Below are 57,671 nucleotides of genomic sequence, written 5' to 3'. Positions count from 1 at the left end.
AGGCAATCACGCCGTCGACCGCATGGCGGGCAAATTCCCGCGCGATCAGCGCCGTCAGCGCGGCATGGGCTTGCGAACCGGCCACCGGCGCATAGGAAGAGGAGTTGAGCCGCCCCAGCACGCCGTCGAGATCGAACAGCTGGCGGTTGGCGAAACGATCGAGCCGGTACTCCCCCTCGAAGAAGGCCTGAAAATCCCCTTCGCCCAGATTGCGGTGATTGACCTCTTCGTAATCTCCCGAATAGGTGCGCAGGCCCTCCTCATAAGCCTTGAGAAATGGGGTGTCGGTCAGCCGGTCGTTCCAGATGAGGGCGACCCGGCCACCGGGTCTGAGCAGCCGCCGGCACTCCTGCTTGAAGGCGGCGCGATCAAACCAGTGAAACGCCTGCGCCACCGTCACCAGATCCACCGACCCGTCTGCCAGACCGGTGGCTTCGGCACTGCCATCCTGCCACTCGATATTGGCCACTGCCTGCAGCTGGTGCCGGGCCGCCCCGCGCATCTCCGCATTTGGCTCGACCGCCCAGACCCGCACCACCCGGGGGGCCAGCAGCGCGGTCAGGATGCCGGTGCCGGCCCCGATATCGGCCACCCGGGCAGTCGGCCCCATGGCCAACGCGCTGGTCAGAAAATCGAGCATGGCGGCAGGATAACTTGGCCGATATTTCACATAGGCCTCGACCCGGGTCGAGAACCGCTGAGTACTGTCCATTGCCACTCCTTGTGCTGAATCTGTACGGGATCAGGGCCGAGTCAATCGCCCCGCCCTCATCCTGCCCCGAACGCAACCGGCAAGGCAATCGCCCTGTCATGGCGATCCAACCTCATCGCCACGCACCTGAGTGCCGGGGTCAGCCGATGCGCCTGCCTTGTGCATCTACCACCTGCTCTCCATCTTCCTTGCTGAAGGCTCCTTGCTGGGGGCTCGGCAGGATATCCAGCACCACTTCTGACGGACGGCACAGCTTGGTGCCCAGCGGGGTCACCACGATGGGCCGGTTGATCAGGATAGGGTGCGCCAGCATGGCATCGACCAGTTCATCATCGCTGAACTTGGTCTCGGCCAGTCCCAGCGCCTCATAGGGGAGCACGTTCTGGCGCAGCAGGTCACGTACCGGCATCCCCATGGCGGCAATCAACGCCAGCAGGGTGGCGCGACTAGGCGGTGTCTCCAGATAGTGAATAACGGTAGGTTCAACGCCTGAGTTGCGGATAAGCGCCAGCGTATTGCGGGAGGTGCCGCAGGCCGGGTTGTGGTAGATGGTGATCTGGGCGTCATTCATGATGGGTTCTCTGGGTTGGTATAAGAGCGCTTCATGCGCAGGGCGACATTGACCAGGGCGATCAGTACGGGAACCTCCACCAGCGGGCCGATCACCCCGGCAAAAGCCTGATCCGAGCTCAGCCCGAACACCGCGATGGCGACGGCAATGGCCAGCTCGAAGTTGTTGCCAGTGGCGGTAAAGGCGATGGAGGCATTCTTGTCATAGGGGATGCCCAGTTTCTTGCCCACCAAGAAGCTGGTGAAGAACATCAGCACGAAGTAGACCACCAAGGGTACCGCGACCCGCAGCACATCCATGGGCAGTTCGACGATCATCTCCCCCTTGAGGCTGAACATCAGCACGATAGTGAGCAGCAGCGCGATCAGCGTGATGGGGGAAATTGCCGGAATAAAACGCTCGGTGTACCACTTCTCCCCTTTCGCCTTGACCAGATAGTGACGGCTCAGGAAGCCTGCGAGGAAGGGAATGCCCAGATAGATCAGCACACTTTGCGCTATATCCAGCATGGTGATATCCACTGCGAAGCCCTGCAAACCAAACAGCGGTGGCAGCACGGTAATAAACAACCAGGCCATGAAGCTGTAGGTGAGGATCTGGAACGTGCTGTTGAGCGCCACCAGGCCGGCGCCGTACTCCTTGCTGCCGCCGCCGAGATCGTTCCACACCAGCACCATGGCGATGCAGCGCGCCAGACCTATCAAGATGAGCCCCACCATATAGCCCGGCTGATCGTGCAAAAACACCAGCGCGATGACGAACATCAAGATGGGGCCCACCAGCCAGTTCATCACCAGCGAGAGGGTGATGGCACGGCGATCCCGGGTCATGGCCCCCATGGTGGCGTAGTTCACCTTGGCCAGCGGCGGGTACATCATCAGGATCAGGCCAATCGCCAAAGGTATATTGGTAGTCCCGACCGACATCGCCTCGTTCCACTGGGCAACTTGAGGGAACAGATAGCCAATCCCAACCCCGATGCCCATGGCGACGAAGATCCAGAGAGTCAGATTGCGGTCTAGAAAACGCATTTTTTTGCTGACGGGCAGATCGCAGCAAATACTGGTATTCATCAAAAGACTCCGTATATGAGGTAAATCAGAATTAAGGCTAGAGGGGGCTGATGCACTCACCCCGACTTGTGGATGGGGTGACATAAATCTTGCAGCGCTTTCACCCCCACCGGCTCGACAGCCTGCAGGGGCACCACGGCATAACGCTTCGCATGTTCCTGCTTGACCGCGTCGATATGGGGCTGCTGGCGATACGCTCGCTGGGCCAATAGTGGCGAGGTGACACTGGTCGGGGCCAACATGTGATTGACCACCCAGGCCCAGGGCTCGATACCGGCGCGGCGCAAGTCGGCTTGCAAGTTGGTCGCCTCCTGTACCGGGGTAGGCTCGGGCAGAGTGACGATCATCACCTTGGTCTGTTTCGGGTCTTGCAACTGCATCATGGGGGTGGTGAAGTGCATCCCCTTGCCCCCCATCTGACGAGCAATCTCCCTGTGATAGGCACCGGTCGCATCGAGCAGCAACAGGGTATGGCCAGTGGGGGCGGTATCCATCACCACGAAGCGCTTGCCCGCCTCGCGAATGATCCGCGAGAAGGCCTGAAACACGGCGATCTCTTCGGTGCAGGGGGAACGTAAATCTTCCTCCAGCAGGGCGCGGCCCTGGGCATCCAGACTCGCCCCCTTGGTGGCCAGCACCTGGGCACGATAACGCTCGGTTTCGGCGTGGGGATCGATACGGCTGACCTCCAGGCTGGGCAAGGCGCCAGCCAGGGTCTCTCCCAAGTGGGCTGCGGGATCGGAAGTGGTCAGGTGAACCGGCAGACCCCGGCTGGCGAGCTCTACCGCCACTGCCGCCGCCAACGTCGTTTTACCCACACCACCCTTGCCCATCAGCATGATGAGCCCGTGACTATCAGTAGCAAGCTCATCGACCAGTTGCTTCAATCCGGGGTGCTGCTGGTTGTATGACTCGGCGGCAGTGCATTCGATCTCATTAACCCCACTGACGAGGCTTGCACCGAGTAACTGGCGCAGGCTGTCCACGCCCACCAGATTGGTCGCCAACAGCGGCACGCTGTCTTGTGGCAAACTTGCCAGCAGCGCTGGCATATCAGCCATCGCCTGCTGCTCACGTTGCCATACGGCAGTCGCCAGGGGATCATCCGCCAGCTCGCTTTGGGGGAAGATGCCATTGATGACCAGTTGCTGATTGGCAAGGCCGATGGTCGCCAGCTCGTCATGGGTACGCGCCACTTCCCGCAGGGTCGAGGCTTGCGCCCGGGCAACCAGAATCAGCCGGGTTTTTCCGGAATCGGAAAGGGCCGCAACAGCCTCTGCGTATTGGCTGCGCTGTTTTTCCAGCCCAGCCAATGGCCCCAGACAGGAAGCATCGCCCTTGCCCTGCGCCAGAAACTCGCTCCATGCCCCCGGCAGTTGCAACAGACGGATGGTGTGACCGGTCGGCGCCGTGTCGAACACGATATGGTCGTATTCCCCCACTAGGCAGCTGTCGGTCAAGAGCGCGGTGAATTCGTCAAAGGCGGCGATCTCCGTGGTACAGGCACCGGAAAGCTGTTCTTCAATGCTGCGTACCACGCTCTCGGGCAGCTTGCCGCGCACCGGGCCAACGATACGTTCGCGATAGGCTTGCGCGGCAGCTTGCGGATCAATTTCCAGTGCTGATAACCCACTGACTGCCGCGATGGCAGTAATGCTGTTGCCTATTTGGGTGTCGAGCACCTGGCCGACGTTTGACGCCGGATCCGTGCTGACCAGCAGTACCCGTTTGCCACTGTCACACAAGGCAACCGCACTGGCACATGCCAGCGATGTTTTACCCACCCCACCCTTGCCGGTGAAAAAGAGAAAGGGGGGCGCGTCATTGAGAAACGAGTAGTTCAGCAACGGGGACATGAGAGACTCCTATCAGGAATAACGAGGCCATGGGCCGAACAGAGAACTTGCCAGCCAGGCGATGACGCTTAGCAGCAACCACTGCTGCCGGAGCAGCATCCACTCTTGACGATCCCTTTGATGGCACCGATTTTGTTGGGCTCGGCTGCTGGCTGTTCAACTTCGGCACCATCGCTTTCTGGTGCTTTCGGCAACCCCAGCCCGGCATAGCGGAGCAGTTCGGCACGGCTGGGATAACGACCGGTGAGAACCACCTGGCCATCCACCAGGGTCACAGGCAGCCCTTCTTCACCGGACAGTTCCAGGAAAGAAGCCACCGCCGGGGTCTCAGCGAATACCAGGGGTTGTTGCGCCAAATTGAAGCGATATAGAGATCCCCCCTGCTGCTTGAGCCACTCGGCATCGCCAGCGAAGATCACCAGATTTTGGTCAATGTCTGTGCCACAGACGCCGCTGGAGCAGCATAGGGCCGGGTCAAAAACTTGTATCAGTCTCATGGCCTACTCCTTATTGCAGCATGGCTGCGCAGGCAATACATGGGGTGAGCAGCCAGACTCAGCCCTCATCACCCCGCAGGCTTCCGGATGACCGGCGCAGCACTCTTCGGTGAGATAACCGATCAAATCGAGCATCAGGGGAATGTTGGCGCGATAGCGTAAAAAGCGCCCCTCCTGCTCCACCGATAGCAAGCCCGCATGCAACATGGCTTTCAGATGAAATGAAAGCGTGTTGGGAGCAATGTCGAGCTCGCTGGCCAACTGGCCGGCAACTTGCCCTTCCAGCCCGGCTTTGACCAACAGGCGCCATACATCGAGGCGGATGCCGGACGACAGAGACTCGAAGACTTTAGTAGCAATATCTTTATTCATTTGAACCTCTATCAATCATCCCATCATTACAACTATACAAGAACAGTCGAAATGATCAAGGCGGCTTGGTACTGCTGTGAATCTGTTCAGGTTGAGCGACCATTTACGCAACACTCTTCACGGAAAAACGCGATGATCTCTTCCAGCACGTCGTATTGAGAGACGCACAGCAGGGTACGACTCTCCCGGTTCTGCTTGACCAGACCAACCGAGACCAGCGCGGCAATGTGGTGGCTTAGGGTCGATGCGGGAATCGCGAGCTGCTTTTGCAAGTCTCCAACAGGCAAGCCTTGCTCCCCCGCTTTGACCAAATGCTTGAAAATGAACAAACGAGTCGGATGACCCAGCTCTTTCAATGCCTTGGCAACCTCTTCCAATTGCATAGCTCACTCCTCTCGATGACACATATTTCGATAATACCAGAAATATCTTGACCACCCCAATGATTCGATTATTTTGGAAATATAGTAAATCAAGCAGGACATGAAGATGAATGACTGGTTAACCATGCTGAGAGATGCATCTCAGATGTTTTTGTTCCTGGCCTTTGAGCTTTCTGTGCTGTTCCTGGTGATCAGTGCCGGGGTCAGCCTGATCCGCCAGAAGATACCTGACACCAAGATCCAGGCCATGCTGGGGGCACGAAAAGGCAGAGGCTATTTTATTTCAGCAGCACTTGGCGCATTGACCCCTTTTTGCAGTTGCTCATCCATTCCTATGCTGCGCGGACTCTTGTCTGCCAAAGCCGGTTTTGGGCCAACCCTGACCTTCCTGTTTGTCTCACCGCTGCTCAACCCCATCATCGTCGGCCTGATGTGGGCCACCTTCGGCTGGAAAGTGACAGTCTTGTATGCCGTGATTGCTGCAAGCGTTTCTGTACTGGCGAGTATGCTGCTGGACATGTTGGGGTTTGAGCGTCATGTCATTGACCCCAAAGAGGCCAAGCAAAGTAGCTGCGGCACCGGTTGTAGCACCACGACACAAGAACCTGCCAGTGTGGATGCAACAGCTTGCTGCTCAAGCAATGCTATCAAGTCCATCAAACCGCTAAAGGCTCAGACATCCTGCTGTACTGCGCAACCCGATGAGGCCGCATCAACTCTCTCTTGCTGCGCAGATGGCACTGCGGCTCTGACTCAGGCCCCAGTCATTCCCACTGCCTTCGCCAAAGCGCGTCTCGATGCCTGGCAACAATTCAAAGACGTGCTTCCTTACTTGTTGCTGGGGGTGCTGATCGGGTCATTTATCTACGGTTTCATCCCCGCCGAATGGATAGCGGCCCACGCCGGGGCAGACAACCCGCTGGCGATCCCGTTCAGCGCCATCGTGGGTATTCCGCTCTATATCCGGGCAGAAGCCGTTATCCCGCTGGCATCGGTATTGCTGGGCAAAGGGATGGGCATGGGGGCCGTGATGGCGCTGATTATCGGTAGCGCAGGAGCCAGCCTGACCGAGGTGATCCTGCTCAAATCGATGTTCAGAACCCCGATGATTGCAGCGTTCCTGACCGTCATACTGGGGATGGCCGTCATGATGGGCTACTTGACACAGTGGCTTCTCTAAACCGCCCCAGCACCCAATCACTCACAACCGCTATCAGCGACACAAAAGAAAAATGCCCTGCGATTGCAGGGCATTGTTGGTTTCCAACTTGAATGGCCGTGATCAGTGAGCCACTTACTTGGCGTAATCCTCGGTCGGGATGCAGGAGCAGAACAGGTTGCGATCTCCGTAGACGTCGTCGATGCGGTTGACCGACGGCCACAGCTTGGCGGCACGCACGGCGTCCGACGGGAACACCGCCTCGGCGCGGCTGTAGCCACGAGACCACTCAGCGTCCATCACGTCATCCTGGGTGTGCGGGGCATGGACCAGCGGGTTGTCGGTGAGGCTCCACTGCCCGTCCTGCACCTTGGCGATCTCGGCGCGAATGGCGGTCATCGCCTCGACGAAGCGGTCCAGCTCGCGCTTGGATTCCGACTCGGTCGGCTCGACCATCAGGGTACCCGCAACCGGGAAGCTCATGGTCGGCGCGTGGAAACCGTAGTCCATCAGCCGCTTGGCCACGTCCATCTCGCTGATGCCAGAGGCTTCTTTGAGCGGGCGGATATCCAGGATGCACTCGTGAGCTACCCGACCGTTACGGCCGGAATAGAGCACCGGGAAGGATTCACCCAGCTTCTTGGCCAGGTAGTTGGCGTTGAGGATGGCCACCTGGGTGGATTTCTTCAGCCCCTCGTCTCCCAGCATGGCGATGTACATCCAGCTGATGGGCAGGATGCTGGCCGAGCCGAACGGTGCCGCCGAGACGGCGCCGTTGTTGCGGCTCTCCTTGTCGGTCTTGACCACGGCGTGACCGGCCACAAACGGCGCCAGGTGCTTCTTCACGCCGATGGGGCCCATGCCCGGGCCGCCACCGCCATGAGGAATGGCGAAGGTCTTGTGCAGGTTGAGGTGGGAGACGTCCGCCCCGATGAAACCTGGCGCCGTGAGGCCCACCTGGGCATTCATGTTGGCGCCGTCCAGATAGACTTGACCACCGTGCTGGTGAACGATGTCACACACCTCCTTGATGGTCTCCTCGTACACCCCGTGGGTGGAGGGGTAGGTCACCATCAGACAGGAGAGTTGATCCCCCGCCTCGGCGGCCTTGGCGCGCAGATCGTCCAGATCCACGTTGCCTGATTTGTCACAGGCGGTGACGATGACCCGCAGGCCCGCCATCTGAGCGGAAGCCGGGTTGGTACCGTGCGCAGACGCCGGAATGAGGCAGATATCGCGATGCCCCTCGCCGCGAGACTCGTGGTACTTCTTGATGGCGAGCAGACCGGCGTATTCGCCCTGCGCCCCGGAGTTGGGCTGCATGCAGACCGCATCATAACCGGTCACCTTCACCAGCCAGTTTTCAAGGTCGGCCAGCAGCAGCTGATAGCCTTTGGCCTGGGCCAGCGGGGCGAACGGGTGCAGCTTGCCAAACTCGGGCCAGGTCACCGGGATCATCTCGGCGGTGGCGTTGAGCTTCATGGTGCAGGAGCCCAAGGAGATCATGGCGTAGTTGAGGGCCAGATCCTTGGCTTCGAGACGGTGGATGTAGCGCAGCATCTCGGTCTCGGAGTGGTACTTGTTGAACACCTCGTGGGTCAGCACGGCGTCAGTGCGCAGCAGATCCTGCGGGATGGCGTGATGGGCCTGGGCCGCCAGGTCGAGAGCCTCGATGTCCAGGCCGTGACCTGTGCCCAGGAACAACTCGAACAGCTCGGCCACATCGCCACGGGTGGTGGTTTCAGAGAACGACACGCCCACTGCGCCGTCCAGATCCGCGCGCAGGTTGATGCCCAGCCCCTCGGCCTTGGCGATCAGCTCTGATTTGCCCGTGGTCAGCACGGTCAGGGTATCGAACCAGCTGGCATGCTTGAGGGCCACGCCCTTGGCCTTGAGGCCGAGCGCCAGAATGGTGGTCAGACGGTGCACGCGGGAGGCGATGGTTTTCAGCCCCACCGGGCCGTGGTAGACGGCGTAGAAGCTTGCCATGTTGGCCAGCAGCACCTGAGCGGTACAGATGTTGGAGTTGGCCTTCTCGCGGCGGATGTGCTGCTCGCGGGTCTGCATCGCCATACGCAGCGCGGCCTTGCCGCGGGCATCCTTGGAGACACCGATGATGCGGCCCGGCATGGAGCGCTTGTAAGCATCGCGAGTGGCGAAGAAGGCGGCATGCGGGCCACCGTAGCCCATGGGCACGCCAAAGCGCTGGGCCGAGCCCAGCACCACGTCAGCCCCCAGCTCGCCCGGGGATTTGAGCAGCAGCAAGGAGAGCAGATCGGCGCTGACGCAGGCCAGCCCTTTCTGGGCTTGCACGGCGGCGATAAGGGCCCGCAGATCTTTCACTTCACCCGTGGTGGTGGGGTACTGGAACAGGGCACCGAACACCTCTTCGGCGCAGGCCTGTGCGGCCGGGCCGACGGCCACGTCAAAACCGAAGTGAACCGCGCGCTCCTTGACCACGTCGATCACCTGCGGGTGCACGTCGTCGGCCACGAAGAAGAGATTGGCTTTGGACTTGGCCATCCGCTTGGCCAGCGCCATCGCCTCGGCGGCGGCGGTCGCCTCATCCAGCAGGGAGGCACTGGCCAGATCCATGCCGGTCAAGTCCAGGGTCAGCTGCTGGAAGTTGAGCAGGGCTTCGAGACGGCCCTGCGCCAGCTCGGGCTGGTACGGGGTGTAGGCGGTATACCAACCCGGGTTTTCCAGCACGTTGCGCAAGATGACGTGGGGTACATGGGTATCGTGATAGCCCATGCCGATGTAGCTCTTGGCGACCTTGTTCTGGGCGGCATAGCTCTTGAGCTTGGCCAGCGCTTCCACCTCGGTCATGGAGGCGCCGATACCGAGCGGACCCGGCCGGCGAATGGCGGCGGGGACGGTCTGCTCAATCAGATCATCCAGGCTCTCGGCGCCCACCACGGCCAGCAGGGCGCGCAGATCTTCCTCACCCGGCCCGATGTGACGGCGGATGAAATCGGTTTTTTGCTCGAGTTCAAACAGTGACTGGGTCATTTCCCTATTCCTGATAAAAAGTCCTGATAACTAAGTGCCTGACAGCCAGCCTCGGCCGGCTTCACTCATGTTCGGCTGGCAGGGTGGCCCCTGCCGGCACCGGATGTCGCTCATAGCGACAGGGGGTCGTCTTGCGGCTGACCGGTTTGCCGCGGGCAAACCGGTGCGGACGACTTCACCCTCGCCGGTCGGCCTCCTGGCCGACGGGCACCTATACAAGCGGGCCCTGCGCATTGGCAGGGCCCGGGGGCATTACTCTTCGTCCACCACGTTCTGGTAGCCTTCGGCATCCAGCAGGTTGGCGAGCTCGCCCGCGTCGTCCAGCTTGATGCGAAACAACCAGCCGGCACCGTAGGGATCGGAGTTGACCAGCTCGGGGCTGCCTTCCAGCTCTTCGTTGACGGCCAGGATCTCGCCGCTCACCGGGCTGTAGATGTCAGAGGCGGCCTTGACCGACTCGGCCACGGCGCAGTCATCACCGGCACCGACCTGCTTGCCCACTTCCGGCAGATCGACGAACACCATGTCACCCAGCAGCTCCTGGGCGTGCTCGGTGATACCGACCACGGCCTCGCCGTTGGCTTCGACACGGATCCACTCATGGGAGGTGGCATATTTCAGTTCGCTCGGGATATGGCTCATTTGTGCTTCCTTTATTCACTTGGATCACTTGTCCCGGCGCGTTCGACAGACGTTGCCGGGGCAAGGGGGTCTGGCGAAGGGCAGCCCCTTCGCCGCAATGGGTCGTTACACCAGCTTCTGGCCGTTGCGCACGAAAGCCGGCTTGGTCACTTTGACGGTGACCAGCTTCTTGCGGATCTCCACCGAGGCTTGTTCGCCGATATCACGGGGCACCCGCGCCAACGCAATACTGTACCCCAGGGTGGGCGAGAAAGAGCCGGAGGTGATCACACCTTCCCGCTCTTCTCCAGCGGCGGTGGTGAAGGTGACCGGCATGCCGCTACGCAGCACGCCCTTCTCTTCCATCACCAGACCCACCAGCTTGGGCTGGCTGCCGGCGGCTTTCTGGGCTTCCAGCGCGGCGCGGCCGATGAACTGGCGATCGCTCGGTTCCCAGGCGATGGTCCAGGCCATGTTGGCGGCAAGGGGAGAGACGGTTTCGTCCATGTCCTGGCCGTAGAGGTTCATGCCGGCCTCGAGGCGCAGGGTGTCACGGGCACCCAGGCCGCAGGGGGCCACGCCGTTGTCCAGCAGCGCCTGCCACAGATCGCACGCCTGCTCTTGCGGCACCACGATCTCGTAGCCGTCTTCACCGGTGTAGCCAGTGGTGGCAATGAAGAGCTCGCCGGCCTGCACGCCGAAGAAGGGCTTCATCCCTTCCACTGCGGCAACTTGCTCGGCGCTGAACACCTTGGCCGCCTTGGCTTTGGCGTTGGGGCCCTGCACCGCGATCATGGCGAGCTCAGGACGCTCGGTCACGGTCACCCCGAAATCCTGGGCGTGGTGGCGGATCCAGGCCAGATCCTTCTCGCGGGTGGCGGAGTTGACCACCAGGCGGTAGAAGGTCTCGCCAAGGTAATAGGTAATGAGGTCATCGATAACACCGCCTTCCGGGGTCAGCATGCCGCTGTAGAGGGCCTTGCCGAAGACGGTGAGCTTGGCCACGTCGTTGGCCAGCAGGTGTTGCAGGAAGGCTTTGACCCGCTCGCCGGTCAAATCGACGATGGTCATGTGGGAGACGTCGAACATGCCGGCATCGGTGCGCACCTGATGGTGCTCTTCCAGCTGTGAGCCGTAGTTAATGGGCATTTCCCAACCGTGGAAGTCCACCATCTTGGCGCCGGCTTCCAGGTGCTTGGGATGCAGTACTGTAGTCTGGATCATCGCTGTGTTTCCTTAAGCGTTCGCGACAACACTCACGCATCGCTCGCCCGGCAGCCACCATCCGGCTATCTACCTGGGTGGCAGCAAGCGAAGTACCTGAGTCTGTGCTCGTTCCGGCCCCGCAGGGCAAGAGTGATTCCTTGAACGCAGCGGATTATAAGCCAAGCGGACGCGCATGCCGCTCAAAAAAAACTAATCCACCGCCAGTAAACAGACCCCAGAGACTAAGGTAAAAACAGTGATAAAAACAGACCAAACCCGGTAATGGCGATATTAAATTTCGATTTTTACCGTTTCGTCACAATTTGGAGAAAAACGTTTCGCCGACCGCCCAGATTAAAGGCTGATGCCCAAACCGGGTCATCAGCCTCATCACATTAGTTTTGTTGTGAAAACAGCCGGGTATTATTAGATTTTTTCACCCTTGGCCAGGGCAGGCAGCTCGCCTTCCTGCCCCATGGCGGCCCGGATCACCCTCTTACTTCGGCCGGGTCGGCAAATTGTTCCCCTTGGCCAGGGCCGGCAACTCACCCTCTAACCCCATGGCGGCCCGGATCACGCTTTGCTTGAGCGGCGTCAGAAGATCGAAGGCGCACAGCCCGGCCCCACGCACCAGCTTCTTGAGCGGATTGGCACCGGCGAACAGCCGCTTGAGCCCCTCCATCGCCGCCAGCATGCTGGCCGCCTCGCTCTTGCGCCAGCGCTCATAGCTGCGCAGGTTGGCGAGCCGGCCGATGTCCTTGCCCGCCGCCTGATTGCGCAGGATCTGCTCGGCCAGGGCGGCGGCATCCAGCAGCCCCAGGTTGACCCCCTGCCCCGCCAGCGGGTGGATGGTGTGGGCGGCATCCCCCACCAGCACCAGCCGCTCGCGGGCAAAGTCGCGGGCATAGCGGGCAGTGAGCGGGATGGCGCTGCGCGCCCCTTCCACCTTGCACAGACCCAGCCGGCCGTCGAACGCGGTGGTGAGCTGGCGGTTGAATTGCTCTTCATCACACTGACAGAGCGCCTCGGCACGAGCCGCAGGCAGCGACCAGACGATGGAGCAGAGGTTCTCCTGCCACAGGGGTAAAAAGGCGAGAGGGCCATCCGGGGTGAAGATCTGGCGTGCCACCGCCTCGTGCGGCTCGGCACAGCGCACCGTCGCCACCAGCGCGTGGTGGCCGTAATCCCAGCTGGTGAGCGGGATGTCGGCCTGCCGGCGCACCCAGGAGTGAGCGCCATCGGCCGCCACCACCAATTTGGCCGACAGCGCGCGGCCATCTTCCAGCAGCAGGAGCGACCCCGCCTCGCCGCTTTGCAGGCTGCTCGCCCGGGCCGGGCTCAGCAGCTGGATGTTGTCGCCATCGAGAACCGCTTCCAGCAGCGCCAGCTGGATGACCCGGTTCTCGACGATGTGGCCGAGCTCGGTCTGGCGCAGGCTGGCAGCATCAAAGGCGATCCGGCCAAAGCTGTCCTGCTCCCACACCTCCATCTGCCCGTAGGGCTGCAGGCGACGGGCCTCGATCCCGCGCCAGGCGCCCACCTGCTGCAGGATGCGCTGACTGGCGAGACTCAAGGCGCTGACCCGGTTGTCCGGCACCTCGTCAAGCTCGGACTCCGGCAGCTGGCCCTCGACCACGGCGACCTTGAGCGCACTTCCCTTGAGCGCGGCGGCGAGCCCCAGGCCCACCATGCCGCCCCCTACAATCACCACATCCACGTTTTGCATCTGCATCGTTCTATATCCTTTCAGGGCTGATCGCCGGGATCAGCGAGGGCACGCCCGAAGGCGCACCCGTTCAATACCCATGACGTCACCTCGCCTCAGGGGCGGCACACATCGGCGACAAAGCCCAGGGTGCGGGAGGCCAGCGGCGCCTTTAGGCAGCTCAGCCGCCCCATCAGGGAGAGCGCCAGGTTGCGGCCCGCCACCAGCGGGTCATGATCATTGGAGAAGAGCTGGGCCAGCGAAGAAGTGAGCCAGACCGTCTGGGCCTGATCCCCCTTGCGCTGCTGCCAGTAGCCGCTGAGCACCTCAAAGCTGCCGATATCCTCCCCCGCCGTCAGCGCCCGGCCCACCGCCCGGGTGAGCAGGTCCAGATCGCGCATGCCGAGGTTGAAGCCCTGACCGGCGATGGGATGCAGCAGATGGGCGGCATTGCCCACCAGCACGGTGCGCTGGGCCAGCGGGTAGTCGGCCACCGTCAGCACCAGCGGATAGACGTGGCGCTGGCCGGTTTGCAAGAAACGGCCGAGGCGCCAGCCAAAGGCCTGCTGCAGGCGGGCCAGAAACGCAGAGTCATCGAGCGCCATCAAGGCCGGCGCCTCATCCCGTGCCACGCTCCAGACCAGGGAGGAGAGCCCGTCCTGCATCGGCAGCAGGGCCAGCGGCCCCCCTTGGGTGAAACGCTCGAAAGCCCGTCCGGCCGGGTCTTCGGCGGTCTTGACGGTGGCGATGATGGCGCTCTGACCGTAGTCGTGACGGCTCACCGCCAGCTTGCACTGCTGGCGCACGAAGGAGTTGCCGCCATCAGCCGCCACCAGCAGGCGGGTCTGATAACGCTCGCCGCTGGCCAGGGTCAGGTTTACCCCCTCCGCCAATGGCTCCACGTGTTCGAGCTGGGCCGGACACAGCATGCGGATCTGCGGGCAGGCGGCAATCGCCTGCTGCAGCGCAATGCCCGCCGCCGACAACTCGATCACCTGGCCAAGGGCAGGCAGGCCATACTCCGCCGCCGTCAAGCCGGCCTGGCCGAAGTGGCCCCGATCCGACACATGAATCTGGCTGATGGGGCTGCAATGGGGAGCAAAACGGGACCAGAGCCCGTGCCGGGCCAGCGCTTCGCAGGTGCCGGCGGAGAGCGCGATGGCGCGGGCATCGAAGCCGGGATGCGCATTGAGCTCGGGGGCGCTCGCCTCCAGCAGCAGGATCTGCAGGGGCTTGGGCCCTGGCAGGGCCGCGAGGGAGAGCGCCAGCACGGCGCCGCTCATTCCACCACCGACGATGGCCACATCGACGTGGTTCAGATCAGATTGAGACATGAGATGAGGGGAAAGACTGAAAATGTGGGGTCATGCTAACACAAAGCATGGGGTCGGGATGCGAAGCCACGGGCAAAAAAGCGCAGTCTCTGTCGTCACTTGCCTCATCACGGCGGTCTGGCGCGGGCAACATCCAGATGTAAAAAGAGCGCCACCAGGCGCTCTTTTTAGGGTTCAACCGACTCAGTGCAGGGTCGGCGGCGTGCTCGGGGCATCCGGCCGCTTGCCAAACTCCTCGAAGCTCATCATCACCCCGAGGCGCACGTGCTCGTAGAGCACCAGGAAGGAGGCTTCGTTCTCTTCATCTTCCTGATCGAATTCGGCGGAGACCTGGGTGATGCTGGCGATGTCCTGGATCATCTCCTGCAGCTCTTCGGAAGCCTTGGAGAGCTCCTGCTGCACCACGCCGAAACCAGCCAGGAAAGCCTGGGACCAATCCACCAGCGAGTCGATGCGCTCGTCGAGCGGCGCTTCGTCGCTCGGCAGCAGCAGCTCGACCCCTTTCTGGGCCATCAGGCTCTCGATCACCTGGTGATAGAGATCGGTCATCACCTGGCGCACCGGGGCCGGCAGACCGAAGCCGTCGTTGACCAGATCATTGAAATGGGGCAGCCAGCTCTTGTCGTCCAGTGCCACACCACCGCACACCAGACCGCAGATCACGCCATGGGCCTCTACAGCCGTCGCCATCAGCTCATGCTGCTCCATCAGGTCGGCCACGGCCGCGTATTTCAGGGGGTTCGTTTTGCTCATCGAAGATCCGCTCAAAGTTCAGGCAAATATGCAGAATTAATGGTCAGGATCCTAGCATTCTCCCCCTTCCAGAGCCAGCAAGGCCTTGAAACTTCTGCATCTGCGCTATATAGTCCCGCCCAGTTGTCCACGTGGATAAAGGCGGAAATCAGCTCCGCCGTATTGAGGAAGGCATGAGCACAGAGGCCGTAGAAATCGTCATTTTGGGACGTCCCTACAAGGTATCCTGTCCCCTGGGACAGCAGGATGCCCTGCGCCAGGCCGCCGACCAGCTGACTGATAAACTCATCGAGCTGCGTCAACGCTCCAAGGTCTCCAGCAACGAACAGCTGGCGGTGATGGCAGCGCTCAATTTTTGCCATGAGCTCTGCCTTGAAAAAGAGAAAAATCACCAATACTCTGAGACCATGGACAAGCGGATCAAGATGCTTCAACGCACCATCGAAGCGGCCTTGATCGAGCACGGACAATATGGCGAATCCAGCGACGAAGGCCTGCAGCCCTAATCGTCCACCGTTTTAAAATTCCCTGGGGTGTTTGTCAGCCGGTTCAAGTCCCCGAGCCGATATTCATACCAAACAGGGGATCTGCCTTCTGGCTATTGCGCATGCTCGGCACGACCGAGAAGCCTGCGGTCAGATCCGATCCCCGCCTTGAACCGACGGTTCAAGGGCCCAAACCGGCAACGGCATCTCCGGGGTACCAACAGCAAAAAGCCCGTCACCAACGTGACGGGCTTTTTCTTTATCTCCTGCGTCATCCGCTCTCCCCTGCCGCCGCCCCCTTCGACACTCCCGCAGCACCAGTCACACCAGAAGCGGCCCATAAAAAACCCGCCGGCTTGGGCGGGTCTTTTTTATGTGCTCGGCTCAGACAGCCATCTGTTGATGGGGTGAGCCGTGGTGGCGCAGCCAGAGAAAGCTCAGCGCCACGATCAGCACCATCAGTGTCATGATGGCCCCCAGAGTCACCTGCCCTTCCATCGGGAAGCAGGCTGCCAGCAGCGTCACGATTCCGGCCCCCAGGTTCTGCATGCCGCCGAGAATGGCACCGGCGGTGCCCGCCTGACCCGGGAAGGGTTCGATGGCGCAGGAGGTAGCGGTCGGATAGAGAATGCCGCTGCCAATGAAGTAGACGGCGGCGCCGCCAACCAGGGAGGCCGCACTCACGACCCCGAACAGACCCGGCAGCAGGATGATCAACGACCCCAGCGCCAGGAAGACGATACCAAGGCGCATCAGCTTACCCTGACTCAGGCGAAAACTGAGCTTGGCAGAGAGCCAGGCACCGAACAGATAACCGGGCAGCGGCAGCACGAACAGCACGCTGACGGTGCGGGCACTCAATTTGAGCACATCGCCAAGCAGCACGCCGGCCGCAGCCTCGAACACCGCCAGACCGGCAAAGGTCGCCATCAGGCAGAGCAGGTTGCCCTGAAAGCGCGGATTGCCGAGCACGTGGCGATAGGCGGCACCGACTCGCAGCGGCTGTTGGCGTGCGGTCGCCGGCAGCGTTTCAGCAAACCAGGCCAGCAGCGCCAGAGTCGTCACCGCACCGAAGCCGAACAGGAACCAGTACCCGGCACGCCAGTTGAACAGCTCGGTCAACCAGCCACCCAGCACCGGCGCCAGCAGCGGGGAGAAGATCACCCCCATGCTCACCAAGCTGTTGGCCCGGTTGAGCTCGGCGCCGCTGTAGCGATCGCGCATCACGGTCCGGCTCATGGCGCCACCCGCCCCGGTGCCCAGCCCCTGAATGAAGCTGCCCACCAGCAACGCCATGAAGCTTGGGATCAACTGAATGGTCAGGGTGCCCACCAGAAACACCATCATGCCGATAAGCAGGATGGGGCGACGGCCGATGCGATCCGACAGCGGGCCGTAAACAAACTGGGAGAGCCCGTACGGGATCAGGTAACAAGCCATCACCGCCTGCAACTGGCCGGAGGCCACGTTGAAGTCCCCCGCCATCATGGGAATCGAGGGCACATACAGGGTCTGGGTCATCTGGCCCACAGCGACCATCAGAATGGTCAGAAAAAACAGCGGATAAAAACTGTGCCGATACATATCTCAGTCCCGAAAATCATCAAAAAGCTGCCGCACCCCTGGCAGAAACCTGCAGAGGGGATCCAAAAACACAGAGTCAATCAAAGGTGAAAATACAAGGCGGAGAACCCGCACCGGCCGGGAGCAGGACACTCCCTAGGCTTGCGGTGATCTTAGTGATTCAGATCACGAAAAACGAACGAATCTTTATAATCAGCTTTCCCTAGTTTTTCTAATGTGACGGGGTTTTTAGCCCCGTCAGCAATAAAAATCAACGTGTTACCATCTGCTGGGCCTGTTTGACCAGATCCTCCGGCTTCTCGTTGCGCGGCGGTATGGTGATCCCCTTCTGACAGGCGGGCTTCTCTGCCATCCGGTCCATCCAGGCTTGCAGGTGTGGCAACCCCTCGATGGAGATGCCGCTCCAGTCATAAATGCGTACCCAGGGCCAGGTGGCGATGTCGGCGATGCTGTACTCGTCGGCCAGATATTCGTGATGGGCCAAGTGGCTGTCGAGCACCTCGAACAGACGGCGCCCCTCCTTCTGGTAGCGCTCGATGGCAGCCGGGATCTTCTCCGGGAAGTAGCGATAGAAGACGTTGGCCTGCCCCATCATGGGACCGACCCCGCCCATCTGGAACATCAACCACTGGATGGCCTGGGAGCGGCGCTTGGGATCTGCCGGCAGCAACTTGCCCGCCTTCTCCGCCAGATAAAGCAGGATGGCGCCAGACTCGAACACGGCGAAGTCACCATTATCCCGATCGACGATGGCCGGGATACGGCCGTTGGGGTTGATGGCCAGAAACTCGGGCTTCTTCTGATCCAGCGCCGACAGATCGAGCGGGATCACCCGATAGGGCAAACCCAGCTCTTCCAGGGCAATCGCCACCTTGAAGCCGTTGGGCGTAGCGGCGGTATAAAAGTCGATCATCATGAACTCCTTGTGATTCACACATTGGTGCAGAGACGGCCAGCCTCGCTCATGCGAGACGACAACGGACACAGAGCGGATGCCACACCGGCATTTGCTCCGATGCCAGCATGGCAAAGCGGCACAATACTGGTCAGTTATGACAAATATTGTGCCGCTTGAACAGCCCGGACGCAGGGAGGATCGTGACTAGTTGCACAGCCCCATGGGTTGGCGCTGGCGCAGCAGGATCAGGCGGGACAAGAGCGGGAAGTAGGACTCCAGTTTGCTCAGCAGCACCCGGCTGCAGGCGGGATCGGCGAGTTCCGACTCTTCCAGCACTATGCCGTTTGAGACGAAATAGAAGCGCGGGTCCCGCACGTCTGGCCCCTGAATGGTGAGAGTGGCATCGCCTTTGCGCATCAGCAGCGGCAACACCGGCAAGCCGAATGTATCGCTGTTGCGCTGCCAGGCAAATTCCGGCCAGGCCGCGTCGCCATCGAGCAGCAAGATCGCTGCCTCTTCCTTGCCTGGCTGCCATTGGCAAGGCTGGGCAATGCTCACCTCGTTGAAGTAGTCGCCATATCCGGTCGATGCGCGCAAGGCAGCCAGCAGCCCCTGGGTAGTGATTGCCGACGGTTTTTGACTGACTAATGACAAATTCATGATCCACGTCCCTATGCTCAATGCAGCCTGTTATTCGGCTGCTGCCCATAAGACTAGACCAAAAGGAGCCTATATTGGAGCCGTCAGATCTGGCAGTCGCCAAGGCTGGGGGGATGGCGTATAACGGTTGCCATTCTCGCGAAGACTGGTATGATACCGCGTCCTTTTATTCCCCGTTCTTTAACATCCAGTGGTGAACCTATGCATCCGATGCTGAATATCGCCGTGCGCGCTGCGCGCAACGCCGGTCAAGTAGTAGTAAAAGCCTTTTCTCAACCCGAGAACATCGAGGTTATCCAGAAAGGCAGCAATGACTTCGTGACCAACGTTGACCGTGAAGCCGAAGCGGCCATCATTCACACCATCAAAAAATCTTACCCGGAACACAGCATCGTGGCTGAAGAGTCTGGTGAGATTACCGGTACCAATCCGGACTACCAATGGATCATTGACCCACTGGATGGCACGACCAACCTGGTCAAAGGCATTCCGCACTTTGCCGTCTCCATCGCCCTGCGCGTGAAGGGCAAGACTGAACAAGCCGTTGTTTACGATCCGATCCGTGACGAGCTGTTTACTGCTACTCGTGGTAGTGGTGCCCAGCTGAACGGTTATCGCATCCGTGTCGGCAAGGCCAAAGAGCTGGCCGGTACCATCCTGGCCACCGGTTTCCCGTTCAAGCAGAAGCACCACATCGAGCCGTACCTGAAGATGTTCCAGAGCATGTTCATCGAGTGTGCCGACATCCGTCGTGCCGGCTCTGCCGCACTGGATCTGGCCTACGTGGCTGCCGGTCGCGTCGACGGTTTCTGGGAAATCGGCTTGAAGCCTTGGGATACCGCAGCCGGTGAGCTGCTGGCCAAAGAGGCCGGCGCCATCGTCACCGACTTCGTCGGTGGTCACAACTACGAAAACTCCGGCAACATCGTGGTTGCCAACCCGCGCGTTTTGAAAGAGATGCTCGGCAAGATCCGTGAAAACCTGCCGGAGTCCCTGGCCAAATAAGCCAGCCTCCCGTAGCACACGTACCACAAACCCGGCCTAGGCCGGGTTTTTTTATGGCCGCCAGCAAGGAAAGCGTGCCTTTCTGCGTCATATCCCCACACATCATTGCCCTACCTATCCCATCGGAGTGACTGCATTCGTTGCCCAGCCAAGTCAGGGCTTTGGTAGATGCCTCCTCAGCGCAGCAAGAGGATGCGTCCCCCTTCGAACCAGCACGGCACCATCGCCCGGCCTTGCCCCTCAGGTTGCTCTCAGGCCGACCCGGCTGCCGTCGCGGGTTTGCGGCGCTATTCACCGAACCCGTGTTGCTCTCCCTTCCTTGCAAACCACATGACTAATCCAGTAGCCGCCAGCCAATAACAAACAACCCGGCCAGAGCCGGGTTGTTTGGGTGCCTGCCAGTTCAGGCAACGGTTGCGTCGCCCTCCCTGGCGCGCAGCAGCATTACGCCAGACGGAAACGACCGATGGTCTGACGCAGACCGGCGGCCAGCTGGCTCAATTCCAGGCAGGCGCGGGCGGTATGATCGGCCCCAACGGCGACCTCGTTGGAGGATTCGTTGATCCGCTCCACGTTGCGACCCAGCTCATCGGAGACCGCATCCTGCTCGCCGCAGGCACTGGCGATCTGAATGGCCATGTCGGCGATCTGGGCCACCGCCTCTTCAATCTGCTGGATGCCGTTGCTGGTCTGCTCGCTCTGCTCCACGCACTGGCGGATCATCTCGCAGCTCTGGCCGGTCACCTCTTTGGCCTGGTTGGCACGTGCCTGCAGGGTTTCGATGATGGCAACGATCTCGCCGGTGGAAGCCTGGGTGCGACCCGCCAGGGTACGCACCTCGTCGGCCACCACCGCGAAGCCGCGACCCTGCTCACCAGCGCGGGCAGCCTCGATGGCGGCGTTGAGTGCCAGCAGGTTGGTCTGATCGGCGATGCCGCGGATCACATCCACCACCACGTTGATCTGGGCAGATTCGCGCTCCAGTTCGGTGACCAGGGTGCCCGCCTGTTCAATCTCTTCGGCAACCCGGGTAATGGACATCAGCGAGCTCTGCACATCCTGATTGCCACGACGTGCCAAGGCATTGGCGGAGCTGGCCGACTCGGACGCGGTTTCGGTGTTGCCTGCCACATCGGCCACGGTGGCCTTCATCTGGGCCATGGCGGTAGCGACCAGCGAGATCTCCTGCTGCTGGCTCTGGATCCCCTGTGCCGACTGCTCGGAGACGGCGCTCACCTCTTCAATGGCGGCACCCAGCTGAGTCACAGCCGCTACCACCTCTTCAATCAGGCCACGCAGGTTGTCCTGCATCTTGAGGGAGGCCTTGGCCAGCATGCCCAGCTCGTCGCGACCGATGTGCTGGCGATCCAGCTGATGGGTCAGATCGCCGGCAGCGATGGCGTTGGCCTGCGCCACCACGGCCTGCAGCGGCAGGCAGATCTGGCGGGTCAGGAACCAGGTCATGGCCACCATGAACAACAGCAGGCTGCCGATGCTCACCATGGCAAAACTGGTCACCATGTTGACGCTGCCAAGCAGGCTGCCACGGTTCTCTTTCACGAAGCCGAGGTTCACTTCCACCAGACCGTTGACCGCCTGCTCCAGCTCGCCATAAATGGGGTTGGACTGGAACAGCTGATCCTTGGCCTGGACCAGCTGACCCTGCACCAGCAGTTGATCCACCACATTGACCGAGTTCAGGTAGCGTTGCCACTCCTGCTTGGCGCGGTTGAACACCTGGCGCTCATGGTCGGCACCGACCGTGGCCTCATAGGCACGAAAGGCCTGCTCGACTTTCTGGACGCTGGCCTGGATCCGGCCGCGACGGGCCTGCAGATCGCTGGCGTCATCCACCATCAGCAGGGCAAACTGGGCACGGCGCACGTAGGATACGTCGTAGAGCAGGTTCTCGACCGAGAGCACGCTCGGCAGGGTGGAGTCGGTAAAATTCAGCACGCGATCGCGCACGCCGCGCAGCTCGCTGGAGAGAAAAATACCGAATATCACGTTGACGGCGGCAATGACCGCAAAGACCACGGCAATCTTTTTGCCGATAGACAGATTTTTGTAAAACATGGTGGCTGGTGATCCTCGACTGCTGACAAGCAGGTGCACAGTGGCGATCACATCCGTATGAACTGGTAACCCGGGCTTTCCTGGCGGGAGATGGGACGTTGCGAAAGACCAAGGGAAGGGTGGGTTTCGCGAGGGCGGCACTTTACCACAAACCTGCCTACTCCTTCACCAGCTTTCGCCGCAACAAAGCAAGTTGTTTTTCCGTACAACCCGATCTTCATCACAAACTATTCAAGGCGACCAAATCATTTCAAATAGTTAGCCGATGAATGCAATCGATGCACCGGCATGGACAAGTCAGGCCCGGCTCGCTGTAATGCAAGAGTCCCCGGATGGCGCCTCGCCATCCCCGCCATCAAGCAAGAGAGGTGATCTTCATGGATAACGCGTCGGCCCTGCCCCTTTCCTCCTGGTCTGCCCAGCTGCGCGAGCAACTGCGGGCACGCCCGGTGATCGCCATCGGCCTGCTCGTTGCACTGGCGGCCGTCGTGCTGTTGCTGCTGCAGAGCCTGGTGATGCTGGCCGCCGGCGACATCAGCCCCGGCGTTCGCTACGGCCTGCTCGGCGGCCTGGCCGGCTTTGCCGCCACCGCGCTCGGCGCCTTGCCTGCCCTCTTTCTGCGTTCGGTCCCCCAGCGGGTGGAAGACAGCATGCTGGGCTTTGCCGCCGGCATGATGCTGGCGGCCAGCGCCTTCTCCCTGCTGCTGCCGGGGCTCGAGGCGGCAGAGGGGATCACCGGCAACGGCTTTCTCGCCGCCGCCGTCGTGGTGGCAGGCATGACCCTCGGGGTGCTGCTGATGCTGGGGCTCGATCAATTCACCCCCCATGAGCATGACAAGACCGGCCCCTGTGGTCCCGGTCACGAGAGTTGCTCCCGGGTCTGGTTGTTCGTGTTTGCCATCGCCCTGCACAACCTGCCGGAGGGGATGGCCATCGGGGTGAGCTTCTCCCAGGGCGACATGTCGGTGGGTCTGCCGCTCACCACCGCCATCGCCTTGCAGGACATTCCGGAAGGGCTGGCGGTGGCGCTCGCCATGTGCGCCGCCGGTTTTCGCCCAGGCAAAGCCGTGCTGGTCGCCATCGGCAGCGGCCTGCTTGAGCCGCTCGGGGCCCTGCTCGGCGTCGGCCTCTCCAGCGGGCTGGCCATCGCCTATCCCATCGGCCTCGGACTGGCCGCCGGAGCCATGCTGTTCGTGGTCTCCCACGAGGTGATCCCCGAGACTCACCGCAACGGCCACCAGACCCACGCCACCCTGGGCCTGATGGCCGGGTTTGCCTTGATGATGACCCTCGATACGGCGCTTGGTTGATAAGGTTCTGATATATGGCGTAATGTTTGAGCACTAGCGCCGTGACATCGGCGGGCAACGTCGCATTTCCCCACACATCGAGGGCCAGCATGACATGATATTCCGGGTGATGGTGCTGGGTTGTTTGCTGGCAGTCGCTCACCGGGCCGTCTCTGCCACCGAAATCTATCGCACGGCCGCGCAGCCCGAATCCGCCCCCAAATACACCCAGATGGCGGATGGCCGCATCGGAGGATTCTGCGTCGAGCTGTTTCGACTGCTGGAGCGCCAGGAGCCCGCACTGCGCATCCAAGGGGATCAGCGCTTTGTGCCCCTCAAGCGACTGGAGAAACAGGTGCGTTTCGGCCAGCTCGACTTTATCTGCGGCGTGGGCGACAACCCGGACCGTCGCAACTACTTCCTCTATCTGCAGCCCCCCATCTTCACCGTGCGTTACCACTTGGCGGTGCGCAGCGATGATCCGGTCGAGATCCGCCAGTGGGATGACGTCAGGGCCCTTGGCGAAGAGGGCATCATCCTCATCAATCACGGCAGCGGCGCCATCGAACGGCTGCGGGCCCTGCAGGGGCTCATCATCGACAGCGGCGGGATCAGCAGTGCCGCCAATTATGACAAGCTGCTGATGAAACGAGGGCGCTTCGTCTACTACCGCTCACCCGGCTTCGAGGCCGACCTGCTGCGCCACCATCTGAGCGGCCAGATTCGCATCCTTCCCACCGCCATGGAAACCATTCCCTTCTATATCCTGTTTTACCACCGCACCTCCCCTGCCCGGCTGGCCCTGTTCGCCAATGCCCTGCAACGGCTGGTGGACAGCGGCGAGTTGGCTGATCTGGCCAAGCGTTACCCTTAGGCGCCCCTTCACATCGCACAGCATCGGAATGCTCGGCGCCATCGCCAACTTTTGTTATGATCCACAACAACTTATTCGGCCGCATGGCCATCAAGACGAGGTGAGTGATGAAAGTAGGTATTATCGGCGCCATGGAACAGGAAGTGGCCCTGCTGCGCAGCCAGATGAGCAACCCGACCACCCTGCAACTGGGCGGTTGCGAGTTCTATCAGGGCTCCCTGGCAGGCAAAGAAGTGATCCTGACCCGCTCCGGCATCGGTAAAGTCGCCGCCAGCGTCGCCACCAGCCTGCTGCTGGAAAAATTCGCTCCCGACTACGTCATCAATACCGGCTCTGCCGGCGGCTTTGCCCAGGACCTGCACATCGGTGACGTGGTGATCGCCAGCGAGATGCGCTTCCACGATGTGGATGTCACCGCTTTTGGCTACGAGATGGGCCAGATGGCGCAGCAACCGGCCGCCTTCCCCTGCGACGAGACGCTCATCGCTGTCGCCCAGGATTGCATCGCCGAACAGGGCAAGCATCAGACCAAAGTCGGCCTCATCTGCACCGGCGATCAGTTCATGTGCAAGCCGGACGCCATCGCCAAAGCCCGTGCCGACTTCCCGCAGATGCTGGCGGTCGAGATGGAAGGGGCGGCCATCGGTCAGGTGTGCCACATGTTCAAGGTGCCCTATCTGGTGGTGCGTGCCATGTCCGACATCGCCGGCAAGGAACAGATTGAATCCTTCGATGCCTTCCTCGAGGTGGCCGGCAAGCACTCCGCCGAGGTGATCATCAAGATGCTCGGCAAGCTGTGATCCCACTCACCACGCTGGAACAGATGGCCGCCACTCCGGCGGCCATCTTGCTCGGGGCCGCCTTGCTCGAGGCCATCGTACCCTGGCCGGCCCACTATCGGCTCTCCGCCGTCGTGCCGCTGCTGACCCGGCTGGGTCACAAGGTGTGTCGCCCCGATGGCGCCCCCGGTCAGCAATTGCAGGCCGGTCTTCTGGCCATGCTGATTGTCTGGCTGCCTTGCGCCGCCGGACTCTGGGCGGTGCGCAATCTCTCGCTCTCGGAGCCGCTGTTCGATCTGCTGTTTCTGCTGCTGATGCTGGAATCGCGTCCGCTGCGGGAGCTGGCCCGTGCCACTCGCTCGCTGACAGACCAGGATACCTTGGTGGTGGCCAGGTTGCAGGCCGCTCCCTGGCTCAGGCGCGATACCGGCAAGCTATCCCTGATGGGGCTTGCCAAGGCAGTCAGCGAAAGCTGCGCCCTGCGCCTGATAGGACAGTGGGCCGGCCCTCTGCTGGGATTTGCCCTGGCAGGTGTGCAAGGTGCCTTGCTGTGGCGCCTCGCCCAGTTGATGAATCAGGGCTGGAGTCCGAAACTGCCAGCCTTTGCCCACTTTGGCCGGGCCGCCGCCGTGCTCTATCAGGCCCTGTGCACCCCTGCCATCTTGTTGCTGGCACTGCCCTTGTGCCTGACCCAGCTGCGCCAGCTGGCAAGCCGGCTGCGCACCGCGATACGCTGGCCCTACCCCGCGATGGGAATACTGCTGGCGCTGCTGTCCGGCTCACTCGGCTGCAAGCTCGGTGGCCCCCGCTACTATCAGAGCAGCTTGATCCGTTTCCCCGTGTTTGACGCCGCCGCAGAGCCGGATGCCGGCACGGCCCTGCGCCTGCTCAACCGTCTGCAACAAACCGGTTGGGGCTGGCTGGCGCTGGCATTGCTGCTCACTGTGCTGGAGCAGTTGCATGGCTAGATGGTTCACCCTGCTCTGCCTGTTGTGCGTGTCGCCCGCCCTGCTGGCCGGGACGCCGACACGCATCGTCAGCCTCACTCCTCATCTGACCGAACTGCTGTTTGCCATCGGCGCCGGCGATCGCATCGTCGCCACCGATGATGCCTCCGATTATCCCCCCGAGGTCAAACGCCTGCCCCAGGTGGCCAATTACCGCAGCATCAATCTGGAAGCCCTGTTGGCCCAAAAGCCCGACTTGATCGTCGCCTGGCGCTCCGCCCAATCCCGCATGCTGGCCCCTGTCGAGCAGCTGGGGATCCCGGTGTTCTATTCAGAACCGACCGACTTTGCTTCCCTCGCCACCGAGATGCGGGCGCTGGGAAAAACATTGGGGGTGGAACAAACCGCCAATGCCGAGGCCGATGCCTTTCTCGCCCGCTTGGCCGCACTTGGGCAGCGCTACGGCAAGCCCAAACATATCAAGGTGTTTTATCAGCTCTGGTATCCACCGCTCACCAGCGTTAGCGGCAATGCCTGGCCCGCTCAGGCCATCGAGCTGTGCGGCGGGGACAACGTGATGGCAGCTGCCCGCACGCCCTATCCTCAGGTCAGCCTGGAGCAGGTGATCAAGGCCAATCCGGCGCTGATCCTGACAGGGAGTCAAGATCCCGACACTCTACGCCACTGGCAACAGTGGCCCAATCTGGACGCCGTCCGCCATCAGCGCCTGCACCTCATCAATTCGGATGAACTGCACCGTTTCACCCCAAGAGCCCTCAACGCCGTGGAGCAGATATGCCGGGCCATTGAAGAGGCGCAACAGCCGAACCAGTAAGCCACTCTGCTTGGTTATTTTCACAATAAAAAAACACCGGCAAGCGCCGGTGTTTTTTTATTTAGCAGACATGTGATGAGGGATAGTCGTTACTTCTGCTTGAAGATATCCAATCCGACGAAATAGACGGAATCGTGACGCTGGAAGGCATCGGCATAAATCGGCTTCGCATCATCAAAGAACCGCTCAAGGATGGTCTCGGCCTCTTTTATCTTGGCTTCAAACTTGTCAGGAGCAGCGTCAAGCAGGGTCATCATCAAACCAATGATGTTGGCGTAGAAATAGTTCATCGAGCCAATCAAAATGCGATAAAGATGGCAATCACGGCTCATCAGCAAATACAGCAGATAATCGTGATGACGCTGCATCATGGCCAATATCTCATTGTGCTCGTATTTGACCGTTTGCCAGTCGGTACGCAACTTCTCCAGTAAATCGTCAAACAGCGGTACGTTGAGCGCGGCATTGAAGTCGATACTGGTCATGTCGAACGGCTGGAAGCTGCGCACCATCAGCTCATCAAGCAGAACGATTTTATCCAGTTCAGGGCCGCTGATTTGCAGAGCATCAACCCGTTGAGGGATGGCACCGTCAATGTAGGCACCATCACTGCAATTCAGGCAGCGTATATCCGGATGGCCAGTCAGCACGCGCGTCATATTATGAATGGCCAGACCAAACAGGTGATTGATCCGCACTTCCCCGCCAAAATTGCCCGGAGCCGGGAATGTATCCTTCAAGTTTTCGTCGTACTTGGCTTCTTTCTTCTCGTTGTAATAGAGGCTCAGACTGGAGTGATGCTTGTCTGCATACTTGTAGCCATTGTCTATCCCGAACAGGTATACCTGCTTGAAACCGAGCAGGGCAGCATAGTTGAGACCGGTATTGCCAACGAAGGGGTTGGAAAATTCAATGGACTCATATTCGAAAGCCTGCCCCAAACGGCTGGCCAGCATGGCAAACATGGGTTCATTAGGTTTGAAAGTCAGACCCGTCTTGCGGAAAAAGGTCTTGCACTCTGGGTGGATCACATCGACGCTGAGGAACACTGCATTCTTGAGGAAATCATCCGCACCGAGAATGCGCAGGAAATCTGCCGAGCTCTTGGTCCGCTCCACCGCCACGTATATGTCAGGCTTGATGCCCGCCTTGTGCAGGGCACTGACGGCGGTACCGCAGGCGATGATGATGGCTTGCCCCTGATGCTGCCGGATAAAATCGATGCTCTGATCCAGCGACGGCCCGTTACCGACCACGAATACCGGTACCTGCTCGGCCAATGAAGTATCCCGCTCCCGCTTCAGGAACGGCGTACCATCCTGCAGATGGGTGTGACTGTGGGCCAGCGCATAAATGTTGTCATCGAAGAAGCCCCAGCCCGTCTTGAGCAGATAAAGCTCACCCTCAGCCTTGTCGATCAAGTCATGCAGCTTGGGTGAGTGATAATGACAGAATGAGAAGTAACTCGCCGACCAGAAGGCGCCCTTGCGATGCAAGGCTTCCATCATGTCGGCCACCAGCAGTTGCTCATCCACACCGATGAAAAGATGCAGGCTCAGCGACTCCTGTTCCATATATTCGAGAAGTTGGTGCCAGTCGAAACAATAAAGCGAGGCATAGAACATGTCGAGGTCGGGTTCGAAGGCAAACAGATTCCTGACCCTGCATTTCTCATAAAGATAGCCAAGCTGATAGCCCAGCCCGATCCCGTACATGAATGACAAGGGAATATCCGCATTCAGCGCCTTGCGAAGCGGTAGTCCCTCAAGGGAAGCATTCTCTTTGAGCTCTGAAATGGCATTGTTGTAGGCAATATGGATTTGGCCTTCCAGATACCATTGGGGGACAAAATCGATGCATTGCAATACGCTCTGTTCGATCACCTCGGCAATCTGGGCTTGCGCTTCGGCAAAGGGATCATCCCCATACAGGGAAACCTTGTCATCAAGCCACAAAATATTTGGAATGCCATTTTCATTACAGAAAAATCGAAAAGGTCTGGTTGGCTGGTACTCTTTGAAAAAGGCATGGATCCCTGGCATGTATTTTTCAAAGGCAGCCATATTAAGCTGATGGCGAACAGGCAACACCGCCAGCATGGCGGCTTCCTGTTCTTTTTGAACTGCAAGACGGGAAAGCTCTTCCTCTGCACTTTCTATGTTTTTATTAAAATCCATTCGATATTTAACCCGCATTCGACTTGTAAAGGCTTGTTGCTCGCCCAGCCTTGGAGAATTGGCGCAATTCATCTTCTGCCAGACTCCTGGCGCTCGCGATTCGCTCATGGATCATTTGAAACTGCAACAGAGCCTGCTGCTGTTCCATATCAAGGTGGCTTTCTACGGGGAACTGCCGAAACACACCATCGAAAGCATCAAGATAGTGATCCATTTGTGCCTCCGCTGCCGACAACTCATTTCTCTCCAGCAGTAGCAACAGCTGGGTGCCGTGAGCCATCAACCCGGACAGAATGGCATCGCTCATTCCGTCCTGCCCGCTTTTTGCTGGGCAATGGCCTTGTCGCGCTCTTCGACCGGAATGGCATCCCAGCCGCTTTTGACGGTCAGCATCAGGGTCATCACCTCATCGATGGCAGCGATATCCATGTCACGGCTGGCATCCATCATCCGTGCCTTCATATAGTCATACAGAGCAAAAAGATCCTCAGGCACCTTTCCGTAAGAGAGATCCAGCGAGTCCTGCAAACCATTGATGATGGCCATGGTCTTGGATACAGACTGGGATTTGCCCTCGAAATCACGACGCTCGATGGCACCACGGGCCTGGGCAAGTCGCTCGAGACAGCCCTGCATCAACAACTGGATCACCCGGTAGGGATCTGCCACCGCAAGCTCAGACTGCAGATTCTGGGTGGTGTACGCCTTGATATTTTTCCGATACATACGAGACACGGCTCCTGACTACGTATTAATTCGACTTGGTATTGAGCAGATTGAGATAAGAGGCCGACTTGTTCATCTTGGCCAGCATGGTGTCAAGGCTGCCATAACGGGCACGCAGGGTCTCCTGATACTTGGTCAGCTGAGAGGCAACATCCGACTCCTTGCGGCTCACTTCGCGCAGATCCGAATTCAGCGTATCTTCCCGCTTGGCCAGCAAGCCACCGGTTTTGGAATAGGTTTCCAATTGTCCGGCCAGTTTACCTGCCACCCCATCCTTGCCGCCAAAAACGGCCACCACCTGGTCAAAGTTTTTGTCGATGGCCTCGCTGAACTTGGTGTCATCAATGGAGAGAACCCCTTTGTTGTCCATCTTCACACCCATCTGGAAAATCGTTGAATAGGTTGAGGATTTTTTTGAGGGTTCGGTAATGGCACCGTTCATCATGTTGATCACCGCGCGTGTCGTCGCGTCACCAGCCAAGGCCCCGCCATCATTCTGACTTTTTCCCGCCACGATGGAGTTGCGTTTGCCCAGCTCATTGCTCTTCTTCACCAGGGCGTTGTAGCCATCGACAAAGCTTTTGACCATGTCTTTGATACCGGCCTTGTCGGTGGTCACTTCAACCTTGTTCGAGCTGTATGTTTTGACTGGATTGTTACTAGCATCGGTCGTCGTCGTACTATCTGACTCTCTCAGCACCGTCAGTTTGAGACCGACGATGGTGCCATCAAAGGTATTGGTTGCACTGGTCAGCTCATTGCCATCCACTTTGATCTTGGCATCCTGAGCGCTCTGGCTCTTGGTCAATTTGGAGACCAGATTATCGGTCAACTCGGTAGTGCTGCCGGTGATCTGCAGATCCTTGCCACTGCCGCTGACCCCTGAATCGATCATCAGCTTGGATTTGCCATCGGAGGTATTCATGATGTTGACGCTCAGACCGAAGTTGTCTGCGTCATTGTTGATGCGTTTTCGAATGGATTGCAGCGAATCGCCAGCTTTGACATCGACCTCAAAGGTCTTGTCGCCAGCCTTGAACGTCAATTTTCCGTCTTGAGTGATAAGAGGGGTAGTCGACGAGTCGAAGGTACCGTCAAATTTGCTGGTTTTTGCCAGCTGTTCGACGCTGATATCATATTGCCCATTGGAGGCCCCTGCCTTGCTCTCCACCTTGAGCACAGGTTTGTCCTTGTCCTGAGTAATGTTGATGGAGCGTTTGTTGAACGCGTCATCTTTCGCCATCGCCTGCAAGGTAGTCACGAAAGAGGCGATGGCAGATTTCAGCTGCCCCACACCGGAGAGAGTGATTTGAGTGTTGGTCTTCTTGGTGGTGATGGGCTGCATCAGCTGTGCTTTTTTGGCATCGACGCTGGCAGCAATCACTGACTCCAAATCGAGTCCGGAGCCGGCACCTGCAGACGTAATGGTGGGCATACTCACTCTCCTCTTAAGTTTTCATATCAGATCTCGTTATCGAGCAGCAACCCGGCGCGTGAACCTCCTCCGGTCGCATCACTCTCACGCAGATCTTTAATTCGTTTGCTGATAGCCAGCAACTCTTCGCTCGGGATTTGCCGGATCATTGACTTGGTCTCGGCGTCTACCACCTTGATCACCACTTGATCCAGATCCTTTTCAACACTGAAATTGACGGTCCAGCCTTGCAACTTACTGAACTCCTGCAACTTTTGGACCTCATTTTCAATGTCTGCCTGAGGCACATCCTGTTTGGCGTTTTTTTCACCAGGCTGCCCCTCTTGCTGTTTTTTCACATCCTGTGCCGTCACCCGCTGCTCTTCCGTCGTGCCAGATAGCACTTGAGCGGCCGATTGGCCGCTCTTGCTACTTGACTGAAGAGAAGAAGGAGTGACCGATGACGGGATCCCAATTTCATTGGCCATATCGTCGCTCCTCTTTCTATCTCATCACTGCGTTTCTGTTAACCCAGCAGGGACAGAGCAGATTGCGGTCTTTGGTTGGCTTGCGCCAGGATGCTGGACGCCGCCTGTTGCAGAATGTTCTGCTTGGTCAGGTTGGCAGTCTCGGTCGCAAAGTCCGCGTCACGAATACGAGAGCGTGCTGCGCTCAGGTTCTCGGAAACGTTGGACTGGTTGCGAATGGTCGAGTCGAAGCGGTTCTGCACCGCACCCAGCTCTGCCCGTTTGCTGTCAACGGCCTTGATCATGAAATCAAGGTTCGCCATGGCCAGCTGAGCCGAACTTGCTGCTTTGATGCTGCTCACACTGGTAGAGGTTACGGCTGTCGTACCCTTGGTCACAGTGTAAGGCTCGCCAGTGGCGCTGGTCGCAACGGTCGCACTTCCCTTGGTTGATGACGCAATACCGCTGATGGTGAAAGCAGAGGTCATCTTGAAGGTGATGGTTTGGCTCGCATCGGCACCTACCTGGAACGAACCTTTGTAGTTACCATCCAACAACTTCTGACCACCAAAGGTGGTGTCGTTGGAGATACGGTTGATCTCGGTAGTCAGCTGGTCAAATTCTTGCTGCAGTGCAGTACGGTCATCGGTGTTGTTGGAGCCGTTGGCGGACTGTTGTGCCAGCGTACGCATGCGTTGCAGCATGCTGGTCACTTCATCCATGGCCCCTTCAGCCGTTTGGGCAACAGAGATACCGTCGTTGGCGTTGCGGTTACCTTGATCCAGGCCGTTGATCTGAGAGGTCAAACGGTTGGAGATCTGCAGACCGGCGGCATCGTCCTTGGCGGTGTTGATACGCAGACCGGAAGCCAGTCTGGTATAGGACGTATCCAAGGACTTGTTGGTGTTCATCAGGTTACGCTGGGCGTTCAGTGATGAAGTATTCGTGTTGATATACATGGCCATAAAATATTCTCCCGAAGAACATGCGACTGCGGGTTGCGCCGCCAAAGCGGCGTCCCACCGTTAGAAGAACAGGTTGAACGAGCCTGATTCTTCTGGCGGGTGTCTGTTTGAACGGACAGGCCACCCGCAGTAGTGCAAACGTTGGATTCCGAACACCCCTCGATTGCTTCACTTTATTTAACGGCTGCATAGCGACAAGCTTTAGGAAAATAATTGCCGAAGGCGGCAAGTTTTATCCGGCAAGCGGCAAACGGCAGGCCCCCCATGTCCTTGGACACGGCACCAGACCTGAAACCGACTTGGAGGCATGAATGAACATATTTGGCACAGTTTGTGCTTTGCTATGGGGGAGTGGCGTCAATTTGACGGCACAATAAAAAGAGGCCGGAAAATCCGGCCTAAAACGAGCATACGCTCAGGAGAATATGACCAAGCGTGACAGAACTGAACAGCTGTACAACACTTGGCTTTACTAGTAGAGAATAGATTCTCTCCCGATAGAACAGAGTGCTAACCGAACACCCCTTTGTTCCATCTCTTGACCAGGGCGGCCTGAACAACCGCCCTGTTTTCTTTTATCAGCCCTGCAGCAGGGAGAGTGCTGACTGCGGACGCTGGTTTGCCTGGGACAGTATGGTCGAGGCAGCCTGTTGCAGAATGTTCTGCTTGGTCAGGTTGGCGGTCTCTGTCGCGAAATCGGCATCGCGGATCCGTGAACGCGCGGCACTGACGTTTTCAGAGACGTTCGCCTGGTTGCGAATGGTCGAATCGAACCGGTTCTGCACCGCACCCAATTCCGCACGCTTGCTGTCCACCACCTTGATCATGTAATCCAGGTTGGCCATGGCCGACTGGGCAGAGCTTGCCGCAGTAATGGTCGACATACTGGTAGAGCTGACCGGAGTCCCTGCCGTCTTGGTGATGGTATAAGGCTCGCCGGTAGTCGTGGTCGCTACCGTTGCACTACCACTGGTCGCAGAGGCCATACCCGAAATACTAAACGCAGTGGTCATCCGGAACGTGATGGTCTGACCGGCATCGGCGCCCACCTGGAAGGAGCCTACATAACCGCCCTTGAGCAAGTTCTGGCCACCGAAAGTGGTATCTTTGGCCACCCGGTCGATTTCAGTCATCAGTTGGGAGTACTCTTGCTGCAACGCGGTACGGTCATCGGTGTTGTTGGAACCGTTGGCGGACTGTTGTGCCAGAGTGCGCATCCGTTGCAGCATGGAGGTGATTTCATCCATGGCGCCTTCAGCAGTCTGGGCGACGGAGATACCGTCGTTGGCGTTGCGGTTGCCCTGATCCAGACCATTGATCTGGGAGGTCAAACGGTTGGAAATCTGCAGGCCGGCGGCATCGTCTTTGGCGCTGTTGATGCGCAGACCGGATGCCAGACGGGTGTAGGATGTATCCAGAGATTTGTTGGTGTTCATCAGGTTACGCTGAGCGTTAAGCGATGAAACGTTCGTATTGATATAAAGACCCATGACCATTCTCCTAAGCTATTAAATTTACTATCTAATTTGCTCGAACTTTATTGTCTTTCCTGTTCGATGCGTCTTATTTAACGGCCTCTTTTTCGATGTCTTTAGCATTATTTTCAACGCTTCATCGCATTAACGCCGCTTACCCTATTTATCGGCATGTTCTCGTTGAACTTGAGGAAAAAAATGCCCTGTTCTCCCTGCAAGGTTCATGAGGCAAACAACAAAGAGCGATGGGTGAGGCAGCGCCCGCCTTGCCGGCGATCTGGCACAACTCTGGCACCATGACACCAACCGACATCATCACCGCCCGCAAAAACTTGGTCTGGCTCCCACTTCTTGCTGGCAGCCATTGGTCAGAAGCCGCAATCCCCCCTAAAATCGCGACCCCATCAACAATTGGACGTGAGTTGTTCTCCATGCAGACACTGGTTGAGCAGATTGTTTACATCAGCGACATGTTTGGTACTGCGGTATTCGCGTTTTCGGGGGTTTTGGTGGCGGGCCGCCTCAGGATGGACGGTTTTGGTGTCATGGTGTTGGCGGCAGTCACCGCCATCGGGGGCGGTACCATCCGCGACATGATCCTGGGGGCCACCCCCGTCTTCTGGGTACGCGACCCGCTCTACATCTGGGTGGTGATAGCAACGGCACTCATCGGGATGTGGATGGTTAAATTGCCCCGCCGCATGCCTTGGTACGTGCTGCCGGTCGCCGACGCCTTCGGGCTGGCGCTCTTTACCGTGATCGGGGCACAAAAAGCCCTCAACTTTGGTACATCGGGGCTTATCGCCGTATTGATGGGCACCATGACAGGGGTGGCCGGCGGCATGATCAGGGACGTGCTGGCCCGTGAGGTGCCCATGGTCTTGCAAAAAGAGATCTATGCCACCGCCTGTATCCTGGGGGGCATCCTCTATACCCTAGCGCTGGAGATAAACGTGGATCGGGTGACCGCCATGCTCATCTGCATGACGGCGGTATTCGGTCTGCGAGTGGCGGCTATCTATTGGCATCTGTCACTGCCCACCTTCTCCCTGCAGCGCAATTGATTTCGTGGCCAGGGGGAGAGTCGCACTCCTGGCCAGGTTGCGTTGAACCAAGCAGGCTTTTCTGTTGTCATAAGGTCCAGTGTTGTAAGCCGGAATCCCTCATGCAAAAACTTGGACTCATCACATCACTGCTATTGATGAATGTGGCAACGGCGCAGGCCGAAGCGCAGGTACTGTTTGGACGGCTCGCGTCCACCCCGGTGCAACAGTTCAACCAGCAGATCCGACAGGCAAGCACTGCCCAGCAGAGCTGGGTCAATGACTATCGTGAAGTGGCATTGCGTTTTGTCGGCCACAGCGACATCCCCAGTCGCATCCAGGCACAACAGCTGGACAACGACCTGGTGCTCTCGGTTGCCCTCGACGGCACCAAGAGCGACATGATCTACATCCTGACCCTGTTTCGCAGCAACAACCTGTGGCAGATGCGCCAGGCGGAGATGGGGTGGCGCTGTCAGGGGCAATCCACTTTTACTCCGGTGCCCTGCCCTTAACGAACATCATCTCCCCCGAGTGAAATAAAAAAATCCGGCTCATGGCCGGATTTTTTTATACATGCTTGAACGTCACATTACGGACGGTACACCTTGACGTTGGCAAAGCCCTTCTCTTTCAGATAGAGCGCCTGCAGCTTGCTCATCACGCCGCGATCGCAGTAGAGCAGGTAGGTCTTCTCCTTGGGCAGATCGCCAAAGGCGGTGGCCAGCTTGAAGAAGGGGATATGCATGACCTCACGCCCTTCCACCAGCAACGGCTTCTCGTCGTGCTCGTCCATGGAGCGGATATCGAGGATCACCTCGTTGTCGCCGCTCTCCGCGGTAGTCTCCACTTCCTGCACCTCGGCGGCGGTCTCTTCACCGATGCGACGAATGTCGAGGTAACGGGCCTCGGCCACCACCTTGTCCAGAATGGCGAAGTCGAAGTTCTCCTCTTCCGCCTCGATGCGGGAGAGCTCGGCCTTCACGGTCGGCTTCTTGGAGATGACACCGCAATACTCCGGCATGGTCTCGGCGAACTCCAGGGTACCGATGCGACGGGCTTCACTGATGATGTCCGGCTTGTCCCAGGTAATGAGCGGGCGCAGGATCACCTTGTCGGTCACCCGGTCGATGACGTTCAGGTTGGTGAGGGTCTGGCTGGAGACCTGACCCACGCACTCACCGGTCACCAGCGCCGGGATCTGGAACTCATCGGCCACCTTGGCGGCGGCGCGCATCATCATCCGCTTGAGCACCACCCCCATCTGGCCGTTGTCGATCTTCTCGAGGATCTCGGCCACCACCGGCTCGAAGTCCACCGCGGTGAAACGCACCCGATGGGAAGAGCCGAAGCGGTTCCACAGGTGATAGGCCACCTGCTTGACACCGATCTCGTGAGCGGCCCCACCCAGATTGAAGAAGCAGTAGTGCACCCGGCAGCCGCGCTTGATGAACTGGAAGGAGGCCACACCGGAGTCAAAACCGCCGGAGATGAGGCTCAGCACATCTTCCTGAGTGGCGATGGGCATGCCGCTCAGCCCCTGATGAATGGCGCTGACGATGAAGAGCTCTTCGCCGTCAATCTCGAGGTTGATCTTCACATCCGGGTTCTTGAGGCGCACGCCGTTGCTCACGCAGTGCTGGTTCAGGCCACCACCCACGTAGCGCTCTACTTCGAGGGAGGAGAACTCATGTTTGCCGTGGCGCTTGGCGCGCACGCAGAAGGTTTTTCCCTCGAGCTGGTCACCCCACACGGCTTTCACCTGCTCGAAGATGTCGTGCAGGTCGGTAAACTTGCTGGCCTGCACCTCGAGGAAAGCCTGAATGCCGGGAATGCAGGCCAGGGCTTCGATGGCCTGTTCACGGAACTGGTCATTGCGCGAGCTCACGATCAGCTTGTCCCAATCCATCCGCACCCGGGCATCGTCGTCGAACCGGCGCAGGACATTACGGATATTGCCCTGCAGGATCTTGATGAAACGCTGGCGAACCGACTTGCTCTTGATGGTGATTTCCGGGAACAGCTTGATAATGAACTTCATGGTAATGACTCGGGTGACCTTGATTTAAGGGCGCGAATTATATCAGAACTTTGTGGCCAGCGCCTACTGGATGAGCGTTTGCTCACATTCCCCCACGCAATGTTTGCCGCACCGAGGCAATCTTGCGTATATTCCCGAACCTGCGTCCCGGCAACATTCCTGACCACAGACCCATTCGATGAAGACCTACATCTACTACCCCGGCATGGAAGTGCGCGACGAGCTGTGGCTCAAGTTTGCCCTGCTCTATCTGGAGCGGCTCGCCTTCGTCTTCACCGTCAGTGAGAAGAGCGGCCTCACCGCCCTGCTGCAGACGCTCGAACAGGAGACGGACCTGCTGGCCGAGCGGCCGGATGCCGCCTTCTTTGCCGCCATCACTCCCCAGCTGGAGAGTCAGCTGAGCAGCCTGCTCGCCCCCGACTTCGTGCGTCACAAGGTGTTTGGCAACAAGGAGCTGATCGGTCGCTGGCGCACGCCGGCCAACCACGACTGCTTCTGCCCGGCCCAGGCAGGGCTGGAGCGGCTGCACGGCTTTTGTCTGGCGCACGGTTTTGCCAGCCGGGAAGAGGGTGGGTTCAGGATGGCACGCCGCTTTGCCAACCTGCTCTCCATGCGGCTCGCCCGCGAGTGGGCGCTCGCCAATGAGGGGGCGCTCATCACCGATCACGACTATCTCGACCGGCTGCTGCACCTGCTTGAATCCCGCTATCACAACCGCGGTGGCCAGGATTGCTTCCACCTCGAGATCCCGCTGCAAGTGCCCACTCACTTGGCCGACATCCCGTTTGCAGAGCTGATCGCCCTGCGCAGTCGCAGCGGCTTTCGCCAGCAGCTGGCCGAGTTTAATCAGGCGCTCGATGCCCTGCTCGCCATGCTGGGCAGCGGCTACGCCGAGCCCGCCGTGCTGACCCGCTTCGAGCAGGCCCAGCAGGGGCTCAACCAGCTGCTGGGGCCGCAAACCCAGATCCTGCCGCTCACCACGCTCGTCAGTACTGGCCTGCCTGCCATCGCGATGATCCATCGCCTCAAGGCGAGCCATCCGGACAGCAAGCTGGTGTTTCACTCCATCAAGAAGAGCCACTTCCACCAGCGCAAGAGTCAGCACTTCTTCACCCGGCTGGGGCAGGTCAAGCCCTGACTCCGCGGCGCCCTGCGGGATAATCGACAATCAGCTGACGGCATCGGGGCTATCCCCCGATGCCGTCAATATTCTGACACACCAAAGAGAGGCGCCTCCCCTCAGGAGGGATTTTCCAGCCGAAACTCGATGCGATCGCTGTTGCCCGCCTCATCCACCACCACCAGCTGATAACGACCCGCCTCGCTCAGCACCTGATCCCCGTCCCAACGTAGCCGCTGGCCGTTGAGAAACCAGGCCGGTTTGCCAACACCGCCCAGCACCTTGGGCTGCAGCCGATAGCGCTGGCTGCGAATCAGGTTGCCTTCCCCCAGCGCCAGGATGCGAATGGGGGCCTGCAGCTCGGCGCTCTGCCCCTCCCCCGCACAGCCGCTGGCCAGCAGCGCCTGACGCCGCTCGCCGGGCACCCGCCAAGGCTCCAGCGACAATGGCCAGAGCGCCCTAAAACCGGATTGCGCCGCATCCTGGCAACGGGTCAGCGTCGGCTTGCCTTCGGCAGTGAGTGCCACCTGTCGCAGCGGCGAGGGCCAATCCATGGGATCCGGCAGGGTGGGGGGATCGCGCCCTTCCAGCAACCAGGCGCTCTGGCGTTGCAGACAGGCCTCCGGCAGGGTCGCGTTTGCCCGCCGCCCCAGCGGCCAGCAGATCTCGGCTTCGCTCACCGTGTTGGGTTGCGCCGGCAAGGGGCTGTTGTCAACCAGTCGCGAGTAGACCGAGAGCAGCAGCGGCACCGCCGCGCTCTGGCCGTAAAAACCGGGCATGGGAGTGCCGTCGGGGCGCCCCAGCCAGACGCCGATGGTCCAGCGACCGGAGACCCCCATCGCCCAGCTGTCGCGATAGCCATAGCTGGTACCAGTCTTCCAGGCCAGTCGATTGATCCGGCCAGTCGCCTCGCTGGCAAAGGGCTGGTCCGCCCGCCCCTGCGCGCTCAATATCTGCCAGATGATCCAGGCGGCCCCCGGGCTCAGCAAGGGGCGTGACACCGCCTGCTGCCCCGCCAGCCAGACCGGCATCGCCACCTGTCCCTCTCGGGTCAGCGCACTGTAGAGCGCCACCAGCTGCTCGAGCCGAATGCCCGCCGCTCCCAGCGCGATGGCCGGATTGGGCTTGTCGGAGAGCGCCAGCCGCACCCCGGCGTTGTCGAGGCGGCTGACCAGCTTGTCGGCCCCGAGCGCCTCCAGCACCTGTACCGCTGGCACGTTGAGGGATTGCTGCAGCGCCTGGGCAAGGGTCACCGGCCCCTGAAAGGCGCCGGAGAAGTTGGCGGGGCGATAGTCAGACCCCAGCCTTGGCGCATCGGAGAGCAAGGAGGCCGAGTGCACCAGCCCCTCGTCCATCGCCAGACCGTAGATAAAGGGCTTCAGCGTAGAGCCGGGGGAGCGGATCGCCTGCACCATGTCGAGATAACCGTGGCGGCGCAGGTTGCCATACTCGGCGCTGCCCACATAGGCGCGCACCGCCATGGTTTTGTTGTCTACCAAGAGCAACGCCGCTGAGGTCTGCTCGGGGAAGCGACGGATATAGCTCGCCACCCGCCCCTCCAGCCAGCGCTGCAGATCGCCGTCTATGGTGGTGTGCACCAGCGCACCGGCCTGATTGTCGGCGGCAAGACGAGCAAACAGCGGCGCCTCCATCGGCGTGAAGTGACCACGGGCCAGCACAGGTTCGATGCGCCCCTCCAACCACACCGGTTCGGGCCAGACACCCTGCGCCACCAACCGCTCCATCACCTTGTCACGGGCGGCGCGGGCCCGCTCGGGATGCCGGTCCGGCCGGTTGCGGCTGGGAGCCTGCGGCAGCACCGCCAACAGCGCGGCCTCGGCATAAGTCAGCTTGGCGGCGCTCTTGCCGAGATAGGCAAAACTTGCCGCCTGCACCCCCTCCAGATTGCCGCCAAAGGGCGCCCGGTTGAGGTAGACGATGAGCAGGGTGCGCTTGTCATAGTGCCACTCCAGCTGCAGCGCGCGCGCCATCTGGCGCAACTTGCCGGGCACGCTCCTGTGGTAGGGTTCGATAAGACGCGCCACCTGCATGGTGAGAGTCGAGCCGCCCGACACGGCGCGCCCATAGCGCAGCCACTGCCAGACCCCGCGCACCATGGCCACCGGATTGACCCCGGGATGACGCCAGAAGTAGCGATCCTCGTAGCCCAGCAGCGCCTCGATATAGCGGGGGGAGACCTGCTCCAGAGTCACGGGGTAGCGCCACACCCCGCTGGTATCGGCAAAGGCGCGCAGCGGCCTCCCCTTCATATCGAGCACCACCCGCGCATAGGCCGGGTCGAGCGGTGGTGGCGGGAAAATGCGATCCAGCGTCAGCAATGACAGCAGCAGTGCTACAACGCCCAGCACCGAGAAACGCAGCCAGCGCGGTAGACGGCCAAGCCAGCGCCAGCCAGCGCGGCCACTGCGACCTAATTTCAGCCAGCCACGCTGCCAAAAAGTGAGCGGGCGAACCCGCTCAAGGGAGGGAAGGTTACTCAGAGATGATCACCTCATGGATATCCTCACCCACGGCACGCAGCTCGGGCCGGTACATATCCTCCACCTGGGTCGGCGGCACCTGATAGCGACCCGGTGTCACCGCCCGCATCAGGTAAACCAGCTGCTGGTTGCTCCCCTCGCTCAGATCCAGCGCCGCCGTGTAGCGGTCATCGCGAAACTCCTGATGCTTGAGATAGTCGTTCCACTCGCTCTGCCACGCAGGTTTCCCCTCGATGGAGAGCTCTTCCAGCTTGATGCTGTTGCCAAGGGCCGGGTTCTCCAGCTCGAAGCCGGCGGGCACCATCTCCACCAGCAGGGCATCGGGCACCGCCGATTCACTGCTGACATTGAGCCGCACCACCACCAGATCGCCGACCTTCACCTTGGCGGGGTCAAAACGCTGGCCGTCGCTGTTGAACCAGCTGCGGGTCACACTCATCCCCTTGCTGACCCGTGCCGGCGCCTGCTCGGGATAACCGACCAGAGTGCGCTGCACATAGAGGGAGCCCTTGCCCTCGTTGGTGACGGTGCTCGCCGCCAGCGCCTCGGGGGCACCCTGCTGCAGCGGAGCCGAACCGCTCAGGGAGCCACTGCCAAGAGAGGAAGTTACCTTGGCCTGCCAGTCGACGGCCGGATCGAAGCGGGCGAGTCGCAGCAGGGCGAGCCGCTCCTGAGTGCTGAGCCACTGACGGTGAGCCAGGGTATCGGCCACCTTGGCGCTGAGAGTGGGCCAGCGCTCCACAGCCAGCTTGTGCTGGCGCAGCAAGGAGAGCTCAAGGGCTTCATCGCGCAGCGGCGAGCCGTAATCACCCAGATAGTCGTCCCCGCGCTCGGTCGCCAATGCCCGGCTGAGGGCCTTGGCGGCATTCTGCTCATCCCCCATGGCCGAGAGTGCCAACGATAGATGCAAAAGCGGCAAGCCGGAACGGGCGTGATCGGCCTGCTGCTCCCAGATAAGACGCAAGGTAGCGAGCGGTGCCTTGCCCACCCGGGCCAGCACATAGGCACTGTAAGCCTGATAGGCAAGACGGCTGTGCTCGGGGGCACTGCTCCAGCGCTCGCCGTACTGGCTATCGGTGAGATAGCTCTGCAGCCGGTTCAGCGCCTGATTGAGCATCGCCTCCGGTACGGCGTCGCCCGCCTCCTTACGCGCCAGCAGGTAGTTGGCGGCATAGGCGGTGAGCCACTGCTCCTCGTCAGAGCGACCATCCCAGAGGCCAAAGCCGCCGCTTGGCAGTTGCAACCGCTGCAGCCGCTGCAGCAGGGCGCGTTGCACGTCCGCCTCACTCGCCGCTTGCTTGCCCTCTGCGGGTTTGCGCCAAGCGGCCCGCTCATCGGCCGTGGTCAGCAAGTAAGGCCAGGCACGGGACAGGGTCTGCTCCAGACAGGCGTAGGGGTAGTCGGCCAGCGCCTGCCACTGGGCTGCCGGATCCCAGGGGGGAGTGCCGGAGAGACTGAGCAGTCCCTGCAGGTTGGCACGATCCAGCCCGGCCAGCTCAGCTGGCGCAAAGCTCATCTGCTGGCCGGGGGCCAGCATCTGGTAGCGCTGGCGAGTCTCGGCCGGCCAGGGGGAGCGCAGCGGCAAAGTCCAGTCGCGGCTGATGGCAAAATCCTTGCCGCTGGCCGCCAACTGCAAGCTCGCCACACCGCTCGCCCCGGTCACGGTGAGCGGCAGGGTCAGCCACTGCTCCTCGCCATTTTTCAGGGAAAGGGTGCCGGGCAACTCGCCGTTTGCCTTGAGCCCACCATTGAGGGTCCAGACAAGGGAGAGGGTCTGATCCTCGCCGCTCATGTTGCGCAGCTGCACCAGCGCCCGGGTCTCATCCCCTCTGGCGCCAAAGCGCGGCCAGCCAATTTCGGCCACCAAGGGCGCCACTACCTTGACGGCACGCTCGGCCTCGCCGACTTGCTGTTCGTTCCAGGCCAATGCCATCAACGCCAACTCGCCGTTGAAGTTGGGCAAGTCGAGCGGGATCACCGCCTTGCCCTGCTCATCAAAACTCACCTCGCCACTCCAGAGCGCGGCGATCTCGACCCGACTCTCCAGCGCGCCGCCCTTTTTCAGCGGCGCCCGATCGCCCCCATAGTTGAGGCGGGCCAGCTTGCCATCTTGCGGCGGGATCACTTGGCCATAGTTGTCGAACAAATCTTGGGCGAAGCGCTTGCGACCAAAGAAGATCTCGAACGGGTCGAGGGGCTGGTAGTCGCTGGTATTGAGCACGCCCCGATCCACCGCAGCCAGCACCACCCGTCCCTGACTGTTGGGGGTGGAGGTGGCGATCACCTCCAGCCGGGTGAGCGGCACGGCTTTATCAGGCGCGCTCAGGGTAAGCGGCAGACGGCGCGCTTCCCGATCCAGGGTGAGCGGCACCAGCCCGACCGAGCGCAGGCTCTGCCCCTGCTGGCTAATGACCGACTTGGAGGCGCTGTCTGGCGCGGCGATCTGGGCCGAGATATGCAGATCATGACGCTGCCACTCGGGGCTGACCGGGATCTCGAATTCGCCGCGGGCATCCTTGGCATCGCCACCGGCACCCTTGAGTTCGATGCGCTGCCACCAGCGCAGGCCATCGCCATCTTCCACCAGCAGCAACCCCTTGCCGGGGCGTGGCGCAACCAAGGTCACTTTGGCCTTGTCACCCGCCTGATAGGCCCGCTTGTCGAGGGTGATGGCAATCTTGTCGGGTCGTGCCTGCTCGCCACCGCCGCCCCAGGCGTAACTGCCGATCTCCACCCGCAGGCTCGATTGATGGCCCTGACTGTTCTCCACTTCCAATCGATACCAGCCAGCAGCCAGTTGCAGCGTGAGCGGGGTCGGCCCCTTGCCATCCAGCTGCAGGGTCTGCTCCTGCTCCAGATAGGGCTGGCTGTTGAACTCGTACTTCCATCCCTCGCCATCGGCGTAGTGCCAGTAGTAGTCGCGGTACTCGTTGATAAGGCGCACCTTCACCGGCCCCGCCACCGGCTGGCCCTTGTCATCGAGGTTGAGGATCTGGAAGGGGAGCGGCTTGCCCCCCTCTACCCGATCCGCCACAAAATCGGCCTTGAGCGCCGGCCACTGGCTGCCTGCAGGCCAGCCATACTGGGTGCGGCTGCGATTGACGGCGCGGCCACCGGGTTCGGAGAGCGACACCCGATAGGCCACCTCCAGCGGCCCAAGGGCGCGCACACCATCGAGCTCATCAGCCAGCGAAAAAGTCCCCTGCCCCTGCGCATCGAGGGTGATGTTGAGGGGCTCAAGATCCTTGGCCTGCTCGGCAAGCAGCACGTCCCCCAGGGTGAACTCCTGCCACTGGGTAAAGGGCATGGTGGCGCGGCTTAACTTCACCTCGGCTTTGGCCTTGGTGGAGCTCGCCGGCGCGCCGTAGAGATAGTCTCCTTGCAGCGGCAGAGTGAGGGCGGCGTCCAGACTCGTCACTTCCCCATCCGGCCCCTTGCCAAGCTGCAGTTTCAGCCGCTCCGGCAAGAACTCCTCCACCAGGAAAGGCCACTCGAAGCGGCTGCCGGCGGCGGTCTTGAGGTTGATGGTCCAGCGCCCGAGCGGCGCATCCTCCGGCAAACGCAGACCGTAGTGGGCGGCGCCCAAATTGTCCGGCAGCAGCCGCTTTTGTTCGAGCAGTTGGCCGTCCGGCTGTTTCACCTCCAGCTCCACCGCCATCCCCGGCAGCAGCTGACCATCTTGGCCCTTGAGCAGGATCTCGCTGTCGAGCCGCTCGCCGGGGCGATAGAGATCGCGCCCGCTGAACAGATAGAGCTGCTGAGCCTGCCAGGGCTGGGTACCGAGATCGAAGGTGGAGAGATCGAGCGCTGCCCCATCGAGTCGCAGCACCGCCAGATGGTTGCCCTGCTCGGCCAGCAGCAGGCGAGCCCCCTGCACCTGATCGAAGCGGCGATGGCCTTGCGGATCGGTGTTTTGCACCTGCAGCCGGTTGCCCTTCTCGTCGAGCAGGGAGAGCTGCACATCCTTGAGCGGGTCGGCGCTGGCCAGCGAGCTCACGAACACCTCCAGCTGATCGCGGTAACGGCGGGCACTGAGCCCCATGTCGCTCACCGCAAAATAGGTGGTCTCCTTGCGCCAGTCGTAGTTGCCAAGGGGGACATCACCGCAAAGTAGACGCCAGCCTCCGCCAGCTGCGGCTCCTTCACATTGATAAGGCGGGTCTCGCGCCGGTTGGCATCGAGCTCCAGTGCATAGCGGCCGCTGAACACCCGCTGGGCCCGCTTGGTGATCTGTTCAAGCTCCCAGTTGCCCATCCCGGCACCGGGGCGATACTCGGCCAGGAAACGGGGCAGATATTCCGCATCGACCCGGAAGAAGTCGATATTGACCTCGTCCACGTTGACCGCGCTGATGGGCAGGCGCAGCTCGTCGCGCAGCGGCAACACCATGCCGCTGGCGGTAAACGAAGCCCCCGCCTCCAGCGGCCGGGTCTTGAGGGTCCAACTCTGGGGGGATGGGCCCAGCCCCGACTTGAGGCTCACCTCATAGCTTTTATCGGGCTGAACGTTCGGGAAATAAAGGGTACGGCCATCGTCGGCGAGGATCCACTCCCCCTGCACCTGCTTGCCCCCCTCGCTCACCGAAAGCCAGCTCTGCCAATTGGCCTTGGGCGCCAAGGGGCCGGAGAAGACCAGCGCCAGCGCCGGGGCATCGCGATATTGGCGGGCATTGGCCTGCACAACTGAACTCGGCGCCCCTGCCTCCTGCTGGGCTGTGGATTCTGTGGTCTGCCCACTGGCGACAGGCTTGTCGGGGCCACAGCCGCTCAGCAGCAGCGCCGTGAATCCCGCCAGCAGCAGGGCCGGCCAGCGGCGCCCGGGGACGGCCGCCCGTTGTGGTGAGGAACGAGAGAGGCGAGGGTGAGAGTCGACGCGGCGCATAAATGTCATCCCTGATTGGCTCGCTGCCAGTGCAGCGCAATAGCCAACAGGATAAGGGATCAGGCTCGCTTGACACAAAACTCATTGCAGTTAAAACGCCGGCAGCTTCCGCCAGATGCAACAGCGCCGACCCTGGGGTCGGCGCTCTCTTGCGGCTGGGGCGAGTTACTCCATCACCGCCATCTGCCAGGTCTTGAAGCCGCCGGAGAGGTTCTTGACCTTGAAGCCGTGCTGGCTCAGCAGGCGACAGGCCACGTGACCGCGCAAGCCTACCTGACAGCTGATGAGCAGCTCTTTATCCCTGGGCAGCTCGTGAAGGCGGCCGCGCAGCTCATCGAGGGGGATGTGCAGCGCACCCGGGATGCGACCCAGCTTGTCGAGTTCGGGGCCATTGCGCACGTCCAGCACCTGCTGATGGGAATGACGGGCCTCGACCTCCGCTGCGTGGCAGAGCAGGGTATCCCCCTTCAAGTGGTTGCTGGCCACGAAGCCGGCCATGTTGATCACATCCTTGGCCGAGCCGAAGGGCGGTGCATAGGTGAGCTCCAGATCCTGCAGATCAAACACGGTGAAACCGGCGCGCTGGGCCACCGCCAACACGTCGATACGCTTGTCGACCCCGTCCTTGCCGATGGCCTGGGCGCCGTAAATCTTGCCATCCGGGGCAAACAGCAGCTTGAGGCTGACCGGGTGGGCGCCGGGGTAATAACCGGCGTGGCTGCCCGGGTGGACATAAGCCTTCTCGAACGGCAGCCCCAGCTGCAGCAACCGCTTCTCGCTCAGGCCGGTGCTGGCTACCGCCAGATCGAACAGCTTGCAGATGGCGGTACCCTGAGTCTTCTTGTAGGTTTCGCTGCGCCCCAGCATGTTGTCGGCGGCGATGCGCCCCTGCCGGTTGGCGGGGCCCGCCAGCGGGATCAGCACCGACTCGCCGGTGACGAAGTCGGTCTCCTCCACCGCATCCCCCACCGCATAGATGAAGGGATCAGAGGTTCGCATGGCGGCATCCACCTTGATGCCGCCGCGTGGCCCCAGCTCCAGTCCCGCCTTGGCGGCGAGCAGGGTCTCGGGCTTGACGCCGATGGCGAGGATCAGCAGGCCGGTATCGAGCCGGGAGCCATCGCTCAGGGTCAGGCGTAATCCACCCCGTTGTTCAGTGGCCACGGCAGCGGTTTTTTCCGCCAGCACATCCAGGCTCTCGATGGCCGAGAGACCGGTACGCAGGCGCAGATCGATCCCCTCCTCCCGGATACGGGCATGGAGCATGTTGGCCATCTCTTTATCCACCGGTGCCATCACCTGATCGGAGAGCTCCAGCAGGGTGACCGCCAGCTTGCGCTGGTGCAACGCCTCCATCATCTCCAGCCCGATGAAACCGCCCCCTACCACGGTGACATGGCGCGGCTGATCGTGCGCCAGCGCCGCCAGAATGCGATCCATGTCGGGAATATTGCGCAAGGTGTGCACACCCGGGCTGTCGATACCGGGGAACGGAGGCCGGATGGGGGCCGCGCCCGGGCTCAGCAGCAGCACGTCATAGGCTTCACGGCGCTCTTCACCGGTCAGCAGGTTGCGCACCAGCAGACTCTTGCCGGCCTTGTCTATCTCGATGACGTCGTGAAAGACCCGCACATCCACGTTGAAGCGGCGCTTGAAGCTCTGGGGGGTCTGCAACAGCAGGGCATCCCGGCTCGGGATGTCGCCCCCGATGTGATAAGGCAGCCCGCAGTTGGCGAAGCTGACGAACTCGCCCCGCTCGAACATCACTATTTCCGCTTCTTCGCTCAGACGGCGGGCTCTGGCCGCCGCAGAGGCACCACCGGCCACACCGCCTACAATCAGGATCCGTTTCATCAGCAAGACTCCAGTCAACGACAAATTGCCATTAAATTAGTATCTTCTAATTTAGAATTCAATGAAATTTTGTTTGTACCGATTTTGCAGTATTCTTGCCACCCGACAGTCGTTCAACAGGATGTTATCAGTTCATGTCGTCAACCGCGCTCAGTCACCTTTCCTCTGCCAGCCAGACACCGCTGTTCTTTCGTCTGGACGTGCGCAGCCAGCGGCTGGTCGCCCTGACCGATGTGATGCAAACCCCGCTCTACTGGCTCGATGAGCCCAGAGGCCCCTGGCCGGCCCAGTTGCCGGATGCGCTGCGCCTGCCCATCGAGCAGGCGCTCACCAGCGGCCAGGGCGGCAAGCTGGTGCTGCGCTTTGCCGGCCAGCAGTGGCACGTCGCCCTCTCCCACGAACAAGATGCCTTCTGGCTCATCTGCCTGCAGACCCTGCGCCAGGAGCCGGTGGCCGATCTGGCGCTGCACCTGCCGCGCCTGAGCCAGATGGCGAGCCAACAGCAGTTTGCCGCCATGCTGGAGAACCTCAAGGAGAGTCTGGGGGCCGATCGCCTCATCCTCTGGCACTATCAGGCCAACGGGCCCCTCGGCAGCGAACAGCTGACCCCGGTCTTCACCCTGGGGGCCGACGAAGTGGCCGCCATTCGCGGCGACAGCCGCTACATCCGCGCCCTGCGCACCCGCAAGTCCCTGAGCTTTTCGGAGGCGGCGCACCAGCCCATGCTGAGCCAGCACTACTACCTGGCCAATGCGGGGGTGAGTTCGCGCCTGGACGGCGCGTTGCTGGAGCAGGAAAAACTCATCGGCGTGCTGAGCCTCGAATACCTCAACGCCACCCCCCTCAGCGACGAGATGCTGCAACTGGTGCGTCACAGCGCCCAGCTGCTTGGCCACTGGCAACCGCTCCCCGAACCTGTGCACAACCCAGTGCTGGCCCTGCCGGCCGAGCTCACCCTGCTGACCGGCATCGCCTATTGCCGCGCGCTGGTGCGCTGGGGCATGAGCGTCAGCGGTGCCCGCATCGGCTGGATCGGCGAGTACCAGCCGCGCGGCCAGGAGCTGTGGATGATCCCGCGCTGCGTGCTGGAGGGGGAGACCTTCTCGGTGCTCAAACCCATCCAGATGGACCCGGGTCCCGGCCAGGAGCTGTTCCAGCACGGCCAGGCGGTCTATGTGGAAGACCTGCCCCTGCGCTATCCCCAGGCCAGCCAGCTGCTGGCCCTCAATGCCCCCGTCTATATCGGCATTCCGCTGCACGGCCAGCACGGTGCCCCCATCGGCCAGCTCACCCTGCTGCTCGACACACCGCTGGCCGACCCCATGCCGCTGCTCGACGCCCTCAGCAGCCAGCACGAGCGGGCCGCCGTCGAACTGCAACGCTTGGCCGCCGACGAAGCCTTGCGGCTGGCCGAGGTGGCCTTCAACACCCACGACGGCCTGCTGGTGATGGATCACAAGGGGATCATCCTCAAGGTCAACAACTCCTTTACCCGCATCACCGGCTTTGCCGACGATGAGATGATCGGCCAGCATATCGTCCGGCTCAGGCCCACCTACTATGGCGATCACCTGAAGCAGGATGTGCGCCAGGCGGTGGCGGCCCAGGAGTTCTGGATGGGGGAAGAGCGCTGCCTGCACAAGGATGGCCACCTGTTCCCGGTCCGCTTGATGGTGAGCGGAGTACAGGACGAGCACGGCGAAATCAGCCACTACGTCTGCAGCTTCTACGACATCAGCAAGGAGAAGGAGGCGGCGCGCCACATCGAGCAGCTCGCCTATTACGACGATCTGTGCGGTCTCTACAACCGCCGCAGCCTCAACGACATCATGCAGCGTACCCTGCAGGAGGCCAGCGGCCAGTGGGGCGCCCTGCTGCTGGTGGATCTGGACAACTTCAAGTCGATCAACGACTCCCTCGGCCATGCCTGCGGCGATCTGCTGCTGCAGGCAGTGGTGGAGCGGCTCAAGGGGCTGCCGCAGGACAACCTGGTGCTGGCCCGCATCTCGGGGGATGAATTCGCCCTGCTGTTCACCGCCTTGGGTCAGGGCTATGTCACCGCCAAGATCCTGGCCGAGCATTTCGCCCGCGAGCTGATGGGGCTGTTTCGCATTCCGTTCGACATCGAGGATCACAAGCTGCACTGCAGCGCCTCTGTGGGGATCAGCCTCTTCTCCAGCGAGGACAAGGATCACCTGGTACTGATGCAGCAGGCCGACACCGCCACCCACATGGCCAAGCGATCCGGCCAGGGCAACTATGTGTTCTTCAGCGAAGCGATGGCCGAAAAAGAGAAGAGCAAGCTGGCGCTCAACAACCAGCTGCGCGACGCCCTGCGCCACCACGAGCTGCAGTTGCACTATCAGCCGCAATACCGGGTCGACAACGGCGCGCTGTCCGGCATCGAGGCGCTGCTGCGCTGGCAACGCAGCGACGGCAGCATGGTGCCGCCGGCGGAGTTCATCCCCATTGCCGAGGAGACCAGCCTCATCCAGGACATCGGCTACTGGGTGATGAAGACCGCCTGCGCCCAGTACAGCTTCTGGCTCAACCGTGGGCTGGCCATTCCCCATCTGTCGGTCAACGTCAGCGCCCGCCAGTTCCACACCGTCGGCTTCGTGCAGCAGGTGGAATACATACTGCGCGATACCGGGGTGCCCCCCTCCCGCCTGCTGCTGGAGGTGACCGAATCCGTGGTGCTGGAGAACCGGCTGGAGAGCATCGCCAGAATGCGCCAGCTCAAGGAGCTCGGCATCCTGCTCTCCATCGATGATTTCGGCACCGGCTACTCGTCGCTCGCCTATCTGCGCGACCTGCCGGCGGACGAGGTGAAGCTAGACAGAAGCTTCATTCAGACCCTGGTACACAGCGAACAGGACAAGGCCATCGTCAAGGCGATCCTGGAACTGGCCAAGGTTTTTCGTTTTACCGTCACCGCCGAAGGAGTGGAGGACGAAGAGCAGCTCGCCATCCTCAAATCCCTCGGATGCCAGCATTATCAAGGCTTCCTGACCAGCCGGCCGCTCACCGCCAAAGCCCTAGAGAGCCTGCTGGGTGCCGTGGTACCGGGCTAAACATGTAGGATTTATAGGGCTTTATGTAATAAAATAACGGCCTGCTCGAATCATTGGAGTCGTCTATGTCTGTCATTAATCGGATCCCCGCTGTCGAAGTCAGCGCCACCGCCGCTGAAACCAGTGTGACCGCCGATGCATCCGGGGTCATTGGCCGGATCCATTCCGTTGAAACCTGCGGCACCGTCGATGGCCCCGGAATACGCTTCATCGTGTTCATGCAGGGCTGCCTGATGCGCTGCAAGTACTGCCACAACCGCGACACCTGGGACACCCAGGGCGGCCGCGAGGTGACAGTGCCGGAGTTGATGAGCGACATCACCAGCTATCGTCACTTCATGAATGCCTCGGGTGGTGGCGTCACCGCCTCCGGTGGCGAAGCCATGCTGCAGCAAAATTTCATCGCCGAACTGTTCGCCGCCTGCAAGGAGAAGGGCATCCACACCTGCCTCGACACCAACGGCTTCGTGCGCCACTACGACGAGCAGCTCGACAAGGTGCTCGACAATACCGATCTGGTGCTGCTCGACATCAAGCAGATCAACGACGACAAGCACATTCCGCTGACCCATGTCAGCAACAAGTACACCCTGGAGTTTGCCCGCTATCTGGCCGCCAAGGGCAAGACCATGTGGATCCGCTACGTAGTGGTACCGACCTGGTCGGACGACGACGAGAGTGCCGAGGGGCTCGGCCAGTTCATCGCTGAACTGGGAGAGTGCGTCGAGAAGGTGGAGCTGCTGCCCTACCACGAACTTGGCAAGCACAAGTGGGACGTACTGGGCGACACCTATGATCTCAACGGGATCAAGCCGCCCAGCAAGGAGACCATGGACCGCGTCCAGGGCATCCTCGCCAAGTACCACAACAACGTCAAATACTGATAGCGCAGGGGCTGGCCGGGAAAACGCCGGCCCCTTTCACATCGGGCTTCGCCCACCTGTATGCCGTCACCGGACAAGGATCTGCCATGAGTGAAGGACAAGCCGCCGCCCTGCTGCTCTGGGTACTGCTGCTCATATTCAGTCTGCGCGGCACCTTGCTGCGCACCCTCTACCACAATCCGCTCTATCAGCATCTCTGCCTCGGCGGCGCCATCGTGCTGGTGCCGCTCTGGACCCTGCGGGCCGGCCTGCACGAGGGACTGGACGTGCACTTTCTCGGCCTCACCAGCCTCACCCTGCTGCTGGGCTGGCGTCTCGCCCTGCTCGCCCCCTGCCTCACCCTGTTGGTGCTCAGCTATTTTGGCGTCATCCCGCTGGCCGAGATCGGCTGGCAGGCCCTCATCGGCGTGGCCCTGCCGGTCGCCACCACCTGGCTGCTGTTTTTGGCCAGCTGGGCCTGGCTGCCGCGCCATCTGTTCGTCTACCTGTTCGTGGTGGCCTTTCTTGGCGGCGCCCTTTCCATCTCGGTCAAAGTGGTGGCCAGCGCCCTCCTGATGGGCCTTAGCGACACCTATCCCTGGTACACCATCAGCGCCGACTATCTTTCCATCTGGCCGCTGCTGCTTTTCCCCGAAGCGCTGCTCAACGGCATGACCATGACCCTGCTCGCCATCTACCGCCCCCACTGGGTCAACACCTTCTTCGACCGGGAATACCTGGGCCGCTAAGCAACACGCAGCGACAAAAAAGCCCGCAATTGCGGGCTTTTTTTATGGCGTTTACACGGTGCGGGGGCGCAGGTGGGCGTGCCAGCGGGCTTCCCACTTCTTGAACAGCCAGACGATGACGAAGGTCAGCAGCATGTAGAGCAGGCCGGCGGTCAGGAACGCCTCGAACGGGCTGTAGTAGCGGGAGTTGATGATCCGCGCGGCGCCGGTCAGATCGACGATGGTGATGATGCCTGCCACCGCCGAACCCTGCAGCATGAAGATCACCTCGTTGCTGTAGGCCGGCAGTGCCCGGCGAAACGAGTTGGGCAAAATGATCCGGGTCAGGGTCTGCCAGCGGGTCATGCCGAAGGCGTTGGCGGCTTCAATCTGCCCCTTGGGCATGTTGAGCACGGCGCCGCGCACGATCTCGGCGGTGTAGGCCCCTGTGTTCAGAGTGAACGCCAGCAGGGCGCAGAACCAGGCTTCGGCGAACAGATCCCAGGCAACGCTGTTTTTCAGCCACTCCCACTGGGCGGCGCCGTAGTAGATGATGAACAGCTGCACCAGCAGCGGGGTGCCGCGAAAGAAGTAGATATAAGCCCAGATCGGCCCCTTGATCAGCCAGTTGCGGCTGTTGCGCAGGATACCGAGCGGCACCGCCAGCATCAGCCCGAGGATCAGGGAAGCCGCCACCAGCAGTACCGTGGTGTAGAGGCCCTGCCAGTAGGTGGGCCATTCGGTGAGAATGATTGAGAAATCCATGGCTTACCTCGTCTTTATCGCATAGTGACGCTCGGCCCATTTCAGTGCCGAGGTGGAGACCGCAGTGAAGATCAGGAAGATCAGGGCCACCGCCATGTAGAAGGTGAAGGGCAGCTGGGTCGAGCCCGCCGCCAGGGACGCTTTGCGCACCATGTCATCGAGCCCGATGATGGAGACCAGCGCCGTGGTTTTCAGCAAGACCAGCCAGTTGTTGCCAAACCCAGGCAGAGCGTGGCGCATCATCTGGGGAAACAGGATCCGCACAAACACCTGGGTTGCCCGCATGCCAAAGGCCCGGGCCGCTTCCAGCTCGCCCTTGTCCACCGCTAGGATGGCGCCACGGAAGGTCTCGGTCATGTAGGCGCCGAAGATGAAGCCGATGGTGGCCACCCCGGCCGCAAACGGGCTGATGTCGATGTAATCGGGCAGCAGGGAGACCCACTCCTGATTGGGATTGCTCGCCAGCAGGTAGTTGTTGTAGCTCTCGTTGACCCAGGTACAAAGGTTGTTGATGAGCACCTGGCCGCCGAAGAACAGCAGCATCATCAGCACCAGATCGGGGATGCCGCGAATGACGGTGGTGTAGGCGGTGGCAAAACCACGGGCCCACTTGTAGGGGGAGAGCTTGGCCAGCGCCCCCAGCATGCCGAGCACCAGCGCCAGCAGCAGGGAGGCCAGCGCCACTTCCAGGGTGACCCATGCCCCCTCCAGCAGGGAGGTTTCGTATCCTTTCAAATCAAACATATGCGGCTCCATTGCAACTCATTGAGCGGGATCTCCCGTCCCAATATCCTTTCAAACCAAACACATGCAGCTCCATTGCAACTAAGCGGGCCCATCGCTCCCTTGCGAGAGACAACGGGCCCGATGACTACAGACTAGGGTCAACCTGTCGTGATGATTCGCCGCAATTGCGCCGGCGGCTACCGGGGTAGCGCGCCTTCGGGGTTACTCGCCGTACACGTCGAAGTCGAAGTACTTGTCGTTGATCGCCTTGTACTTGCCGTTGGCACGCAGCGCCAGGATGGCGGCGTTGAATTTCTCTTTCAGATCCTTGTCGGCCTTGCGCACCGCGATGCCGGCACCCTCGCCAAACCACTTGGGATCGGTCAGTTTCGGGCCGATGAACTCGAACGCATCGCCACCCTCTTTCTTGAGCAGGCCGTCGCTGATGGCGGCGGAGTCGGCCATCACGTAGTCAACCCGGCCGGATTTCAGATCGAGATAGGCCTCGTCTGCAGTGCCATAACGCTTGATGGTGGCGTTGGGGAAGTTGTCGGTGATGTAGGTGTCCATGGAGGTGGCGCGCTGCACGGCCACTGTCTTGCCACTCATGAACTCCTTGTCGAGCTTGATCTCGGTGCCCTTCTTGGCGGCGAAGCGGGCCGGAATGTGCTGGTACTTCTGGGTGAAGTCCACCTTCTTCTTGCGCTCTTCGGTGATGTCCATGGTGGCGATGATGGCGTCATACTTGCGCGACAGCAGCGCCGGAATGATGCCGTCCCAGTCCTGTTTGATCAGGGTGCACTTCACCTTCATCTCCTCGCACAGGGCGTTGGCGATGTCGATGTCGAAACCTTTCACCTCGCCGCTCGGCTCGGTCCAGGAGAAGGGGGGATAGGCACCTTCCACCCCGATCCGCACCTCTTTCCACTCCTTGGCCATCAGGCTGCCGGAAGACAGGGCAGTGACTATGGCGGTCGCCAGCATCAGCTTGTTCATGTATCTCTCCTTGATAAAATCATCGACTGTTGCAATTGCAGATTATTGGGGATCAGCCCCGGCCATCAATAGATGGAGGAGATGAATTGCTTGAACCGTTCGGACTTGGGATGGGCGAAGATCTCCTTGGGATTGCCCTCCTCCTCCACACGGCCCTGATGCAAAAACATTACCTTGTTCGACACATCGCGGGCAAACGACATCTCATGGGTCACCACCAGCATGGTGCGCCCCTCTTCGGCCAGCTCGCGCATCAGGCCGAGCACTTCGCCCACCAGCTCGGGATCGAGCGCCGAGGTGGGTTCGTCAAACAGCATCACCTCGGGCTCCACCGCCAGCGCCCGGGCAATGGCCGCCCGCTGCTGCTGGCCGCCGGAGAGGTGACCTGGGTAGTAGTCGCGCCGCTCCCACAGACCCACCCGGTTGAGCAGGTGTTCCGCCTTGGCCATCGCCTCGGCGCGGGGCACCTTGAGCACCTGGATCGGCACCTCGATGATGTTCTGCATGATGGTCATGTGGGACCAGAGATTGAAGCTTTGAAACACCATGGCCAAGCGGCTGCGAATGCGCTCCACCTGGCGCACGTCCTCCGGCAACCGTTCACCGGCCCGGTTGGTTTTCATGCGAATAAGTTCGCCATGGAGGGAAACCGTGCCGGAAGAGGGTGTTTCCAGCAGATTGATACAGCGAAGAAAGGTCGACTTCCCCGAACCGGAGGAGCCGATAAGGGAGATGACATCCCCCTTGTGGGCGGTCATATCGATGCCCTTGAGCACTTCGTGGGTGCCGAAATACTTGTGCAGATCACGAACTTCCAGTGCGGCAACGTCGCTCATCCATTACAACCTTGTCTGTCCCTAGACGCCGCTGGGGCGTGACTCACGCCATCGCTTATTTAACAAAAAGTTAACCGATGGCAACCTTCAGCGAAAATATCACTCAGATAGTTAAAAAACAATACAGAACCGAGGTCTTTGGTGTTTTGTCTGTATTTTTATTGGCCAAACAGGTATTTTTCAGCACTTTGTCTGCATAAAACGCTAACCACCCCTGCCTGACAACACCGCCTTTTTATACCCCCAGCGCAAGGCTGGCAAGAAGATTCCTACGTTTTGGCCGCAAGCCACCCAGATTGACTTTATTCAACCATGCAGTACACGCATCCTGTTGAAAAATGGGCCTGTCAGACCCCGTTCTGGCTGCACCAGAATGGGCCGGCGCCCCAACAGCGGGCCTCCTTTCGCACCCAAAAACATAACATATTGATAAAAAAGCTCCGGATGGAGCAGGCAAACACACAAATATGTGACACAGGCCCAATAAGTGATGATAAGGTGTCATTTTTGTCAGTTTTTGTGATCGAGGCCCCGATGTTGCTCAATGTGTTGCTGATCCTGCTGCCGCTGGTAATCGGCTATCTGGTACCCCTCTCTTCTGCCCGTTTGATCAAGCTGGTCAATCAATCGCTGGGCAAGATGGTCTATCTCATTTTGTTCCTGATGGGGCTGGGGCTCGCCTACGTGGAGAACCTCGGCAGCAATCTGGCGGTGATCTTCAAGGTGGCCGGGGTGATGCTCGCCGCCATTACCCTGTGCAACCTGCTGGCCCTCTGGTGGCTGGACAGGCGCTCGCCCCCCACCCACGAGGCCAGCGACGGCCAGATGCCGAGCAAGCTGCACCTGCTGTGGGAGTCTCTGCAGCTCTGTTTCGTGGTGCTGGGCGGCATCTTGCTGGGGCTGCTGGTCGACCTGCGCGCCCTGCCCATCGACAAATGGAGCGAGTGGGCGCTGATGTTGTTGCTGTTTCTCATCGGGGTGCAGATGCGCAACTCTGGCATGCGGCTGCGCCAGATCCTGCTCAACCCCTGGGGCATGAAGATCGCCGTCACCGTCATCCTCAGCAGCTGGCTGGGCAGCCTGCTGGCCGCCCAGCTGCTCGACATGCCGCTGACCCACGGCCTGGCCCTCAGTTCCAGCTTCGGCTGGTATTCGCTCTCCGGCATCCTGGTGGCCGACAAGCTGGGGCCGGTACTGGGCTCCGCCGCCTTCATCAACGATCTGGGCCGCGAGCTCATCGCCATCCTGATCATTCCGATGCTGATGCGCCGCCACCCCTCCGCCGCCATCGGCTATGGCGGCGCCACGGCGCTGGACTTCACCCTGCCGGTCATCCAGAAATCCGGCGGCATCCAGGTGGTACCGGTGGCCATCGTCTCCGGCTTTATCCTGAGCCTGCTCGGCCCGATCCTGATCCTGGGCTTCCTCGCCATCTGATTGCCCCTGAGCCACCCATCGCCAACAACGACAAGCCCGGCACTGCTGCCGGGCTTGTCGTTTAAAAGAGGGGAACCGGGTGTAACAGGCTCCCCGTCAACTCGCAGCCTTCAGGTGCGCCAGCAACCGCCGCTCATCACCCGCTCGATGGTAAGCGTATCGGGGTCGATCAGCAGCAGATCCGCATCCTGCCCCACCGCCAGCGTGCCCTTGGTCGCCAGCCCCAGTGCCCTGGCCGGATTGGCCGTCACTACTGCCAGCGCCACCTCCAGCGCGACCCCCTTGCCACAAGCCTCCACCAGCGCCTGCCACAGGCTGTCTATCTGGCCGCAGCGCAGCTCGATGAGACGCCCCTCGCCATCGAAGCGCGGCAAGCTGGCGTTGGCGTCCGAGCTGAAGCTGATGCGATCGGCGGGTACCCCGGCCGCCAGCAGCTCCACCAGGGCGTCGGCTGCCAGCCGCTCGCCATCGTCCAGCAAGTCCGGAAAGCTCGAGGTGGTGAGATCGACCCAGCCGCCGGCCCGCCCCCACTCGATGGCCTCGGCAAACAGCCAGGGGTTGCGATTGCAGTGGGTGGGATAGAGCTGACGCAGCGGGATGTCGGTGCCATCGCGCAAAGCCCGCAGCGGCGCCAGCGCCCCGCGCCCGTCCCCCAGATGAAAGAAGCTGACCCCGCTCTTGCCGGCGAGCAGCCCGGCCACCCGCGCCTCGCTCACCAGCCGTGCCAGCTCGTCGTGGGTTGGCGCACTGGATCTGTGATCGCTGATGGCCACCTCCCCCACCCCCAGCACCTCGGGAATGAGCATGATGTCGGACTCCACCGTGCCGGTGAGGGTCTTGACCGGCAGATGGTAGGAGCCGGTATACATGAAGGCGCTCACCCCGGCGGCGCGAAA

General features: G+C 60.8%; 47 protein-coding genes, 1 other RNA gene and 1 pseudogene (2 of these 49 cut by a window edge). 16 read left to right on the top strand and 33 right to left on the bottom strand.

The window, feature by feature from the left end; translation table 11 throughout:
• The 7 genes from E5E96_RS16080 to E5E96_RS16050 all read right to left on the bottom strand — a co-directional run.
• Positions 1-712 carry the 5' portion of a class I SAM-dependent methyltransferase gene (locus E5E96_RS16080; protein WP_171282594.1) on the bottom strand. It extends 38 nt beyond the left edge of the window, so the window shows 712 of its 750 coding nt (coding positions 1-712); the start codon lies at positions 710-712; its stop codon lies off the left edge, out of view.
• A 139-nt stretch (positions 713-851) separates the two neighbouring features.
• Positions 852-1,283 (bottom strand): glutaredoxin-dependent arsenate reductase, encoded by a 432-nt coding sequence (arsC, locus tag E5E96_RS16075; RefSeq protein ID WP_171282593.1) that lies wholly within the window; start codon positions 1,281-1,283, stop codon positions 852-854.
• Positions 1,280-2,356, bottom strand: coding sequence for an ACR3 family arsenite efflux transporter (gene arsB / locus E5E96_RS16070; RefSeq protein WP_171282592.1), 1,077 nt, complete (start codon positions 2,354-2,356; stop codon positions 1,280-1,282). Before arsB ends, arsC begins: the two co-directional genes overlap by 4 nt.
• A 56-nt stretch (positions 2,357-2,412) precedes the next feature.
• A complete protein-coding gene (gene arsA, locus E5E96_RS16065) occupies positions 2,413-4,212 on the bottom strand; it encodes an arsenical pump-driving ATPase (RefSeq protein WP_171282591.1) in 1,800 nt (599 codons plus the stop codon).
• Between the two features lie 68 nt (positions 4,213-4,280).
• Positions 4,281-4,709, bottom strand: a complete 429-nt coding sequence (gene arsD / locus E5E96_RS16060) for an arsenite efflux transporter metallochaperone ArsD (RefSeq protein WP_171282590.1) — start codon at positions 4,707-4,709, stop codon at positions 4,281-4,283.
• A 3-nt stretch (positions 4,710-4,712) separates the two neighbouring features.
• Positions 4,713-5,081, bottom strand: coding sequence for a helix-turn-helix transcriptional regulator (locus E5E96_RS16055; RefSeq protein WP_049049137.1), 369 nt, complete (start codon positions 5,079-5,081; stop codon positions 4,713-4,715).
• A gap of 86 nt (positions 5,082-5,167) precedes the next feature.
• On the bottom strand, positions 5,168-5,464 hold the full coding sequence (locus E5E96_RS16050; RefSeq protein WP_011705611.1) for a helix-turn-helix transcriptional regulator: 297 nt from the start codon (positions 5,462-5,464) through the stop codon (positions 5,168-5,170).
• A gap of 106 nt (positions 5,465-5,570) precedes the next feature.
• Here E5E96_RS16050 and E5E96_RS16045 point away from each other — a divergent pair, with 106 nt between their 5' ends.
• Complete coding sequence (locus E5E96_RS16045; RefSeq protein ID WP_171282589.1) at positions 5,571-6,644, top strand: permease; 1,074 nt, start codon at positions 5,571-5,573, stop codon at positions 6,642-6,644.
• 114 nt (positions 6,645-6,758) lie between these two features.
• Here E5E96_RS16045 and gcvP read toward each other — a convergent pair whose 3' ends face one another.
• From gcvP to E5E96_RS16015, 6 genes are all read right to left on the bottom strand, one after another.
• Complete coding sequence (gcvP, locus tag E5E96_RS16040; RefSeq protein WP_171282588.1) at positions 6,759-9,635, bottom strand: aminomethyl-transferring glycine dehydrogenase; 2,877 nt, start codon at positions 9,633-9,635, stop codon at positions 6,759-6,761.
• Positions 9,636-9,887: 252 nt separating this feature from the next.
• Positions 9,888-10,277, bottom strand: a complete 390-nt coding sequence (gene gcvH, locus E5E96_RS16035; protein ID WP_010634317.1) for a glycine cleavage system protein GcvH — start codon at positions 10,275-10,277, stop codon at positions 9,888-9,890.
• Positions 10,278-10,382: 105 nt separating this feature from the next.
• Positions 10,383-11,480: a glycine cleavage system aminomethyltransferase GcvT gene (gcvT, locus tag E5E96_RS16030; protein ID WP_043161877.1), complete on the bottom strand. Its 1,098-nt coding sequence runs from the start codon at positions 11,478-11,480 to the stop codon at positions 10,383-10,385.
• Positions 11,481-11,958: 478 nt separating this feature from the next.
• The gene (locus E5E96_RS16025) at positions 11,959-13,194 is read right to left on the bottom strand and encodes an FAD-dependent 2-octaprenylphenol hydroxylase (RefSeq protein ID WP_171282587.1); all 1,236 of its coding nucleotides are present in this window, start codon (positions 13,192-13,194) and stop codon (positions 11,959-11,961) included.
• Positions 13,195-13,283: 89 nt separating this feature from the next.
• Positions 13,284-14,501, bottom strand: a complete 1,218-nt coding sequence (ubiH, locus tag E5E96_RS16020; protein ID WP_171282586.1) for a 2-octaprenyl-6-methoxyphenyl hydroxylase — start codon at positions 14,499-14,501, stop codon at positions 13,284-13,286.
• Between the two features lie 183 nt (positions 14,502-14,684).
• Positions 14,685-15,254, bottom strand: coding sequence for a UPF0149 family protein (locus tag E5E96_RS16015; RefSeq protein WP_011705605.1), 570 nt, complete (start codon positions 15,252-15,254; stop codon positions 14,685-14,687).
• Positions 15,255-15,427: 173 nt separating this feature from the next.
• Here E5E96_RS16015 and zapA point away from each other — a divergent pair, with 173 nt between their 5' ends.
• Entirely contained in the window at positions 15,428-15,760 is a 333-nt protein-coding gene (zapA, locus tag E5E96_RS16010) for a cell division protein ZapA (RefSeq protein WP_016350376.1), read from the top strand.
• A gap of 16 nt (positions 15,761-15,776) precedes the next feature.
• Positions 15,777-15,959: non-coding RNA, 6S RNA (gene ssrS, locus E5E96_RS16005), on the top strand.
• 164 nt (positions 15,960-16,123) lie between these two features.
• Here ssrS and emrD read toward each other — a convergent pair.
• The 3 genes from emrD to E5E96_RS15990 all read right to left on the bottom strand — a co-directional run bounded on the left by emrD (position 16,124) and on the right by E5E96_RS15990 (position 18,881).
• Positions 16,124-17,323: a multidrug efflux MFS transporter EmrD gene (emrD, locus tag E5E96_RS16000; RefSeq protein ID WP_016350375.1), complete on the bottom strand. Its 1,200-nt coding sequence runs from the start codon at positions 17,321-17,323 to the stop codon at positions 16,124-16,126.
• A 250-nt stretch (positions 17,324-17,573) separates the two neighbouring features.
• Entirely contained in the window at positions 17,574-18,236 is a 663-nt protein-coding gene (locus tag E5E96_RS15995) for a glutathione S-transferase family protein (protein ID WP_029301260.1), read from the bottom strand.
• A gap of 189 nt (positions 18,237-18,425) precedes the next feature.
• The gene (locus E5E96_RS15990; RefSeq protein WP_011705601.1) at positions 18,426-18,881 is read right to left on the bottom strand and encodes a hypothetical protein; all 456 of its coding nucleotides are present in this window, start codon (positions 18,879-18,881) and stop codon (positions 18,426-18,428) included.
• Between the two features lie 201 nt (positions 18,882-19,082).
• Here E5E96_RS15990 and suhB point away from each other — a divergent pair, with 201 nt between their 5' ends.
• On the top strand, positions 19,083-19,886 hold the full coding sequence (gene suhB, locus E5E96_RS15985) for an inositol-1-monophosphatase (RefSeq protein ID WP_016350372.1): 804 nt from the start codon (positions 19,083-19,085) through the stop codon (positions 19,884-19,886).
• 444 nt (positions 19,887-20,330) lie between these two features.
• Here suhB and E5E96_RS15980 read toward each other — a convergent pair whose 3' ends face one another.
• Positions 20,331-21,962, bottom strand: a complete 1,632-nt coding sequence (locus tag E5E96_RS15980) for a methyl-accepting chemotaxis protein (protein ID WP_171282585.1) — start codon at positions 21,960-21,962, stop codon at positions 20,331-20,333.
• 377 nt (positions 21,963-22,339) lie between these two features.
• Between E5E96_RS15980 and E5E96_RS15975 the strand changes: the two genes are divergently transcribed.
• The 5 genes from E5E96_RS15975 to E5E96_RS15955 all read left to right on the top strand — a co-directional run bounded on the left by E5E96_RS15975 (position 22,340) and on the right by E5E96_RS15955 (position 26,686).
• On the top strand, positions 22,340-23,272 hold the full coding sequence (locus E5E96_RS15975; RefSeq protein WP_029303340.1) for a ZIP family metal transporter: 933 nt from the start codon (positions 22,340-22,342) through the stop codon (positions 23,270-23,272).
• A 94-nt stretch (positions 23,273-23,366) separates the two neighbouring features.
• Positions 23,367-24,125, top strand: coding sequence for an ABC transporter substrate-binding protein (locus E5E96_RS15970; RefSeq protein WP_171282584.1), 759 nt, complete (start codon positions 23,367-23,369; stop codon positions 24,123-24,125).
• 107 nt (positions 24,126-24,232) lie between these two features.
• Positions 24,233-24,925, top strand: a complete 693-nt coding sequence (gene mtnN, locus E5E96_RS15965) for a 5'-methylthioadenosine/S-adenosylhomocysteine nucleosidase (RefSeq protein WP_171282583.1) — start codon at positions 24,233-24,235, stop codon at positions 24,923-24,925.
• Complete coding sequence (locus E5E96_RS15960; RefSeq protein WP_171282582.1) at positions 24,922-25,872, top strand: cobalamin biosynthesis protein; 951 nt, start codon at positions 24,922-24,924, stop codon at positions 25,870-25,872. The genes mtnN and E5E96_RS15960 overlap by 4 nt, the downstream gene beginning before the upstream one ends.
• Positions 25,865-26,686 (top strand): cobalamin-binding protein, encoded by an 822-nt coding sequence (locus E5E96_RS15955; protein WP_171282581.1) that lies wholly within the window; start codon positions 25,865-25,867, stop codon positions 26,684-26,686. Before E5E96_RS15960 ends, E5E96_RS15955 begins: the two co-directional genes overlap by 8 nt.
• Before the next feature lie 89 nt (positions 26,687-26,775).
• On the opposite strand, the gene E5E96_RS15950 is transcribed toward E5E96_RS15955, so the two are convergent.
• From E5E96_RS15950 to flaA, 7 genes are all read right to left on the bottom strand, one after another.
• On the bottom strand, positions 26,776-28,863 hold the full coding sequence (locus E5E96_RS15950) for a 6-hydroxymethylpterin diphosphokinase MptE-like protein (RefSeq protein WP_171283243.1): 2,088 nt from the start codon (positions 28,861-28,863) through the stop codon (positions 26,776-26,778).
• 7 nt (positions 28,864-28,870) lie between these two features.
• On the bottom strand, positions 28,871-29,170 hold the full coding sequence (locus E5E96_RS15945; RefSeq protein ID WP_171280423.1) for a hypothetical protein: 300 nt from the start codon (positions 29,168-29,170) through the stop codon (positions 28,871-28,873).
• A complete protein-coding gene (gene fliS, locus E5E96_RS15940; protein ID WP_017410249.1) occupies positions 29,167-29,589 on the bottom strand; it encodes a flagellar export chaperone FliS in 423 nt (140 codons plus the stop codon). The genes E5E96_RS15945 and fliS overlap by 4 nt, the downstream gene beginning before the upstream one ends.
• Positions 29,590-29,614: 25 nt before the next feature.
• Positions 29,615-31,024: a flagellar filament capping protein FliD gene (gene fliD, locus E5E96_RS15935; protein ID WP_171282580.1), complete on the bottom strand. Its 1,410-nt coding sequence runs from the start codon at positions 31,022-31,024 to the stop codon at positions 29,615-29,617.
• Positions 31,025-31,050: 26 nt separating this feature from the next.
• Positions 31,051-31,491: a flagellar protein FlaG gene (locus E5E96_RS15930; RefSeq protein ID WP_042067438.1), complete on the bottom strand. Its 441-nt coding sequence runs from the start codon at positions 31,489-31,491 to the stop codon at positions 31,051-31,053.
• 38 nt (positions 31,492-31,529) lie between these two features.
• Positions 31,530-32,435: a flagellin B gene (flaB, locus tag E5E96_RS15925; protein WP_065478065.1), complete on the bottom strand. Its 906-nt coding sequence runs from the start codon at positions 32,433-32,435 to the stop codon at positions 31,530-31,532.
• Positions 32,436-33,013: 578 nt separating this feature from the next.
• A complete protein-coding gene (gene flaA, locus E5E96_RS15920; RefSeq protein WP_017410253.1) occupies positions 33,014-33,925 on the bottom strand; it encodes a flagellin A in 912 nt (303 codons plus the stop codon).
• 416 nt (positions 33,926-34,341) lie between these two features.
• On the opposite strand from flaA, the gene E5E96_RS15915 reads away from it, so the two are divergent.
• Both E5E96_RS15915 and E5E96_RS15910 read left to right on the top strand, forming a co-directional pair.
• Entirely contained in the window at positions 34,342-34,974 is a 633-nt protein-coding gene (locus E5E96_RS15915; protein WP_011705587.1) for a trimeric intracellular cation channel family protein, read from the top strand.
• A gap of 101 nt (positions 34,975-35,075) precedes the next feature.
• Positions 35,076-35,468, top strand: a complete 393-nt coding sequence (locus tag E5E96_RS15910) for a hypothetical protein (RefSeq protein ID WP_039214967.1) — start codon at positions 35,076-35,078, stop codon at positions 35,466-35,468.
• Positions 35,469-35,545: 77 nt separating this feature from the next.
• On the opposite strand, the gene thiI is transcribed toward E5E96_RS15910, so the two are convergent.
• Positions 35,546-36,994, bottom strand: a complete 1,449-nt coding sequence (thiI, locus tag E5E96_RS15905) for a tRNA uracil 4-sulfurtransferase ThiI (RefSeq protein WP_024946451.1) — start codon at positions 36,992-36,994, stop codon at positions 35,546-35,548.
• A 178-nt stretch (positions 36,995-37,172) separates the two neighbouring features.
• Between thiI and E5E96_RS15900 the strand changes: the two genes are divergently transcribed.
• Positions 37,173-38,132, top strand: a complete 960-nt coding sequence (locus E5E96_RS15900) for a hypothetical protein (protein ID WP_171282579.1) — start codon at positions 37,173-37,175, stop codon at positions 38,130-38,132.
• Positions 38,133-38,233: 101 nt separating this feature from the next.
• Here E5E96_RS15900 and pbpC read toward each other — a convergent pair whose 3' ends face one another.
• From pbpC to E5E96_RS15885, 3 genes and pseudogenes are all read right to left on the bottom strand, one after another.
• The gene (gene pbpC / locus E5E96_RS15895) at positions 38,234-40,555 is read right to left on the bottom strand and encodes a penicillin-binding protein 1C (RefSeq protein WP_253264714.1); all 2,322 of its coding nucleotides are present in this window, start codon (positions 40,553-40,555) and stop codon (positions 38,234-38,236) included.
• Between the two features lie 52 nt (positions 40,556-40,607).
• A pseudogene (locus tag E5E96_RS15890) lies at positions 40,608-45,574 on the bottom strand (alpha-2-macroglobulin).
• A gap of 87 nt (positions 45,575-45,661) precedes the next feature.
• The gene (locus tag E5E96_RS15885) at positions 45,662-47,350 is read right to left on the bottom strand and encodes an FAD-dependent oxidoreductase (RefSeq protein ID WP_171282578.1); all 1,689 of its coding nucleotides are present in this window, start codon (positions 47,348-47,350) and stop codon (positions 45,662-45,664) included.
• Between the two features lie 134 nt (positions 47,351-47,484).
• Between E5E96_RS15885 and E5E96_RS15880 the strand changes: the two genes are divergently transcribed.
• From E5E96_RS15880 to E5E96_RS15870, 3 genes are all read left to right on the top strand, one after another.
• On the top strand, positions 47,485-50,424 hold the full coding sequence (locus E5E96_RS15880) for an EAL domain-containing protein (RefSeq protein WP_171282577.1): 2,940 nt from the start codon (positions 47,485-47,487) through the stop codon (positions 50,422-50,424).
• A 65-nt stretch (positions 50,425-50,489) separates the two neighbouring features.
• Positions 50,490-51,308 (top strand): pyruvate formate lyase 1-activating protein, encoded by an 819-nt coding sequence (pflA, locus tag E5E96_RS15875; RefSeq protein WP_011705579.1) that lies wholly within the window; start codon positions 50,490-50,492, stop codon positions 51,306-51,308.
• An 86-nt stretch (positions 51,309-51,394) separates the two neighbouring features.
• Positions 51,395-52,036 (top strand): energy-coupling factor ABC transporter permease, encoded by a 642-nt coding sequence (locus E5E96_RS15870; protein ID WP_011705578.1) that lies wholly within the window; start codon positions 51,395-51,397, stop codon positions 52,034-52,036.
• Between the two features lie 51 nt (positions 52,037-52,087).
• Here the strand turns inward: E5E96_RS15870 and E5E96_RS15865 are convergent, their stop codons facing one another.
• From E5E96_RS15865 to E5E96_RS15850, 4 genes are all read right to left on the bottom strand, one after another.
• Positions 52,088-52,780 carry an ABC transporter permease gene (locus E5E96_RS15865; protein WP_011705577.1) on the bottom strand — a complete coding sequence of 231 codons (693 nt, stop codon included), beginning with the start codon at positions 52,778-52,780 and terminating at the stop codon, positions 52,088-52,090.
• Between the two features lie 3 nt (positions 52,781-52,783).
• Entirely contained in the window at positions 52,784-53,524 is a 741-nt protein-coding gene (locus E5E96_RS15860; protein WP_011705576.1) for an ABC transporter permease, read from the bottom strand.
• Positions 53,525-53,728: 204 nt separating this feature from the next.
• Positions 53,729-54,502: an ABC transporter substrate-binding protein gene (locus tag E5E96_RS15855; protein WP_011705575.1), complete on the bottom strand. Its 774-nt coding sequence runs from the start codon at positions 54,500-54,502 to the stop codon at positions 53,729-53,731.
• A 65-nt stretch (positions 54,503-54,567) separates the two neighbouring features.
• Complete coding sequence (locus tag E5E96_RS15850; protein ID WP_011705574.1) at positions 54,568-55,338, bottom strand: ABC transporter ATP-binding protein; 771 nt, start codon at positions 55,336-55,338, stop codon at positions 54,568-54,570.
• Positions 55,339-55,872: 534 nt separating this feature from the next.
• On the opposite strand from E5E96_RS15850, the gene E5E96_RS15845 reads away from it, so the two are divergent.
• The gene (locus E5E96_RS15845) at positions 55,873-56,775 is read left to right on the top strand and encodes a lysine exporter LysO family protein (protein ID WP_171282576.1); all 903 of its coding nucleotides are present in this window, start codon (positions 55,873-55,875) and stop codon (positions 56,773-56,775) included.
• A gap of 110 nt (positions 56,776-56,885) precedes the next feature.
• On the opposite strand, the gene iadA is transcribed toward E5E96_RS15845, so the two are convergent.
• Positions 56,886-57,671, bottom strand: the 3' portion of a protein-coding gene (gene iadA, locus E5E96_RS15840) for a beta-aspartyl-peptidase (protein ID WP_171282575.1). It continues 345 nt past the right edge of the window; the window shows 786 of its 1,131 coding nt (coding positions 346-1,131); the start codon falls outside the window, past its right edge; the stop codon is at positions 56,886-56,888.

Source organism: Aeromonas sp. 1805, from assembly GCF_013085525.1.
GTDB lineage: Bacteria > Pseudomonadota > Gammaproteobacteria > Enterobacterales > Aeromonadaceae > Aeromonas > Aeromonas hydrophila.
Note: the sequence above shows the minus strand (reverse complement) of the source record. Positions and strands in the feature narration are given on the sequence as shown.

Coding starts and splice junctions, on each gene's coding strand:
- arsC (WP_171282593.1), bottom strand. CDS start 1,283: ATGAATGACGCCCAGATCACCATCTACCACAACCCGGCCTGCGGCACC.
- arsB (WP_171282592.1), bottom strand. CDS start 2,356: ATGAATACCAGTATTTGCTGCGATCTGCCCGTCAGCAAAAAAATGCGT.
- arsA (WP_171282591.1), bottom strand. CDS start 4,212: ATGTCCCCGTTGCTGAACTACTCGTTTCTCAATGACGCGCCCCCCTTT.
- arsD (WP_171282590.1), bottom strand. CDS start 4,709: ATGAGACTGATACAAGTTTTTGACCCGGCCCTATGCTGCTCCAGCGGC.
- E5E96_RS16055 (WP_049049137.1), bottom strand. CDS start 5,081: ATGAATAAAGATATTGCTACTAAAGTCTTCGAGTCTCTGTCGTCCGGC.
- E5E96_RS16050 (WP_011705611.1), bottom strand. CDS start 5,464: ATGCAATTGGAAGAGGTTGCCAAGGCATTGAAAGAGCTGGGTCATCCG.
- E5E96_RS16045 (WP_171282589.1), top strand. CDS start 5,571: ATGAATGACTGGTTAACCATGCTGAGAGATGCATCTCAGATGTTTTTG.
- gcvP (WP_171282588.1), bottom strand. CDS start 9,635: ATGACCCAGTCACTGTTTGAACTCGAGCAAAAAACCGATTTCATCCGC.
- gcvH (WP_010634317.1), bottom strand. CDS start 10,277: ATGAGCCATATCCCGAGCGAACTGAAATATGCCACCTCCCATGAGTGG.
- gcvT (WP_043161877.1), bottom strand. CDS start 11,480: ATGATCCAGACTACAGTACTGCATCCCAAGCACCTGGAAGCCGGCGCC.
- E5E96_RS16025 (WP_171282587.1), bottom strand. CDS start 13,194: ATGCAGATGCAAAACGTGGATGTGGTGATTGTAGGGGGCGGCATGGTG.
- ubiH (WP_171282586.1), bottom strand. CDS start 14,501: ATGTCTCAATCTGATCTGAACCACGTCGATGTGGCCATCGTCGGTGGT.
- E5E96_RS16015 (WP_011705605.1), bottom strand. CDS start 15,254: ATGAGCAAAACGAACCCCCTGAAATACGCGGCCGTGGCCGACCTGATG.
- zapA (WP_016350376.1), top strand. CDS start 15,428: ATGAGCACAGAGGCCGTAGAAATCGTCATTTTGGGACGTCCCTACAAG.
- emrD (WP_016350375.1), bottom strand. CDS start 17,323: ATGTATCGGCACAGTTTTTATCCGCTGTTTTTTCTGACCATTCTGATG.
- E5E96_RS15995 (WP_029301260.1), bottom strand. CDS start 18,236: ATGATCGACTTTTATACCGCCGCTACGCCCAACGGCTTCAAGGTGGCG.
- E5E96_RS15990 (WP_011705601.1), bottom strand. CDS start 18,881: ATGAATTTGTCATTAGTCAGTCAAAAACCGTCGGCAATCACTACCCAG.
- suhB (WP_016350372.1), top strand. CDS start 19,083: ATGCATCCGATGCTGAATATCGCCGTGCGCGCTGCGCGCAACGCCGGT.
- E5E96_RS15980 (WP_171282585.1), bottom strand. CDS start 21,962: ATGTTTTACAAAAATCTGTCTATCGGCAAAAAGATTGCCGTGGTCTTT.
- E5E96_RS15975 (WP_029303340.1), top strand. CDS start 22,340: ATGGATAACGCGTCGGCCCTGCCCCTTTCCTCCTGGTCTGCCCAGCTG.
- E5E96_RS15970 (WP_171282584.1), top strand. CDS start 23,367: ATGATATTCCGGGTGATGGTGCTGGGTTGTTTGCTGGCAGTCGCTCAC.
- mtnN (WP_171282583.1), top strand. CDS start 24,233: ATGAAAGTAGGTATTATCGGCGCCATGGAACAGGAAGTGGCCCTGCTG.
- E5E96_RS15955 (WP_171282581.1), top strand. CDS start 25,865: ATGGCTAGATGGTTCACCCTGCTCTGCCTGTTGTGCGTGTCGCCCGCC.
- E5E96_RS15950 (WP_171283243.1), bottom strand. CDS start 28,863: ATGGATTTTAATAAAAACATAGAAAGTGCAGAGGAAGAGCTTTCCCGT.
- E5E96_RS15945 (WP_171280423.1), bottom strand. CDS start 29,170: ATGAGCGATGCCATTCTGTCCGGGTTGATGGCTCACGGCACCCAGCTG.
- fliS (WP_017410249.1), bottom strand. CDS start 29,589: ATGTATCGGAAAAATATCAAGGCGTACACCACCCAGAATCTGCAGTCT.
- fliD (WP_171282580.1), bottom strand. CDS start 31,024: ATGCCCACCATTACGTCTGCAGGTGCCGGCTCCGGACTCGATTTGGAG.
- E5E96_RS15930 (WP_042067438.1), bottom strand. CDS start 31,491: ATGGCCAATGAAATTGGGATCCCGTCATCGGTCACTCCTTCTTCTCTT.
- flaB (WP_065478065.1), bottom strand. CDS start 32,435: ATGGCCATGTATATCAACACGAATACTTCATCACTGAACGCCCAGCGT.
- flaA (WP_017410253.1), bottom strand. CDS start 33,925: ATGGGTCTTTATATCAATACGAACGTTTCATCGCTTAACGCTCAGCGT.
- E5E96_RS15915 (WP_011705587.1), top strand. CDS start 34,342: ATGCAGACACTGGTTGAGCAGATTGTTTACATCAGCGACATGTTTGGT.
- E5E96_RS15910 (WP_039214967.1), top strand. CDS start 35,076: ATGCAAAAACTTGGACTCATCACATCACTGCTATTGATGAATGTGGCA.
- thiI (WP_024946451.1), bottom strand. CDS start 36,994: ATGAAGTTCATTATCAAGCTGTTCCCGGAAATCACCATCAAGAGCAAG.
- E5E96_RS15900 (WP_171282579.1), top strand. CDS start 37,173: ATGAAGACCTACATCTACTACCCCGGCATGGAAGTGCGCGACGAGCTG.
- E5E96_RS15885 (WP_171282578.1), bottom strand. CDS start 47,350: ATGAAACGGATCCTGATTGTAGGCGGTGTGGCCGGTGGTGCCTCTGCG.
- E5E96_RS15880 (WP_171282577.1), top strand. CDS start 47,485: ATGTCGTCAACCGCGCTCAGTCACCTTTCCTCTGCCAGCCAGACACCG.
- pflA (WP_011705579.1), top strand. CDS start 50,490: ATGTCTGTCATTAATCGGATCCCCGCTGTCGAAGTCAGCGCCACCGCC.
- E5E96_RS15870 (WP_011705578.1), top strand. CDS start 51,395: ATGAGTGAAGGACAAGCCGCCGCCCTGCTGCTCTGGGTACTGCTGCTC.
- E5E96_RS15865 (WP_011705577.1), bottom strand. CDS start 52,780: ATGGATTTCTCAATCATTCTCACCGAATGGCCCACCTACTGGCAGGGC.
- E5E96_RS15860 (WP_011705576.1), bottom strand. CDS start 53,524: ATGTTTGATTTGAAAGGATACGAAACCTCCCTGCTGGAGGGGGCATGG.
- E5E96_RS15855 (WP_011705575.1), bottom strand. CDS start 54,502: ATGAACAAGCTGATGCTGGCGACCGCCATAGTCACTGCCCTGTCTTCC.
- E5E96_RS15850 (WP_011705574.1), bottom strand. CDS start 55,338: ATGAGCGACGTTGCCGCACTGGAAGTTCGTGATCTGCACAAGTATTTC.
- E5E96_RS15845 (WP_171282576.1), top strand. CDS start 55,873: ATGTTGCTCAATGTGTTGCTGATCCTGCTGCCGCTGGTAATCGGCTAT.